Source organism: Dysgonomonas termitidis, from assembly GCF_042654545.1.
Taxonomy (GTDB): Bacteria; Bacteroidota; Bacteroidia; order Bacteroidales; family Dysgonomonadaceae; genus Dysgonomonas; species Dysgonomonas termitidis.
The window spans coordinates 1-52,397 of the sequence record NZ_JBHSGN010000146.1 but is presented as its reverse complement, the minus strand read 5'-3'; the positions used below and the strand labels follow the sequence as shown (position 1 = coordinate 52,397).

Sequence of the window (52,397 nt, the reverse complement as noted above, 5' to 3'; positions counted from 1 at the left end):
TGCAAGGATACCATCCCGGTAAGCAACAAGGTGGTCAAAGGCGTATATGCAAGTACAGGCAGCTACAAAAGGTATAATATACAGGTCGATGGCGTCAACAAGACCTTTACCAATACCCCGTCTATCCTGTCCGTTAATTTCTATGACAACTACGATTTCCGGGGCATGGCTGAAATACCGGCAAGCGGAACGGAGTATAACCCCGAAACAGGCTACGGTACATGGTATGGGACGGATTATTCCGATGCCAACAAGTATAAGAACAAAGGAATACTGACAGGCACACTTACTGCACAGATGAATTACGACGGCACAATATCTTCCACCCCTTCCTCTTATCTCTATTCGGTGATGTATTATGACAGCAGGGGAAGACTTATCCAAACAAAGGGTAACAACCAGCTTGCCGGAGGAATTGAAAAAGAATACATCGCCTATAACTTCACCGGGCAGCCGGTCAAGAAACTGCATGTGCACACCAAGGATGCCAACGGAGGAGGAAAGCTGACCGAGCTGTATACTTATACCTATGACCACGCAGGCCGCCTGCTGACAACCACACATCAGCTAACAGACGGGACAACGGTAAAACCGCAGGTAACACTGGCGGAAAACTCTTATGATGATTTGGGTAGGTTGAAGACTAATAAGAAAGGAGGAGTGGCAGGTACGCTGGCTACTTACGCTTATAATGTGCGTTCGTGGACGAAATCAATCTCCAGCCCGCTGTTTACCGAAACGCTGTATTATAATGAATCCTACGGAGGCAGCGCCAGGCTGTATAATGGCAATATCTCGGCAATGAGCTGGAAGCATAATACCGAGACCAATCCACGCGGTTACGCCTTTGTTTATGACAACCTGTCGCGGCTGACAAAAGCCAGCTATCTGATCAACGGTGCCGTGCAGACTTATAATGCAAACACCCCAACCAACCCTATCTATCAGACAGCTTACAGTTATGATAAGCATGGGAATATGAAAACCCTACAACGTTATGGTAATATCGATGCAGCGAAATACGGATTGATTGATAACCTGACAATGACTTATGTCGGTAATCAGATGACAAGGGTAGATGAGGCGGCAGCAGCCATCAGCATTGCTGAATCAATGGACTTTAAGAATGGCAGTAATGTAGCCAACGAATACACCTACAATGCCAATGGGGCGATGAATAAAGATTTGAATAAGGGGATTACCGAAATCCAATATAATTCGTTAAATTTACCAAGGCAAATGATAATCAATAGTTCTTCGGTAAAGGCCAAGAATTATTATACTTACTCGGCTTCAGGCGTGAAGCTGAGGACAGAGCAGCGATACGATCCTAATTATACGGTAACGCCGTCCAATGCGACCAATCCGACAAATGATGGATTGGCTGACTATAAGAATACGGATTATGCAGGCAATATCATCTATGAAACAGTAAAGAGCGGTTCTACAATAACGAATAAAACGCGGATACTGGTTTCCGGAGGATACATCGAGGGTGGAGTATATTACTACTACCTGACCGACCACTTGGGTAACAACAGAGTGGTAGCCAATGCCAGCGGTACTGTTATACAAAGGAACCACTACTATCCATTTGGCATGTCCTTTGCCGATACACCGTTGGCTGAGCAGGGAAAGCAGCCGTACAAGTACAATAATAAGGAGCTGGATCAGATGCACGGGCTGAATATGTATGATTATTCGGCTAGATATTTGGCTTTGGATGTTCCAAGGTTTACAACTGTGGATCCATTGGCGGAGAAGTATTATAGTTGGAGTCCATACTGTTACGTTGGTAACAATCCGTTGAGACTTACTGATCCAACAGGGATGGATTGGGAAGATGAAAAAAGTAGAAAATATGCCGAGAAATTATCTGCTGATATGAGTAATCGTGTATCTTCTTTAAATAAAGAGAGGCAAACAGTTGCAAATAATTATGTAAAAGCCCTTAAGAGTGGAGATTCAGAAAAGGCTGGTCAATTACTTGCCGAAGGTTTAGGGCTTCGTGCTAGTATAGAAGATTTAGAAAGTGGTATTACTGAATTAACAGCAATGGGTGACACCAAAGATCAGACATTTGCTTTTAAAAAAATATCAGGAAATGAAGGTAGCACAGAAAAAAGAGACGGGGTCATAGAAATGCAAGTTACTGGTACTTCTATTGGGGTTCATGAGTCTGCCCATGGCTATGATCTTTGGAAAGGGGGAGGAATCACAAGAAGCAATTTTGCTCCCCGAGAGATTAAAGCATACGGCAGGCAGTTTTCTTATGATAAATCTTCTTTGCCTAATTCATATTGGGGTGGTATTTCTAACCGGAGTAACATAACGGAAGGTTGGGTTTATGGAGTTTATAATGAGGTGGGAGGAGTCAGAAATTATCTGTATGCTGATAAGTTATTAGAAAATTCAAGAGTTCAGTATACATCTGCCGCAGTAGAACGATTGTTAGACCAAAGACGTAAAAGCGGATTGCCATGAAAAAGAGTTTTGTATACTTATTGTGTTTTATTTGTATCATATGTTACTCATGTGTGTCTTCCTTTAAATTAGGTAGATACAATGGTAGAAACAATAGTGGAAATCCCAATGATTTCACCTTTTTTGCAGACTCTACATTCAGTTATAATTATTATGGCTCAATAGGGAAGCATTCTTCGGGCAAATATGGAATAAGGGACAATAGAATAATTTTGAATAGTAACATTAGTAACACGACTATACCGGTAGAATGTTTGGTTATTCCATCAGATTCATTAATAGAGAAAAACAGGGTAACTTTTTCATTTAATCTTTCAGAAGAAGAGCAAAAGGGCTACAAATGTATACCTATTCTGAATAATGATACTTTAAATAATAAAGAGGGAATAATTTATTTTACTCAGGGCATACAAATAGATGAAAAATGGGGAAACTATACAATATATTACACAGAGCCTATAGATAGTATAAAATTATGGATATTGAAAGATCCATTTATTGGCCGTCCAACAAGGATCCTAACAACAAAGACTATGTACTTTGATAAAGTAATAGGGAAAGATATTACCTTCAATCTAACAATTAATGATTCTCTATTTGGCTATAGAGTTTTTGATAATATAGAATTAGCCATAAAGAGAAATAAAATCATATTTATAGACATAGAGGAAAATAAAAAAAATGCTCTTTATTTAAGGCAAGATTGAGAAATGCTAAAAGTATACCCCCGCTCGCGCAGACGTCCCGTCTGAGTGTTGCGTAGCAATAATTATAATCCTGTCGGTATCATCATCGGCAGGATAATTTATCTATAGTATTATACATTTTGTTCAACGGAACGGAAAAGATACAGGATGAAAATTATTGAAGAATCTGTTACGTTTGTTACCTTTTAACTATATATGGTTAATTAATATGAAATTAGCTGTGGAGGAAAGAAATAGAAAAAGTGTAACTTTTGTAACTTTTTTCGTTAAATTTACCGCAGGTAATGATAATAAACAGCCCGACGGCCAAAGCTAAAAATTATTACACCTACTCGGCATCAGGCGTGAAGCTGAGGACAGAGCAGCGTTATGACCCGAACCTGAATGTGTCGCCTGTTAATACCACAAACCCGGCTAATGACGGATTGCCGGATTATATGAATAGGGATTATGCAGGCAATATTATCTACGAAACGGCAAAAAACGGATCGGCGATTACCAACAGGACAAGGATATTGGTAGACGGCGGATACTGGGAAAATAATGTTTACTATTTCTATGTGACCGACCATTTGGGAAATAACCGTGTGGTAGTAAACCAGAGTGGGACAGTTACCCAGAAAAACCATTATTACCCGTTCGGTACTGCTTTTGCGGATAAGTATGATAACGGGACAAACCAGCCGTACAAGTATAATGGTAAGGAATTGGACGGTATGCACCAGTTGAACCTGTATGATTATTCTGCGAGGTATTATGAGAGCGCATTGGGAAGGTTTACAAGTGTCGACCCGCATGCGGAGAAGTATTATAGTATCAGTCCATATGTGTACTGTAATAATAATCCATTGAAGTATATTGACCCAGATGGGAAAGATGGAATTTTTATAGCTTTCCCTGATTATAAGATTTCTACTCCTGTTGGTAAAGTTGGAGGATTAGGTCATGCTGGAGTTTTACTTATTGACAATAAAACTGGATATACTAAATATTACGAATATGGTAGATATGACAAAGAAGAAAAGGGCTTAGTTCAAACACATTCTGTTTCTAATGTAAAAATAGGAAAGGATGGAAAACCAACAGAGGAATCCTTAAATAAAGTATTAGGGCAAATATCAGATAAAGCGGGACAAAAAGGGAAAATAGAAGGAGCATATGTAGAGAGTGACAAATTTGATGAGATGAAAGATTATGCAGAATCTAAAAAAGCGGAAAACAGCAATTCTGATAGAAAAGAATATACATTGACAGGAAACAATTGTGGAACATTTGCAGCTGATGTCTTAAAGCAAGATCCAGATGTAAAAAAGAAAGCTCCAACAACTATTATCGCACGACCAAACGGTATGGTGAAAGATTGGCAAAGTAATTTTGAAAAAATCACATATGACCCTAATAAAGATAAAAAGGAATAATGATGGAAGATAAAAGTATTTCACTGATAGAAATGTTCTTATTAACAGTATATTTAGGTTCTATTGTATATCTAATAGGATTGATTATTTTTATTTTTTTGATTTATAGAAAATTTAATAATAAGCTTAATTTAGTCATATTAAGCTTTGTTCAACTCTTATTATCTATAATACTTTCAATCCTTATATGGCGATTCTGGCCTTTAGAAATTGATATTATACAAGGTTTAATCTTTTTACCAAGTATCTGCGCAGAAGTTATATCTGTATTATTATTGTATCTAATCATTCAGGGATATAAGAATAGAAAGCCAATAAACTAACCGATGACAAACGGCTGCTCAAATAAGTAGCCGTTTATTTTTTATACGCCTGCCTAGTTTTGGCATGCTGAATCAGCCTATCCACCGCATACATGAATTCGACTACTCCAGTTATCGGTTCGGCTATAAATCCTACCGCCCTGAATGTGACCCAGACAACGGATTATGTCGGGAATGTTATCTATGAAAACGGAACCCTGAAAAGAATATTAGTTGACGGAGGATATAATGACGGAGGAAATTATTACTTTTACATCAACGACCATCTGGGTAACAACCGGATAGTAGCCAATGCGGCGGCATCGGTGGTTCAGAGTACACAGTATTATCCTTTCGGGATGCCGTTTGCGGATGCAACGGGGCCGGATGTTCAGCCGTACAAGTATAATAATAAGGAGTTGGATGGCAGGAACGGACTGAATATGTATGATAATTTTGCCCGTTTGTATGACCCTGTGATACCACATACGCCTATGTCAGACCCGCATGCGGAGAAATATTATAATATGTCTCCGTATTCGTGGATAGGGAATAATCCGATGAAAGTAATTGACCCGTCCGGAATGGATACGACCCATGTAGCGTATAATAGTATGGATAATCAGGACTATCAAATTCAAGCAAATCTGTCTGGAGGAGAGGGAATGATTGTTGTAGACAATCCTTTGCCTGACGTTTTTATTGATGGGGTTGCACCTATTAAGTCTCCTTTTGATTATTGGGCTATTTCTTTATCAGGTTCTGCTGTTTGTGGTGTAGGGTTTTATGGGGATATTACAATCGGAATAATAGGAAAAGATGGCATTTTTATTCAACCTTCAATAGGTTTTGGAGGAGGTCTTGATATTTCGGGTTCTGTTAATATTAAACAAGGTGTCTATAAAGGAGCGGGAAAACCTACAGCAACAAGCTTAGAAGGAACAAATAGAGATATTTCTGGAGGAGCTTCATTCGTAAATATGGGATATAGCGAGGATCGGGTTGAAACCTATAATTCAAGAAACATTGTTACTAGTGTAACTAATGGAAATGCTTGGAATGTATATTCTGGAGGGGTAACTTTTGGTTCTAAGAGCATTGTTGGAGGCCATTTTGGACTTTCTCAAACATTTGGGACTACTTATTTATATAAAAAATAATGAGCTATGAAACATATATCAGTATATTTATTGATGTTTTTATGTGGATGTATCTGTTTTGGATGTCATAAAAATAAGGAAGTAATTCTAAATATGGAAGTAGAAGGTGTTATCATCAGTATCTATCAAGATAGAAAAAACCATGAAGTCTACACCTTTACCATAAAGTCAAATAGTTGGTACGATGGGACTTTTATTGCAGATTTTTATCCAAAGAGTTGGTTATACGCTTCAATAGGAGATTCTATAATTAAGAAGAAGAACGAAGATTTTATAACAATAAAAAAAGAAACGGTTCCTCTATGACATTTAAAACACGAATAAAATAATAAAATACCCCTGTCTTTCGGGATATGTAATTCTTATCACAAAAATCCTGCCGATATCATTATCGGCAGGATAATTTATCTATAGTATATACATTTTATTCAGCGGAGCAAAAAAGATACAGCATGAAAATTATTGCAAAATATGTTACGTTTGTTACCTTTTAACTATATATGGTTAATTAATATGAAATTAGTCATGGGGAAGAAAGAGATAAAATAGTGTAACTTTTGTAACTTTTTTCCTTAAATTTACCGCAGGTAATGATAATAAACAGCCCGACAGCCAAAGCTAAAAATTATTATACCTACTCGGCATCAGGCGTGAAGCTGAGGACGGAACAGCGATACGACCCTAATTATACGGTAACACCATCTAATGCAACCAATCCCGCAAATGACGGGCTGGCTGATTATATGAATAGGGATTATACAGGCAATATTATTTATGAAACGGCAAAAAACGGATCGGCGATTACCAACAGGACAAGGATTCTGGTAGACGGCGGATACATCGAGGGTGGAGCATATTGCTACTACCTGACCGATCACTTGGGTAACAACAGAGTGGTAGCCAATGCCAGCGGTACTGTTATACAAAGAAACCACTACTATCCGTTTGGTATGTCCTTTGCCGACACACCACTGGCAGAGCAGGGAAAACAGCCGTATAAGTATAATGGTAAGGAATTAGATCAGATGCACGGATTAAATATGTATGATTATTCGGCTAGACATTTGGCCTTAGATGTTCCGAGGTTTACGAGTATTGACCCTAAAGCGGAATTATATTATAGCTGGTCACCATATGTCTATGTGGCAAATAATCCTTTGAAATTTATAGACCCAACAGGCATGATTAAATTATTAGCTATAACAATGGGCTATGAGTCGAAATATAGAGGACAAATGCTATCTTCCAATCAAAAAGGAGTTGAACATCACGAAGTTAACAAAGGTGTCGGAGATTTAGTGTCTATCTTAAAAACAGCAACTAGTTCAGACCCTGAAGGTATTGGCTTTATATCCCTATGGTCTTATGGCTCTGCTAATGGGGTATTTGGTGAAGATTTTAAAAATAATAACATATATACATCCGCTTTAAGTGAGTTAAAAACAGCTATTGAAAAGGGGGAAGTCGTATTTCATGAAAACGCTATTATATATCTTGGAGCTTGCAATGCCGGAACCAGAGAATTCGCTTCAACCTTAGCTCAAATAACAGGGGCAAGGGTTATCGCGGCAAATGATAAGGTAACTCCGATAACGGAAAATGCCAACGAGATGGTATACAGTACTGGTTTTCCGAAAAAGAATAGCTTCTATGAATTTTCTATGTACGACAATCCTAAAAAAATAGGAGGTAGAACTGATGTTATAGAATGGCTAGATAAAGCCAAAAGAGCAACCTCTTCTAATATTGAGCCTATTTCTGCCCAACAAACTTGGAATGAAGTCATGTCTTTTATACAGAATGCAATGAGTGTTAATTCCAATATAAAATTAATAATTCAATGAAAATCATTTGTATCATATTAGTATTGTTAGGCTTTAATTTTAATTTTTCTTTTGATAATGTTAAAGTCAACATCTGCTCTATTCAGAATAGAGATGCTTTTAGTTTGAATTGCGATAGCCTAATCAATGTGTACAGAGATAATTCTATTCGTAGCATTTTACCTGATAGTTTAAGCTTCATTTATATGCAACCTTCAATTGAAGGACAGTTTGTCCGTTACATACTTATTGCAGACTCAATGCTTTATGATGAGCCGGCCGGTGATATAATTGGCTCTTTAATCGTTTATGAAACAAAGAATTGTAACAAAGGAAGTTTATTTGTAGAGTTTATATCAAATATCTTTCCTACAATTTCAGTGTATAACAATCAACTTAAAGTCGGATCATCTACTGATGATTTGATAAAAGTATTAGGAACCCCTTATAAAATAATCGAGGATCACTATTTATATAAAAGCTTAAGTAACAATTTTATAGGCATATATTCCACTAAAAATGGGAATATAACAAATTTTAGAATAGGGATATATAACAGGAAAATACTAAGTTCTATTGAAGGCAACTTGGAATTATTGCTAAAACACAATCCTTAAAGTTTATATCTCCCGCTCGCGCGACGTCCCGTCTGAGTGTTGCACAGCATAATTATAATCCTGCCGGTATTATCATCGGCAGGATAATTTATCTATAGTATATACATTTTGTTCAACGGAGCAAAAAAAATACAGGATAAAAGTTATTGCAAAATCTGTTACTTCTGTTACCTTTTAACTATATATGGTTAATGAATGTAAAATTAGCTATGGGAAGAATGAAATAGAAAAAGTGTAACTTTTGTAACTTTTTCCTTAAATTTACCCCGGATGATGGATATAAAAAGTCCCGTTGCAGAGGCAAGGAACGAATATACCTATAGTGCGTCAGGCAGGGAACTGAAGTGGTACAGAAATGGAACCCTAATTTTTCTACAGCTCCTGTTATCGGTTCGGGTATCAACATGACATCGCTGACTCAAGCCAGGACCACTGATTATATAGGTAATATCATCTATGAAAATAATGCGTTGAAACGGAGAAATGAGAGTTATTAACAGTTTATTTTATTTACCTCAAATATTTCGCTGTATTTTGTCTCGTAAAAAAAGCTATTGTTTTGAAATATATTGTATATTGTATTACCAATTTTGATCACTAATTGCCCATATATTAAACTCTACTTAATTAGAAGATAAATGACCGGATAAATTATATTTCTTAAACCAAAATTTAATAAAAAAATATGAGAACAAAACACCAATTACTTCTATATTCTTTCTTGTTCTTTTTGACATTTAATTATATGTTTGTTGATAGCATTTTTTCTCAAGGTATTGATAGGGGTGATCCTACTTTCCCGGAAGAACCGATACCACATGCAGATTATTGGCAAGAAGGATATGACTATGGATTCAAATTAGGCAAATATTATGCAACTTCAGGGCAAAAAGAAACTATTATTGCCTATGTGGGCACAGATGCTAAAGGTAAAATGCAGTTTACAACTATAAAGAGAATCATGCCGCTGAAAGATTACTATGACGCTATGGGTAATGCGTTTTATCAAGCAAAAATAAAGAATAGTGGAGATTTCAATATGATAAGGTATTATGATGGAGCCATAAATGGTTTGTATGATGGTTTCCATCTTAATATAGGAGGTTCTGGAGGTTCTGGAGGCAGCCCTAAGCCACCTAAGGATACGGGAGACATGACAGAAAATCCTCATGAGCCTTAAATTCTTGCTATAACTCAATTATCCGGTCATTTAAATTTACATATCTATTTATAACTTCGGGGTAGTCCCTTGCTCTAATTTCTTATTAAAAGCGAATGTTGTTGGAAATTAATAATTTACCTTTTTTTTATTGAGGTGAGCGGAAGGTTTTGAATGGTTCTGATTGTTTAGGTCAATCCAAATGTCAACCAGGATGTCAACCGAAAGATACTTTTCTAAAATTGAGTTTCTCCTCTTCTTTATATTTTTCTATGCAAGATATCAGTTTGTTTATGTTTTAAGGTATAACTGAATTTTAAATTGAAAGCGTGAAATACTTCAGTGATTTTTGCATTAAAAAAACTGCTTGAATATTCAATATTAATTAAATTATGTTATTTTTATATTTTAGTTTGTAAGGTCTCAAGATGGCATTTATCCATAGGAAAAGAAAGAAGCGTATCTCTTTATATAAAGTGCCTGAAATTGCAATTAAAAGACTAATAGTAAATGTTTTAACTGTGAAGCCTGCCCAGATTATCTTCTTGCTGTCCCTGTGGATGGTGTTATCCGGTTTTAGTCAATTGGACAGTTCTCTCAATCATATATACCCAGGCGATGTGTTAATTAAACTGCAGCTAAATATAATAGTGCTATGAGAAAATATATAATACATGTAATTATACTGTTCTTCTGTTCATTATCTGTATTTCCCCAATACGATAAAGTTGATATACAAATGCCCACAGCCACATCATTAATGCGGTATACTGATTACCCCGTAAGTTATAAAACCGGAATTCCTGATATTAAAATTCCACTACACACATTAAAGGCCGGGGATAAGATAATTCCTATCGAATTGAGTTTTCATATAGACAATTTTATGCGCTCGAATCAAATCCCTGAATCTACAGGAGCAGGATGGACTTTGAATACAAATATACAAATCAGCAGGAGTATAAACGGGAAAGACGATTTTAAAGCAGGAGGATATTGCAACGTCCCTGCATATCCCGGCCCTTTCGATTATAACGATCAGGGGAGCAACAAGGATGTCATAAGAGACAATTTTTATAAATCAAAGTTATTTGTGGAAGGAGGAATGGGTGGTATTGACGGCGAATCGGATAAGTATTATTACAATATACTCGGCAAGAGCGGAACCTTTTATCTGCAAAGAGTAAAAGATAAGCCAAATGAAATTAAATGTATTTCGGTTCCTTTAGATGGTGTGAAAATAATATTAGTAAAACCTTGGGTATTTACAATCATAGATACCGATGGAACTAAATATTTATTTGAAGGCGGGGGACGAGACTACAGAACACCTACAAATTATTATGATGAAAGTGTTATAGCATGGAAATGTAAAAAAATAGTTAGCCCTAATGGAGACGAGATCGAATTTATATACAATACGGTTTATAAGCCTAACGGGGGAAGTATTGTAGAGTTTGCTTCTCGTCTGGAATTATATGATGATCAACGAAATTATGCCGGGCCTTATGATGACCGGTATAGTCAATGTAATGGTGGAAATTATTTGTTGGTAAAAGAAACTCCTTTCTGGAAAATAATCGGGCCTAAGATGAAGCGTTATGCCGGTTTTGGGAACGATCTGAAAACTATGAATGCCGGTGGTGCTTTTGAAGATTCTTTTTCCGACTATCCGGTGGGAGGCTCCCCGTCCGCTACTTATTGGTATATGAGTTCGGATTACCTTGATGAGATCAGGTTCAGAGGAGGAAAAGTGTTGTTTACATATGAGGATAACTCAATAATGACTTCTATAAAAATTGTAGATAATCAAGGAAAAGTAACAAAAGCAATTATATTAGAACAAGAAGGAGGGGGAAATAATCAGGTATATAGTGACCAATTTTATAATAGGATATTAAAGACGCTGAAAATTAATGGTGAAACTTACTCTTTTCATTATGGTTATCAAAGGAAAGGATATGTGGAAGCTGATTTCTGGGGATATAACGGATACTACCCGGGGAGTGGATATGGAGGTGCGGGCTCTATAGCCAACTTAGAACAAGATATAGATGTACAATGGGGGCAGAATCCTTGGGGGGTAAAATCCTTTTGGGGGTGTGAACCGGTTAGCGACCCTTATGTCTGGTATCATCTTTTAGGAAAAACATCTAGTGATATCTTTTATGTCAGGCCGGACTTTACATTGCTGAAAATTAAGTACCCGACAGGAGGCAGCACCGAGTTTATTGTAGGCCAGAATTTATTCCGGAGTAAGTTTGATAGCCAGATCAAAGGTGCGGGAGGTTATAGAATACAACGGATAAAATTTTATGACGGAATAAATACCAATCCGATTAAAGAAAAAATATATAAATATGGGCCAGATGAAGATGGAACAGGTATAATAAGAGATGAACCATCATTTTCTTATTATCCTAAAACCGATTATACAGAACAGCTTATAAAATACTATTTGTCAGATAATAATCCATCATCCCTCTTTCAAACAGAACGTAAGCGTGTTTTTTTAGGAACAAGTACCAGAGCTATGACTTTTGGTAATGGTTCGCCTGTTAATTATAATGAGGTTTCTGAATATGAATCTGATATGGGGAAAGAAACTGGTAAAACAGTATATAAATACGATTTAAAGAATTATATACCTGCTTATGCTTCACCAACTGATCCTTATCCGTTCGAACAAGAAGAATGGGATATGGGAATGCTGGATTCAGTTATTATTTATAAATATAACAGTAGTTTAAATAAATATGAATGGCAAAGAAGAAAGAAGTATGTGTATGGCGCATATTATCAGCCTGTTCAGATATTCAGGGAGAAAGTATGGATGCATGAAGTTCCTGAGGTAATAGTCGGATTAACCAGACATTATTTGGATGTTCTGACCGATCTTGCAACCATTTACCATAAATATGATGGCCTGAAAACAGGAGTGATGCAACTTATTAAAGAAGTGGAGTATATTAAAGAAAAAGAAAATATACTGATCGAAGAAACAGAATACTACTACGATAATCCTAATAAATATACGACTGGCAGAAAAGTTAAAAAGCTAAGTGATGGAACGGTGTTGACTGAGCAGACTACTTATCCGGAAGACTACTTATCCGGAAATTTTATTGCTGATTTACTTGGTAAGAACATGATATCTTTTCCAATTGAAAAGATATCGTACCGTAATGGAAACATCATTTCAGGAGAATTTTTAAATTACGATATGTCAGGCCGGATATCTGCAGTCGATCATTTGGAAGATAATATTGCTGTTACCGATTTTAAGTTATCAAATAAAGGAACTAACGGTAAATATACCCCGGATACTCCTAATACCATCATAAGTAAAGATAATCACTATAAGCAAAAATTTGCTCTGGCTTATGATAGCTATGGCAATATAAAAAATATAATGCCACAGGCTACATTTCCAGTCGTCTATCTTTGGTCATACTCGGGCCAATATCCTATAGCAGAAATTAAGAACACTACACTAACCGAAGTTACTGCGGTTCTGAATTCTATTTTTGGAGTAAACAGTGTCGATGCATTATCCGCATTAACCACGCCAAACGAAGGAAAGTTGAAGGATGGCAGCCTACAGCGGGCATTACCCAATGCTCATGTTACCACCTACACTTACCAGCCTCTTGTCGGCCTATTGACGGTAACAGCCCCATCCGGTACTACTGTTTATTATGAGTACGATACCTTCGGCCGCCTGAAACGAACCAAAGATGTAGATGGAAAAACCATTCAGGAATACGATTATCATTATCAAAACCAATAAAGGTGTAGCTGCGAAAAAAAATATTGATCCATATCATATGCCTGCTAAATTTAGCTAAAATGATTGTTGTACGGACAACAAGTACCGGTAGATTTTTGTTAATGTTATAACAAATAAAGCGGATTCATTCAACAGCCTATGTTTGCTGTGCTTAGGGAAATTTTAGAATGATACAAACTTACATTTATTAAAAAGATGTATCTTTGTCGGAGTTTTGTATTATTGCACAAAGAAATAATCAATATATGTTGACATCTCTTTTAGAAAAATTGGGACGATATACGCTTCTCATGCAAAAGGTTTTTACCAGGCCTCAGAAATGGAATGTATTTTTTCGTCAGTTCTTTACCGAAATGAGCAAGCTTGGAGTAAATTCCATCTGGATAGTTATCATTATCTCATTCTTTATCGGAGCCGTAATCGTAGTACAGATTAAGTTGAATATAGATTCTCCTTTTATGCCGCGATATACAGTGGGATATGTATCCCGTGAAATCCTGATCCTGGAATTCTCGTCCACTATCATGTGTCTTATATTAGCCGGGAAAGTAGGATCTAATATAGCCTCGGAAATAGGAACTATGCAGGTGACCGAACAGATAGACGCCCTCGAAATCATGGGTGTGAATTCGGCAAATTATATAATCCTGCCTAAAATTACAGCTTTGATGGCTTTCATTCCGGTGCTGGTGGTGTTGAGTATGGTGTTTGGTGTTATTGGTGGTTTTTCTGTTTGTATAATAGGGCAGATAATGCCTGCCGATACATTTCAATATGGTCTGCAATCATTCTTTAAAGAGTTTTATGTCTGGTATGCAATTATAAAAACGATAGTGTTTGCTTTCATCATAGCCTCCGTAGCTTCTTTTTACGGTTATTCGGCCAGAGGGGGTTCGCTGGATGTGGGTAAAGCCAGTACGGATTCTGTTGTGATGAGTAGTATCCTTGTGCTCGTGTCAGACTTGTTAATCACTCAATTGATGATGTCATGATAGAAGTAAAAAATTTAGATAAGTCGTTCGACGGCAGGGAAGTGCTGAAAGATATAAATATCGTATTCGAAGCAGGAAAAACCAATCTTATAATAGGCCGGAGCGGTTCGGGAAAAACTGTACTTCTCAAGAACTTAGTAGGTTTGATGCGACCTACCAGCGGGCAGATTCTGTACGATGGACGAGACCTTACAAAAATGAAAACGGCTGAGGTAAAAGCATTGCGTCAGGAGATGGGCATGATATTTCAGGGATCTGCATTATTTGATTCCATGACAGTATCTGAAAATGTCAACTTTCCGCTGATGATGTTTTCCGACATGTCGAGAGCCGAACAGGCAAAGCGTACACAATTCTGCCTCGAAAGGGTAAATCTTGCCGATTCAGGCCATTTATATCCCTCCGAAATAAGTGGAGGCATGATGAAGCGTTCGGCTATTGCCCGGGCTATTGCACTCAACCCGAAGTATCTGTTCTGTGATGAACCTAATTCAGGACTTGACCCTCAGACTTCATTGGTTATAGACGACCTGATACACGATATCACGAAAGAGTATAATATGACAACGATTATCAATACCCATGATATGAATTCGGTGATGGGGATCGGTGAGCGTATCAATTATATCAAAGAAGGAAATCTGGAATGGCAGGGTACGAGCGCCGACGTGATGTCTTCGACAAACGAAGATTTCAATGATTTCGTCTTTGCCTCCGACTTATTCAAAAAAGTGAAAGCTGCAGAAAACGAAGGAATAAAACTAACATAATAATTAGCAGATTCGGAAATTAGTAAATTTGAAAATGATGTTATTTACTAATTGATAGATATGCTAATTCGCTGGATTATAAACTATGAAAATAATATCATACAACGTTAACGGTATACGTGCTGCCGTAAATAAAGGGTTATACGAATGGATGGAAAAAGAATCGCCGGATATTCTTTGTCTGCAGGAGATAAAGGCGATGGAAGAACAGATAGATGTGCTGACCATTCAATCGTTGGGATATCATTATTATTTTCATTCTGCAGAGAAAAAAGGATATAGCGGAGTCGGCATCCTGACAAAAAAGAAACCCGATTTTGTGAAATCAGGTATGGATATGCCTGTATATGATAGAGAGGGTAGGGTACTTCGTGCCGATTATGGAGATATGACGGTGATCTGTGTCTATATCCCTTCCGGAACAATGGGCGATATACGTCAGGATATAAAAATGAAATTTCTGGCCGATTTCACCCATTTCATAAATGAACTACGGAAAGAAAGGCCTCAGATACTTATCTGCGGTGATTATAATATTTGTCACAAGCCAATAGATATCAGCCATCCTGAGCGTCATACCAAAGACTCAGGCTTCTTGCCTGAAGAGCGTCAGTGGTTTGACGAATATATTGCCACAGGATTGATAGATACTTTCCGTGTATATGACGAAAGTCCCGATAAATACAGTTGGTGGAGCTACCGGGCCGGAGCCAGAAGTAAGAATCTGGGCTGGCGTATCGACTACCATATCATATCGGAAGAAGCCAGACCCCGCCTTAATGGAGCGGCAATATTGAGCGATATAGATTTTTCGGATCATTGCCCGATAGTCGTGGAAATGGATTTTTGAAATAAATAGTCTGAATTATGTCTTTGGAGATATAGATTTAATAAATAACTAATAGCTTGTCATAAACAAGCTATTTTGCTTTTTATTTATTAATTTTGTGTCCGGAAGTCGTTACGACTTGAACATATATTATTTCTTAGTGTTAAAATGGTTAGTAAACACTGGGATTATTATTTAAACAACATAAAATTTATAATGGCAAACTTATTAAACATAAAAGACTTGCACGCCAATGTTGAAGGCAAGGAAATACTGAAAGGATTGAACCTTGAGGTTAACGAGGGCGAAATTCATGCAATTATGGGGCCTAACGGAGCAGGTAAAAGCACACTTGCTTCTGTACTTGTAGGTAATCCCAACTTTGAAGTAACAGAGGGAGAAATAGATTACAGAGGACACGATTTGTTGGATATGGACCCGGAAGACAGGGCGCGTGAAGGCCTTTTCCTTAGCTTCCAGTATCCTGTGGAAATACCGGGTGTAAGTATGACTAATTTCATGCGTGCTTCCCTTAACGAAATTCGTAAGCACCGGGAACAAGAACCGATATCGGCTTCTGACTTCCTGAAAATGATAAGAGAAAAAAGAGAACTTGTAGAACTGGATAAGGATCTTGCCGGACGTTCGGTAAACGAAGGTTTTTCGGGTGGAGAGAAAAAACGTAACGAGATATTTCAGATGGCCATGCTTGAGCCAAAGCTTGCAATACTGGACGAAACCGATTCCGGGCTTGATATCGATGCCCTTCGTATCGTTGCAGCCGGCGTTAACAAGCTGAGACGTAAAGATAACGCTACAGTGGTGATTACTCACTACCAACGCTTGCTGGACTATATTAAACCGGACTTTGTACACGTTCTTTACAAAGGGCGCATTGTAAAAAGTGCGGGGGCGGAGCTGGCTTTGGAACTGGAGGAAAAAGGTTACGATTGGATTATTAAAGAATTTCAGGAATAATGATAGAAAATCAATATATAGATATATTTAACCAGTACAGGGATAAAATCGATGCTAAATCTGCGCCGGAGCTGAACAGCCAACGCGATAAAGCATTCGAAGCCTTTCAGAAACAAGGTTTCCCCACAAAGAAACTGGAGGATTACCTTTATTTGGATGTGGCGGCGGAGTTTATGCCTGATTTTGGTCTCAACTTGAACCGTGTTCCGTTTCAGGGAAATCCATACGTGGCATTCAGGTGCGAGATTCCTAATATGACAACGAATCTGTATTTTGTACTGAACGATTTGTTTCATCAGGAACACAGTCCACACGTAGAATACCCTAAAGGTGTATTTGTAGGTAGCCTGAAAGAATTTGCAGAGCAGAAACCCGAAGTTTGCAGTAAATATTACGGACAAATAGCAGATGTGAATAACAATGGTATCATTGCATTTAATACTATGTTTGCCCAGGATGGCTTTGTAATATACGTGCCTAAAGGAGTGATCGTTGAAGAGCCGATACAATTAATCAACATTCTGAAAAGCGAGTTTAATTATCTGGTAAATCGCCGCATACTGATTATTGCGGAGGACGATGCTCAGGTGAAACTGCTTATTTGTGACCATACCGTGGACGAATCCCACTTTCTGGCTACTCAGGTAACTGAAATATATGCCGGACGGAATGCTATTGTAGACTGTTATGACCTGGAAGAAAATTCGGATAAGGTGACTCGGTTGACAAATACATTTGTATTACAAGAGGAATCTTCGAACGTACTGGTGAATAACATGACTTTGAATACAGGTGTAAGCCGTAATAACTATAATGTAAAACTGAACGGTGAACACGCCGAAGCATATGTATGCGGAATGGTTATCGCCGACAGGCAGCAATATGTAGATAACTTTGCATTCCTGGATCATGCTAAGCCACATTGCACCAGTACGCAGTTGTTTAAATATGTATTGCAGGATGAAGCTAAAGGTTCTTTTTGCGGTCGTATTCTGGTAGAGAAAGATGCTCAGAAAACAATGGCATACCAGTCTAATAACAATCTTTGCATCTCGCCGAATGCAAAAATGTATGCTAAACCACAGCTCGAAATATATGCCGACGATGTAAAATGTTCTCACGGACTTACTACCGGACAACTGGATGAGGAAGCGCTGTTCTATCTCCGTTCGCGTGGTATAGGATATGACGCCGCCAAACTGATGTTGATGCAGGCCTTTACGGCAGGAGTTTTGGAGCATGTGCGTATTCCGCGCCTGAGAGAAAGATTGCAGGATCTCGTTGAAAAACGTTTCCGTGGAGAAAATGCGCGCTGTGGAAATTGCCTGGTGTGCAAATAAGATTAGTAGTTATAAATTATAAGTTATGAGTTATAAGTCGCAGGTGCTTATTCTGTTGACTGCTAACTGCTAACTGCTAACTGAAAAAAATGAACATTGAAAAAATAAGAGCCGACTTTCCTATTCTTTCCACTGCTGTTTATGGTAAACCACTTATCTATTTCGATAATGGTGCTACCACTCAAAAACCCAAATGCGTAGTAGAAGAAATAGAAAAAGTATATTACACCACGAATGCAAATGTGCATCGTGGTGTACATCATTTAAGCCAACAGGCCACTGATTTGGCAGAAGAATCCCGTGCTGTGGTGCAGCAATTCATTAATGCAGAGCATAGTAGGGAAATTATCTTTACCAAAGGTACCACCGAATCAATCAATCTGGTGGCGCATAGTTTTTGCCAGCAGTTTTGTAAGGAGGGTGATGAAATCATTATTTCCGCAATGGAGCACCATGCCAATATTGTTTCGTGGCAATTACAGGAGGAGATAAGAGGCATACGGCTAAAGGTTATTCCGATCAACGAAAAAGGTGAGTTGAGGATGGATGAGTTTAAAAAGCTTATATCTCCCAAAACACGCTTGGTATCGGTTATGCATATTTCGAATGTATTGGGTACGGTGAATCCGATAGAAGATATTATTGAGATTGCGCATAGCCACGATATTCCGGTGCTAATAGATGCGGCACAGTCTGTGCAACACATGGAGGTGGATGTGCAAAAACTCGATTGTGATTTTCTGGTTTTCTCGGCACACAAAGTGTACGGGCCGAATGGAGTAGGGGTGCTTTACGGAAAAGAGAAGTGGCTGAACCTCATGCCCCCTTATCAGGGAGGTGGGGAAATGATAAGTCAGGTTTCATTTAAGAAGACGACATTCAATGAATTACCATTCAAATTTGAAGCAGGTACACCCAATTATCCGGATGTAATAGCCTTCGCAAAAGCTATAAACTATATAAAAAATATAGGACTGGACTCAATAAAAGAATACGAAGATCAGTTATTAAACTATTGTACCGATGAATTGAAGAAAATAGAAAATATCCGTATTTTCGGCACTTCTGACAATAAGAGCAGCGTTATTTCGTTTCTTATAGGAAATATTCATCATTACGATATGGGAATGCTTTTGGATAAAATGGGAATAGCTGTTCGTACAGGCCACCATTGTGCCCAGCCGCTTATGGAAGAGCTTGGTATAGAAGGTACTGTAAGGGTTTCGATTGCATTTTATAATACAAAGGAGGAGATAGATAAGCTTATTGAAGGCATAAAAAGGATAGTAACTATGTTTGGCTGATCATAGCTTTGAATCTCAAAAAAACATAATTGTAAAAGTTTATTTTCAAATTATAAAAGCTTTGTGTAAATTTGCAAACTAATTTTTGAGTAGAATGAAGATTAAAATTCTGTGTACACTGTTATTGGCCTTATTACTAGCTTCGTGCGGAGAGTATAATAAAATACTGAAAAGCCGCGATGCCGAGCTGAAATACACATATGCCAAGAAATATTTCGATGAAAAAAAATATGGTAGGACTACTACCTTGCTGGACGAAATTCTTTCTACATACACAGGCTCCTCCAAAGAGCAGGAGATTTTATTTTTGATGGCGCAAGCCTATTTCTACGATAAAGATTATACTACTGCTACTCAATATTATACAAGATACTATAACAAATTTCCTAAAGGGGACTATACCGAGCTGGCGAGGTTTAACGCTGCATACGGTCTGTATTTAGATTCACCTGATGCCCGTTTGGATCAGACAAGTACAATAAAGGGAATCCAGGAATTCCAGAGTTTCCTCGAGTATTTTCCTCAAAGTGAGAAGGCTCCCGAAGCGCAGGATTTAATGTTCAAACTGCAGGAAAAATTATCATACAAAGAGTTTTTGGCTGCCCGTCTTTATTTCAACTTAGGGTTGTATATGGGAAATAATTATGAATCCTGTATCGTTACAGCCCGTGAAGCATTAAAGAATTATCCGTTTTCGGAATTCTCTGAAGAATTTCAGATATTAATCGTGAGATCGAGATACGAACTGGCATATTATAGTATTGAAGAAAAGAAACCTACCCGCTATCGTGAACTGATGGACGAACATTTCAATTACAAGAATATGTTTCCCAGCGGAAAATACCTGAAAGAAAGCGAAAGATACTACCGCCAGGCTTTAAAAGCTCTCGGACAGGAAGTAGATCAGGTTACAAATGAGGCAGTACAACAGGAGTTAAGCAAATAAGCAAGATATTCTACTAATATAAATTTAAGGATTAAAATGGATTACAGAAAATCAAATGCAGCCAGTAATACAGTTACCAGAGACATGATGACTTTGTCGGAAGATACAGGTAATGTATATGAAACTGTGAGAATCATATCAAAACGTGCTAATCAGATCTCTGTTGAAATGAAACAGGATTTGGATAAAAAGCTGCAGGAATTTGCTTCATATAACGATAATTTGGAAGAAGTTTTCGAAAACAGGGAACAAATCGAGATTTCCCGTTATTATGAGAAGCTACCTAAGGCATCGCTGATCGCTGCCCAGGAATATACAGAAGGTAAACTTTACTACAGAAATCCAAATAAGGATAAAGACAACTTCTAAAAAATACGAATGATACAACGTATACAGACAGTATTTCTACTTTTGGTAGTGGTATTGATGGGGGCTACGGCTTTTTGCCCATTGGTTGAAATCGTAAACGGGACCCCTCAGTTGTCCACTGCTTTCCACTCTTACGGGATAGGAGTTGATTTTCCTACATGGGGAGTTCTGATTTTCGCTATTGCAAGCGGATTATTGGCATTCGTCAATATCTTTCTTTATAAGAAAAGAAAGTTGCAGATAAATATAGGCTATTTGACAGCTATCATGATAGTTGTATATTATATCACAGCTCTGGTATATATGAATGCTTTTTTAGCAAAAATAGATAGTGCTTATACTATGAATCTCCAGTTTGGCATTATACTTCCGGTTGTAGCGCTTATTTTTGATCTGTTGGCTATTTCGCGGATAAAGAAAGACGAAAAGCTGGTGAAATCATTGGATCGTATACGGTAATAAATAAGAAATAATTAAAAAAGGAGAAGATTTCAATCTTCTCCTTTTTTGTGTTATATGATTATTTTTTCTTTGCACCTATCCATGTCAGTTTCTTCCATACATATTCAAGTGGCCCATGTTTGTGGTTTTTCATCCACCAGTAGCAGAAGAAATATTGCAGTATAAATAATACTATTCCCAGCAGGAACGAATAAGTAATGCCCAGTTTATTATGCATTCCCAATCCCCAGTTATAGAAAATAAAGGAGCCTATTATAGATTGCATAATGTAATTAGTCAATGTCATTTTCCCGTAAGGGCGTAATTTATCCAGCAGGTTATGTCCTTTAGTAGTATGGTAATAGATAAGGATCACCAAAGAAACAAGGAAGGCCATAAAGCCCATATTGGCAAGCGATCTGATAATTAATCTTAATGGTGTCAGTATCGCGTCGTTTTCTATAAATCCGGAGAGCATACCTGCCAATCCATTCAGTGGGAAGAAGCAAATAATACCTATAACCAAAGCTTTCATCCAGAAACGGCTGTTCTTCTCATTATACAACAGTAAGCCTGCTTTTCCGATTACTATACCAAACATGAACAATGCCGGGGTCTGAAAGAAGCGTGCGTTCTCCCATGCCCATGTAAGACTGGCCAGTTGTCCGTCCCAAAGATTCATTTTCGCAGTCTCCAAAAATGTACCGTTAGTCTGTACTTCATAGGCTATTTTAAAATATTTGTCGGCCAGAGGCGCGTCCGAAACATAATCCGGATTGGCCAGCGCATATATGAGTTTGCCCCATTCCATCGGTTGTAACATGAGTACTGTAGCAATAATAACGACAGTCTTAATTTTTAGCCGGGCGACAAAGATGAGTGATATGCCCACGATGGAGTAGAGAACGAGTATTTCACCTGTAAAGAACATGGCATTTATATTTCCCCAGATAAACAACAGGAATAGCCGCCATAGGAAACGCAGCCTGAAATCATTACCGCGTTGCAACTGGTTGTTGTCCTGTATAAAGAAGCTGAATCCAAATAAGAGGGCAAAAATGCCATAGGCTTTCCCTCCAAAAATAAAGAAAAGGGAATCCCAGATGGATTTGTCTGTAAACTGTAACCAGGGACTGTCAATCTCCGGAAATGAATAAAAATTAAAATGTTCAATACTGTGAAGGAGAAAAATTCCCATAATGGAGAAGCCTCTCAGGGCATCCGCGACATCTATTCGCTGTTGTGTTTTAATCATGATAATCAGTTACAAAATTTAGAATTGCAAGGTATTACTATTTTTTATAAATAAATGTAGAATAATTATTCATCTTGGATGTACGGATTCGTCTTTTTAATATACGGACACGTTTTTACCCTATTATCTCCATCAAAACCATACAAGCCGTTTCTACATTCGGAATATGCTGGATACTTACCGAACGTTTGCCATTGCGTTCTTTCAGTTCGCAACTGCGCGGATATTTCTGTATATAATCCAGTAGTTTATCAAAGGCTTTCGACTGATAATAAGGAGATTCCGGATTGGATACGAGGAACAGGCTCATACGCCCGCCTTTCAGTACCACCTTTTCTATACCGAGTGTTTTCGCCAGTATTCTCAGGCGAACAATCATAATTAATTCACGCCCTTCGGGTGGTATTTTGCCAAAACGGTCTTCAAGACGTAGTGTGAAATTCTGAATGTCAGTTTCCCATTCCATATTGTCCAGCTCGCGATAAAGGGTGATACGTTCCGAATCGTTGGGGATATATGTGGCAGGGAACAGTAATTCCAGATCGCTTTCTATCTGTACGTCGTCCACGAAGTTATCCCCGGCTATTTTTTCGCCACTTTCTGCTTCATGGTAAATATCGGCGAATTCGTCATTCTTCAGTTCATTAACAGCTTCTGTCAATATTTTTTGATATACCTCATATCCTAAATCGGCGATAAATCCGCTCTGCTCTGCTCCGAGTAAATTTCCGGCACCCCGTATATCCAGGTCCTGCATGGCTATATGGAAGCCATGACCAAGTTCGGAAAAATTTTCTATTGCCTGTAAACGTCTTCTGGCCTCGGGGGTCAATGTATGGAGGGGAGGAGCAAGGAGGTATGCAAAAGCTTTTTTATTGCTTCGTCCCACACGTCCGCGGAGCTGGTGCAAATCACTCAGTCCGAAGTTCTGGGCATTGTTTACGATGATTGTATTTGCATTCGGGATATCTATTCCCGATTCTATGATGGATGTTGCGATCAATACGTCATATTCATGGTTTACGAAATCTATAATAACCGATTCCAGTTTGGCCGGGTCCATTTGTCCATGGCCGACTACCACCCGCGCATCTGGAACTTCGCGACGGATAATATCCTCCAGTTCGTAAATATTTTTTATCCGGTTGTTGATGAAGAATATCTGGCCATTACGGCTCATTTCAAATTCGATGGCTTCACGTATTATCTGCGGATCGAATGTATGCACTTCGGTCTGGATAGGGTAACGGTTTGGTGGCGGGGTAGTGATAGCCGATAAATCCCGTGCACCCATCAAGGAGAACTGTAATGTGCGTGGTATAGGAGTGGCTGTCATTGTGAGCGTATCCACATTCGATTTCATCTGTTTCAGCTTTTCCTTTACTGCTACCCCGAATTTTTGTTCCTCGTCTATTATCAGTAATCCGAGGTCTTTAAACTGTATATCCTTGCTCACTATGCGGTGAGTTCCTATAAGTACATCTACCTTACCCTCCTTCAGATCGTTCAGAGTTTCTTTTATCTGGTTTGCACTGCGGGCGCGGCTGATGTATTCTACACGGCACGGGAAATCCTTTAACCGCTCCCTGAATGTCTGGTAATGCTGGTATGCCAGTACGGTGGTAGGTACTAACACGGCTACTTGTTTATTGTCCGACACAGCTTTGAAAGCCCCCCGGATAGCAACTTCCGTTTTTCCGAAACCTACATCGCCACATATGAGGCGGTCCATCGGTTTGCTGTTTTCCATGTCCTGCTTTACATCCGAAGTAGCTTTTACCTGGTCGGGCGTATCCTCATAGATGAAGGATGCTTCCAGTTCATGCTGCAAGAATGAATCGGGGGAAAATTTGAACCCTTCTTCCTGACGTCGCTTAGCATATAGTTCTATCAGGTCGCGGGCAATATCTTTTACTTTGCTTTTAGTCTTCTCCTTTATTTTGTTCCATGCGCCGGTCCCCAGTTTGTTGATACGGGGCGGTTCACCTTCTTTGCCTCTGTACTTGGATATTTTATGCAGGGCATGCAGTGATACAAAGATGGAGTCGTTGTTGAGATATATCAGCTTGATAAGCTCCTGCATCTTCCCGTTCATATCGGAGCGGACAAGCCCGCCGAACTGTCCTACACCGTGGTCGATATGCACAATGTAGTCGCCTATCTGAAATTGTTGCAGTTCTTTGAGTGATAGGGCGAACTTACCGGAGCGTACCCTGTCCGATTTCAGATTATATTTATGATAGCGGTCAAATAACTGGTGGTCGGTAAAGCAACATATTTTCAATGTTTCGTCACTGAATCCTTCCGATAATGTTCTTTCTACAGGTATGAATGTAATATCGTCGCCCCTGTCTTCGAAGATAGATTGGAGGCGCTTGTGCTGCTTTTCGCTATCGCTCAGGATGTATATTTTGAAGCCTTTCTCTATATCCTTGTGAAAAGTCTCGCTTATCAGGTCAAAGTTTTTATGGAAAGGTGGTTGCAGGTTTGTTTCAAACTCAATGGTTGCTTGGGGTACACCGCCTGCTCTTGCTCCGAAATGAATATGCCTGAATCCGTTTATCAGGTCTGCATACTCTTCCCTGTCTGATAATTTATTCTGTATATCTTTTTCATATTCGGGATTATCCAGTATCGTAGAATCATTATAGACAGATTCTATTTTTTCTTCTGCCCATGCAAAGTCCTTGAATCCGATAACACTGTCCCCGGGTATCAGCCTCAATAAAGAGTCCCTGTCCAGGTCATCTTTCTGCATATCAGGTATAATCTGTATCTGCTGCAAACGCTCTTTCGATAACTGTGTTTCTATATCGAATGTGCGTATTGTGCTTACCTCATCGCCGAAAAAGTCGATGCGATATGGGAATTCATAAGAGAATGAGAATACGTCGAGAATACTTCCGCGAATAGCATACTGCCCCGGTTCGTAAACATAGTCTACATATTCGAATCCGAAGCTGTCCAGCATTTCCGATACAAAGCTGCGGTCTACTTCTTCATTTACATTGATGTGTATTGTATTTTTTTCCAGAATGCTTTTTGCAACAACTTTCTCTGCAAGCGCCTCCGGGTATGTGACTATAATCAGATGCTTGTTATCAGTTTGCAATTTACCCATCACTTCGGTACGGAGTATTTCATTTGCAGCATCTATCTGCCCGTATTTGATCGCACGTTTATAGGCTGACGGGAAAAACAGTACTTTGTCCGTATCCAGTATCTGTATCAGATCGTGATAAAAATAGCCTGCACTTTCGAGGTCGTTCAGAATGTACAGGAAACAATCGTTTGTTTTGTGATAAATGGCTGCTGCAAACATCGCAGCCGATGATCCGTATAATCCTTTTGCATAAATATTTTTATATTTTGGTAAAATATTTACAACAGCAGGTATGTTTTTGTGAGACTCGAAAACCTCTTGTAAAACAGCTAATTTCAATGTAGTAAATTTATAAAATTTCGGGATACAAAAGTAGTAAAAACATACTACAAATTCTATACCAATATTTAATTCTGACTTGAATTAACCAGGTGAATCAATAATAAAAGAGCGAGAACCATAAATCCTCACTCTTTCTACTGGATAAAATACGATATTATTTTCTTAATGTCAGTATTTCTTTTATGGTATCGGATGTAATATTGTGGCATTCGCCTAATTTCCAGCCGCGGTCAGCTAAGCGTTTACTCACCTTTTCGATGGCTTCATCACCCAAACTATAATCGCCCAGATGTGTTTTGACTCCCATCGTTTCAAAAAAGTTCTCCACAGCCTTTATTGTCTTTTCTATTGCCCCGTCACCCTGTATGCCGAATACTTCACGGCCGAGGCGGATTATCTTTTTCGACTTCTGTTCTTTCAGCACGGCCATTACTCCCGGTAATACGATGGCTAATGTTTGCGCATGGTCTAAGCCGTAGAATGCTGTAATTTCATGTCCGATCATATGTGTAGCCCAGTCCTGAGGTACGCCACAGTTTATCCATCCGTTCAGTGCCCATGTTGAAGCCCACATCAGATTCGCCCGCACATCATAATTATCAGGGTTGCTTAAAGCCTTCGGACCTTCTTCTACCAGTGTTTTTACAATGGCTTCGGCCATATTGTCCTGCAATAAGGAATTACTCTCGCTATATGTGAGGTATTGCTCCATCACATGTACAAACGCATCTACAACACCATTCCCTACCTGGCGTGCAGGCAGGCTGAATGTTACTGCAGGGTCGAGTACAGAGAATAAAGGATAAGTAAAATCGGAAGAGAAGGCCAGCTTTTCTACTGTAGATACACGGGTGATAACTCCTCCGTTGTTCATTTCCGAGCCTGTGGCCGGCAAAGTAATAATGTCGGCAAAAGGCATCGCTTTTTTTATCTCACTGCCTTTCGACAGGATATCCCAAGGTTCGCTACCTTCGAAAAGGGCAGCCGCCGCAATAAATTTTGTAGCATCAAGCACCGAGCCTCCACCAACGGACAGAAGAAAGGTGATCCCTTTTTTCTTGATAAATTCCACAGCTTTCATACAAGTTTCGTAGTGCGGATTAGGTTCTATTCCTGCGAATTCGTACCATTCAAAGCCTTCGAGGGCCTTCACCGTCTGGTCGTATACTCCGTTCTTTTTGATACTGCCACCACCGTAAGTAATCAATACTTTGCTACCCTGTGGTATTTCGTTTGTTATTTCCTTGATTGTATCTTTCCCAAATATGATTTTTACGGGATTTGCATAAGCGAAGTTGTTCATAATTGTATCTTTTGTAATTGGAACAAAGGTATATCATTTGATAGAATATGTATATGCTTTAATTATTAAAGTTGTTAAAAACTATTCAAATGAGAGACAGTTTCCGGATACTCCGCAATAAGCCCCTTTTTAGTAGAAGCGATTAGTCTATAAACAGTCTTGTCGCTCATATATAAGTGAAACAATCTATTCCTTTCCGAATATTCCCTCTGTAGTCCTTATGCAAAATAAAATTCAAAAAATGACACAAATATACCTGATGTAGTGGTTGGTTGTCAATAGTGATGCGGTAATAATCAGGGAGTGTTCCGTAGAAATGGAGTAGACTCTTAAAATTCTGCCAGCAACCGCACGTTCAGCTGTCTTCCCGTCAGGTAATTAGGTACGGCATGGTGTTGATTATTCACATCGGTTATCCAATAATAAGTATTTGTATTCTGCATGTCGAAGATGTTAAACGCATCCAGTCCCAGCCATATATTTTTAAAGGCTTTACAGAATGAATTCCTGTCACGGATAGCAAAATCCTCTCCCAGTACCAGCCATGAGAAACCGATGTCGATACGTTTATAATCCGGTGTGCGGAAATATCCGGTTTCGTATCCTTTGTACGGGGCGGATACAGGTAATCCTTGCGACCATAGACCGCGCAGACTCATTTTCAAGCGTTCATATCCGGGAAAATAATCCTGGTAGAAGAGTGCGAGGTTGAATCGCTGGTCGGTAGGCAGAGGCACTTTTACCCCGTTTATATCCTGTTCGGTTTTCATGAATGACAGGCTTATCCAACTATCTGCCCCGGGAATAAATTCACCGTATAATTTTACGTCAGCTCCCATCGAGTAGCCTTTGGAGGAGTTCTCGCCTGTGTATCTTATCTTTACATTGTTGACAGTATATGGTACAAGATCGGATAATTTTTTGTAATATATTTCACCTGATAATTTGAACGGGGGAATGTTCTTCTGTATATCCCGTCCGAAGTAATAGTCGGCGCCCAATACGATATGTATCGATTTCTGTGACTTGATATCTTTATTCAGTTCTATGATATTATTCCCGTCTATATTAACAATGCGCTGGAATTCTTTATAAAAAGGAGCCTGGTAATATATTCCTCCCGCTACCCGCAATGAAAGACTTTCCAACTTTGCAGGGACAAAAGCCAAAGCTCCGCGCGGACTTACAATCAGTTCTTCGTTGAAAGTCCAGTAACTGGCCCGCACCCCGGCGTTTAGAATGAATAAGCCTGCGCCTGTACTAAAATTGTAGGTGTCCTGTATATATCCCGAAATACGGGTGGGGTTGATTTTATTATCCGATTTCAGGTTTGAAAATACATTCACATCTGTTCCGGTACTCGGTAAGGAGAATCCCGCCGAGTCGCGCATTTCCCATTCCTTTATTTTATCGTTTATTTTTTCCTTTTGATAGCTGATACTCCATTTCAGCATGTTCCGGTCTATTTTCAGATTACCGGAATGAGTGAAAGTATATACATCCGATTTTAATTTATTTCGTGCGTGTTCATGGTAGGTGCCTATAGCCAGTTGTGAGCCGATATTTTCATCCTCGCCCACTAAACTTGTTTCCTGTAAAAGATAACGACCGTCTATATCGTAACGTTCCTGTTCATCTGATGAAAAAGCGGAGGCTGTAAGTCCGATATTCAGGTTGTCTGTGATCTTTCCTTTTAATATTAAAGCCCCTTGGTAAGTGAGAAATTTATCATTTTCCCAGCCGTTGAAATGTACCGTAAATGTGCGGGGAGACGTTAATGTTCCAAATGATGTTTTGCGTGTTTCGGGTGTAAATTCATATTTATTATGGGAATAATTCCCTAGGAAACCGGCTTCCCATTTAGTACCCGGCTTATAGGTGATATATGTCTGGAAATCGAGGAAAGAAGGATCATACTCGGCTTTGGTATCGGTGGTACTCAACAGGGAGCGCAATGTCTTATACCTGACACTGGTAACCTGGGAAAATTTTTCGGTGGAATTACCTGCATATATCTCTCCGCCGAGCAGCCCTGCCGAAACAGCGCCTTCGAACCGTTGTGGCCTTTTATAGGTAATATCCAATACCGACGACATCTTATCCCCATACTCGGCGCTGAAGCCTCCGGCAGAAAACCCCACTTTTTGAACCATATTGGGATTGATAAAACTAAGTCCTTCCTGCTGCGCTGAACGCACAAGCAGGGGACGATATATCTCTATGCCGTTCACATAAACGATGTTTTCATCAAAGTTCCCGCCACGTACCGAATATTGGCTACTCAGTTCGTTTGTAGAGCTTACCCCTCCCATAGTGGCCAGGAGTGATTCTATGCTGTTCCACGGATTTGAGGGACGCTTGGCGGCTATATAGTCGATTCGTCCGATTACAGTAGTTACCATGCGTTCACCTTCCACAGTGACAGGTGCAAGGCTGTTATCTTCCTCGTGGAGTGTAACACTCAGGTTGAAATCTTTTGTTAACTCAGGTATGACATACAGGTGCTTCCGGTAGCCGATCAGTGAGAAAATGAGCTTGACGGAATCGCCGGGAAATGCTTCCAGTTCATAGAATCCGTAACTATTTGTATATACTCCATTGCTTGTGTCCGGTTGCGATACCGACACTTGTTCCAACGGACGGTAATGCTTATCTGTAACTATTCCTGCAATTTTCACTTTCTGCGCATAGGAAGAAACCGAAATAAAAAAGAGTAATAACAGGAATTGTTTCTTTGACATTGCTTAGTTTTTGGTTTTTATAAAAAACAAATTTATGGATATATTTCCGGAGAACAAATAATTATTACGGATTATATTTATCTATATCTACGGGTATTGGCGAATACCCGTAATGCTCTTTATATTTGATGAAAGGGTAAAAGTAACAGTTAGAAAAATATGTTACATGTGTTACTTTTTAACATGTCGTAAGTTTTAAGCAATAGGTTGAAAGTTATATGAGATACGAGTAGACAAGACACGAGATACGAGTTGTTTACTGCTAACTGTTTACTGTTTACTGAAAAATGTGTTACTTCTGTTACCTTTTAACTATATATTGTGAATATAGGTTAATTTTAAGCGGTCTTTGATATATTGATTATTAAATACGGGTTACCTGTTATTCTGGGAAGTGTTACCTTTTTAGGTTTTCAGTATGGGGCGAGCTTTGCGACTGTTTTCTGTGGAGTGGGCAGACGTAATATTTGTTACATCTGTTACTTTTTATGAAGAACAGGCAGGGACTTATTGCATGAAAATCAAAAAAGGCTACCCGAATATCGAGTAACCTTTTCTATTCACCTAAAAACCTAAATTAAAACCTATGCAGTTATTGTATCTCTATCTTCTTCACTTTGTCTTCGATAGCCTTGTCTTGTTTAGGCAGTGTGATTTGCAGAATTCCGTCTTTTTGCACAGCTGAGATATTGTCAGTGTCTATATCTTCCGGAATAGTGAAGCTACGGGTGAAAGAAGATTTTTTGAATTCGCGGCGAAGCACTTTTTCGTTTTCGTCTTTTTCTTCACTTTTTACTTCATTCTGAGCCGAGATTTTAAGCACATCATTTTCTATTTCTATTTTGATGTCTTCTTTGTTGAATCCTGGAACAGACAATTCAATGCTGAATGCCTTTTCATTTTCTGAAACATTGGTGGCCGGAAGGTATGTATTCCCGAAACCGTTCAATACTTCATCATTGATGTAATTAGAAAAGAATGCAGGGAAAAAACTACCGCTTCTGTCGTACCTTCTAAGTTGATTTCTCATAATCTGATCCTCCTTAAATTTATTTTTAGTTTAATCTTAATATTATACATTTTCATATCTGTAAAGTATATAGCAAAAAGTATGCAAAAGTGACTAATTGGCATATATTAGCTGTGTGAAAATATTTTAAATATCAAATTCAAATGTTAACTATTTTGTAATGAGTTGTTTTTAGCTATTTGTAGTGTGGCATGTATAAATCAATTATAGTGACATAATGTCATGTTGTGGGGTTGGAGTTTAAAATGGACGAGAAAAAGACTGTCCGATGTGTTGGAAATTTAAAAATTGAAAAAGTGACAGAGGAGGAAAATGGGTATAATCTGTAACTTTTGTCAACTTTTAGACGATACTTACAAGCATGCGGGTAAAAAGGGCTTCATTATTCATTTTTCTACCATCCGTAAAAGGAATATATTAGCAGAATATACGACATTGTTTATCTAGAATGTCTGTAAATCAATATTTTCGGTGCTAATGAAAACTTTTCCGATTTAAATTTTGTTTATATACAAACAAGAAACCCAGCGCATCCGGGTGCTTATATTTCGTGTTTCGTTTTACAGATTACGACAAATTTTTAAGAAAAAAAGCACAATAATGATTAAGAGACTTTTTTTAACATGCATTGTTCTCGCAATTGTGCATATAGTATATGGTCAGGAGGAACGGAAAGAGGCTTACTTACCCATTTTTGCATTGAAGACAAACGCGTTGTACTGGACCACAACTACCCCAAACCTGAGTATCGAATTCGGCTTATCCGGGAAGTTTACATTGGAAATATCGGGTAACTATAATCCGTGGACATTTTCCGATAACAGGAAACTGAAACATTGGCTTGTCCAACCCGAACTGAGATATTGGCTTTGTGAACGATTCAATGGCCATTTTTTCGGTTTACACGGCCACTATGCCGAATATAATGTAGGTGGTATCAAGCAACTGGGATTAAAAGAACATCGTTATGAGGGTAATCTTTGGGGAGGAGGCATATCGTACGGATATCATTGGATTCTGAGTAATCACTGGAGTATAGAAGCTACTATCGGGGTCGGTTATGCTCACCTGGACTACGACAAATACAAATGCGAGCAGTGCGGAACAAAAATCAAAGATGATACGAAAAATTACTGGGGTCCTACAAAAGCCGGCTTAAGCATAATTTACGTTCTCAGATAAAAGTAAGATCAGGATGAAAAAAATATTAAATATCGGCATAATCGTATTGTTGTTTGTATTGGCTATGCCTCTTATGTCACAACAGATTTACAAAGGGCAAATAAGTATAGCTTCGGGCGAAATGATACGTGAAGGCGATTTCCTGTATGTACATATGATAATAGATATGTCAGGCTTGAGACTGGATAAAAACCGTTCACTTACCCTGGCTCCGCTATTGACCAACGGCAGCCATGACAAGGAATTACCCGATGTGCTTATTAATGGTACTACGCGTCATAAAGCCTATCTAAGGGCACAGGCTCTGGGTGGTGGGAAGAGTGCGAATACATCATATAGTGTGGTCAAACTGGATAGAAAATCGAAAGGTCCGCTGCATTATAAACAAACCATCCCTTACGAGAAGTGGATGGATACGGCTCATCTGGATATGAAAGAAGTCCTTTGCGGATGTGGAGGATATGAACAGGAAGTAGCTATGGAGAGGGTAATAGAAAATGTGCCGCCGCTGGTGATAACTCCATATATAATGATTCCTCAGCTGGCGTATATACAGCCTAAGGTGGAAGATGTGAAATCGCGTAAAGAACAATGGGATGTATATTTGGATTTTCCGGTAAATAAGACGGATATCTTGTCCGATTATATGGGGAACCCCGTAGAACTATCTAAAATAGAGCGTATGCTTAAGGCTGTGAAGGCTGATAATAATCTGACTGTAACGCGCATTGATATTTCGGGTTATGCTTCACCTGAAGGCCTTGTAGGGGATAACGAAAAATTGTCGAGGGGTAGGGCAGAGGCATTTAAGAAATACCTGGCATCGAAACTGGATTTTTCTGCTGGTATATATAAGGTAGAATATGGCGGGGAAAACTGGGATGGACTGCTTGCCGCGTTAGAGGCCTCGGATATGGAAGATAAAGATGCGGTTATTGATATAATAAAGAATACACGCGATTTAGCCACACGTAAAGCAAGACTCAGAGGCCTGAATAACGGATTGCCTTATCAGCAGATGCTGAAGGAAATATACCCGAGATTGCGTAAAGTGGAGTCGTCAGCTATTTATAATGTGAAAGGATTTGACGTAGCAGAGGCAAAAGAAGTGATCAAGTCGCGTCCGCAACAGTTGAGTCTGGATGAAATGTTCCGTATTGCAAATTCCTATGAGGCAGGTAGTAACGATTTCATCGATGTATTTGAAACAGCAGTAAGAATGTTCCCGGATGATGAAATCGCCAATCTGAATGCTGCGGCTGCGGCCTTGTCGGCAAACAATCCGGTAAACGCAGAGAAGTATCTGAAAAAATCGAATGTGAATTCCGCGGAATATGCAAACAATATAGGAGTCCTGTATCTTTTGAGCGGTGATGTGGACAGGGCGAAAATCCAGTTTGGCAAGGCTGCCGAAAGTGGCATAGAGGCTGCGAAATATAACTTGAAAGAAGTGGAAAAGAAAATAGAAAATGACGCTCAGATTAAATAATCAGGTTAGTTTTTATAATTAATGAGAATCACCAGTTGGATTTTAACGTTCTGTTTTTAGTTACAGGTTACTACGCCCTGCGGGCAGTTACAAGTTACGAGTCGGCTGATACACATATGGCTAAAGCCTGAAGAGCCTTTGTCTTGTCGCCGCATCGCGATTCCGGCCTCGTCCCGCAGGCGGGGTACCCAATCCGTAAAGCGCCCGCTCGCGCAGACGTCCCGTCTGTGTGTTGCGTAGCAAACATTTTGCCCCACCGAAGCTGCGGTTTTGGGTCGCCGGGGGATGCAGCCTTGATTAATTATTTCAGCTACAAATTGAGACGATTACTTATTATAAAAAAAGAAGCTGCCCCATCGGGGCAGCTTCCTTCTATTATTTAGGCTTATTGATATTAAGCTTTTCCTGCACTACCAAGCACTGCTTCTATTTTGTGCTTGTATAGTTTTTTCATGTTATCGCGGGCTGGTCCGAGATATTTACGAGGGTCAAACTCAGCTGGTTTAGTAGCAAATACTTCACGTACAGCAGCAGTCATAGCCAGACGGCTGTCTGAGTCGATATTGATTTTGCATACTGCTGATTTTGCAGCTTTGCGAAGTTGCTCTTCAGGGATACCGATTGCATCTTTAAGCGCACCACCATATTTGTTGATAGTTTCAACTTCTTCCTGTGGTACAGAAGATGCTCCGTGAAGTACGATAGGGAATCCCGGAAGTTCTTTTTCGCATTCTTCCAATACGTCGAAACGCAATGGAGGCGGAACAAGGTGACCGTTAGCGTCTCTTGTACATTGTTCCGGAGTAAATTTGTTTGCTCCGTGAGAAGTACCGATAGAAATAGCCAATGAATCACATCCGGTTTTTGTAACGAAATCCACTACTTCTTCAGGTTTTGTATAAGTGTGGTGTTCTGCAGACACTTCGTCTTCTACACCGGCCAATACTCCTAGTTCTCCTTCAACTGTTACATCGAACTGATGAGCATATTCCACTACTTTTTTAGTAAGAGCTACGTTTTCATCATATGGAAGGTGAGAACCGTCGATCATCACAGAAGAAAATCCTGAATCGATACAGTCTTTACAAGTTTCGAAAGTATCGCCATGGTCTAAATGAAGTACGATTTGCGGTTTTTCCCAACCTAAGCTTTTTGCATATTCTACAGCACCTTGAAGCATATAACGCAACAAGATAGGGTTTGCATATTGACGGGCACCTTTAGATGCCTGTACGATAACCGGTGACTTTGTTTCAGCAGCAGCCTGAACGATAGCCTGTAACTGCTCCATGTTGTTAACATTGAACGCAGGAATAGCATATCCGCCTTTTACTGCTTTAGCAAACATTTCTTTAGTGTTCACTAATCCCAAGTCTTTGTAACTTACCATTGTTTTTGAATTTTTTATTTATAATAATTATGAATAGAATAAATCTTTTAATCGTTACAAAAGTAACAAATTTATACGATATTAAGTACCTAAAAAAGATAAAATAACCTAATCCGCGTTATTTCCACAATGGGCTTGGGTACTCTCCGGTCTCTACCAGTTTATGCAGTTTTTCCACCACACCTTCCCTGTCTTCGGCATATGTCACTCCAAACCATTTTGAAGGAGTATCCAAAACCTTCACATCGGCTGTCTTATTTACTATAAGGTGGTCTACCATCAACGGGATAAAGTATTCAGCCTTGTGATTACCGGCGTTCTGTTCGAGGAATTTGATAAAATATTTTTCGGAATGTTCGAAATAATCCGGTGTGAATCCCCACATATTCATCGATACAGGAGCATTTTCAGGCAGTTCGAACCAATAATTTTCGGCATCTTTATATTGAATCTTTCCGTCTTTAAGTTCGATATGCGTACGTTCAACCACGCTTTTCAGAAAATGATTGCTATCTGTTTCGCAAACACCTCTGGCTACTGCCCCGCTTTCAGACAATGTATTGCTCAAACGATAGCCCACCATGCAATAATGGTTTGCGGTACCGTTCATTTTATTCAATTGCTCAGCCAGGATAGCATAGCTCTCACGGCCGTAAAAGTCGTCGGCATTGATAACCGCGAATGGTTCTTTGATAACATCTTTAGCCATCATCACGGCATGATTCGTACCCCATGGTTTTTGCCTGTCGGGATGCAGTTCAAATCCTTCCGGCAGATTGTCCAGTTCCTGATAAACTACTTCTACCGGAATATGGTCTTCATATTTGGAAACGATTTTTTCACGGAAGTCCTTGTCAAATGATTTACGGATAACGAAAACGACTTTCCCGAATCCTGCTCTAAGGGCGTCATAGATGGAATAATCCATGATCGTTTCGCCGTTAGGCCCAAGCCCGTCCATTTGTTTAAGGCTGCCATACCGGCTTCCCATACCGGCAGCTAATACATACAAAGTAGGTTTCATAATAAATATTTTTCAGTTAAATTTTTGAAGCCACAAAGATAAACTTTTAAGGCTTAAATCTGATAAATTTCCACAATTATTGAACTTTCATCTGTCAAAAAGATAAATATTATTCTTACAGAATATTGATAAAACTGTCTTTTGCGCTTTTGCGGGTATAATTACTTTTATTATTTAACAGCTAAATAATGGCAATAATATGAGCTTATTTACTTTTCAACATCATATCAATTTTTAATGTTATTTGATACAAATCTGTCATCTTAAATGCTTTCCTTTGTAATAAGATGAATGATAATGTACTCGAAAAACTAAAAGTATTGGCAGAATCAGCGAAGTACGATGTTTCCTGTTCTTCCAGTGGTACTGTCCGCAAAAACAAAGCGGGCGGGATGGGAAATACTGTTGGCGGGATGGGTATTTGTCATAGTTTTACAGAAGATGGAAGATGCGTTTCCCTACTTAAAATCATGCTTACAAACTTTTGTATCTATGATTGTGCATACTGCATAAACCGCAGGACAAACGACATTCGCCGGGCAACGTTTACCGTACAGGAACTGGTGGAACTCACCATCGAGTTTTATCGGCGTAATTATATAGAGGGGCTTTTCCTTAGTTCGGGTGTCATCAACAATCCCGACTATACAATGGAGCGTATGGTGCGGGTAGTCAAAGACCTGCGCACAGTACACCGCTTCAATGGGTACATACATATGAAAAGTATTCCCGGAGCAAGTCAGGAGTTGATAAGTGAAGCCGGGCTTTATGCCGATCGTATGAGCGTGAATCTGGAAATACCTACCGAAGCGAACCTGAAACTGTTGGCTCCCGAAAAGGATCACCGCAGCGTATATAAACCGATGCGCTACATACAAATAGGTATGCAGCAAAGCATTGAGGATCGGCGTAAATTTCGTTCTGCGCCTCGTTTTGTCCCGGCAGGACAAAGCACACAGATGATTGTGGGAGCCACAAATGAAAAGGATAAGGACATTTTGCGGGTATCGTCCATCCTCTATCAGCAGACGCAGATGCGGAGGGTTTATTATTCGGGGTTCATTCCGGTGAATAGCTACGACAGCCGTTTACCTGCCCTGAAACAAGCTCCCCTGGTAAGAGAAAACCGTCTCTATCAGGCCGATTGGCTTATGCGGTTTTACCAGTACCGTGCCGATGAAATTGTAGATGATGCTTACCCCGATCTGGACCTAGAAATCGATCCTAAACTGGTCTGGGCACTCCGGCATCCCGAAGCATTCCCTATAGATATAAATAAGGCGGATTATGCAATGATTCTTCGTGTGCCGGGTATTGGCGTAAAGTCCGCGCAATTTATCGTGATGTCACGCAGGCATGGCCGGATAAATGCATCGCAACTGAAAAAGATAGGTGTGGTAATGAAGAAGGCGCAATATTTCATTACATGCAACGAACTGCCAATGTACACTGTAAATGAAGCGACTCCGGAGTATATTCGCAAAATCCTTACAGAACCGAAGAAAAAGGAAATAGATGATAAACAGTTGTCGATTCTTTTTCCGGATTAGGATCATACTGAAAATCTTAATTCTTAATTAAAAAATTGCTCGTCTTTTTTTACGATAAAACATTTGAAGGTTTGCTTACCGCAATCTTCGACGCCTATAGCCGGAAAACTTTTCCTGACAGACTATTAGGTGAAGGAGAGATTGCACCTATGTTTATGGAAGACTGTCATACCATAACCACTCAGGAAGATAAAGCTACCCGCGTATGGACTTCCCTGCAAAATAAACTAAGTAAAGGAGCGCAGAATATGGTGACATATGCCTGGTTGTCTGAAGAAGAAGGAAGTGACGAACTGCTGTTCAGATTTATCAGGAAATCATTTGACAGTAAAATATCTATCGAAACCAATTTTGGGGATGAGGATGTCCTCAAACTGCACCAACTGGCCAGAAAGGTTTCCCATGAAGAATTGTATATAAAACAATTCGTACGCTTTCAGAAGGCAGCTGACGATATTTTCTTCTCTGCCATATCACCCCGTCATAATGCACTGCCTTTGGCGATAGAACATTTCAGGGACCGTTTTTCGGACCAGAAATGGGTTATTTACGATCTGAAACGCAGATATGGTTTTTACTACGATCTGCACACAGTAGTGGAAATGACTCTCGATAACGATGAACATCTGCTGAGCGGTAAATTAGACGAGAACCTGATGGCAGAAGATGAGAAGATGTTTCAGGAATTATGGAAAGGATACTTCAAATCGATGACAATAAAAGAGCGGATCAACCTGAAACTGCAACGTCAGCATATGCCAAAACGCTTTTGGAAATATCTAACCGAGAAACAATGATTCTCACATCCGTAAATCCAATTTCAAAGCGCTCAGGATATAGAATACTCCTTTAAAATCAATTATCAGCATCCATATACTTCAAAACCTGACCACTGATTTGCATCAGGGAAATTTCACACAGTTTTGTATTGAATTCAGCCTGAACCAAACGTTCCTCGGCCTCCAACAAACTATTCTGGGCTTCCCTCAACTCTATCCCCGACAAGTCTCCAAGTTTGTAACGTTCTATCGCTATTTCGTGGTTTTCACGGGCAGTTTCTACATTCTCCTTTTCCAGATTGGTCAACTCTATATTGTTACGGTAAGCCATCCACATATTGGCCAGATCTGCTTTCAGCGACAGTGTGGTTTGTTCATATTCCAGTTGCCTGTTCTCAATCTCGATTTTAGCATTCCGCTGTTTCCTTCTGCTATTGAAGCCGTTAAACAGGTTGAATCCCAGTGTTAGTCCATAATTAAGCCCTAATGTACGCTGATTGCCTATGGTTCCTGTATTATAAATATTCTTCGTAATTCCATATCCTGCATTGAACTTCAGATAAGGATAATTTTCGCTCTGGGCAGTCTTCAGGTCCAATACACTTAGTTTCTTATTTTTGTCGGATAACAGCAGGAACGTATTATTCGAAAGCATACCCTGCATTATATCGTTCTGGTCGAGGAACTCGTTGTATATAATAACCGAATCCTTAGTTTCTATCATCTGGTCTATCTTCTTCTGAGCCATCAGCTTATTCAGCAATACACGGGATGTGTACAGCACTTCATATTGCTTGATTAACTGTGAACTGTCACTGTTGAAGTCTACACGCGCCTGCTGCATATCCAGCCGTGAACCTGCTCCTATTTCATAACGGGCTTCTACTATCCGCAAGCGTTCTTTCGATAATTTCACTGCCGATTTCAGGTTTTTCAGGCGGATGGTTTGCTGTATATAATTATAATATTCGGAAGTAATATCAGCTATAAAAGTTTCGATAGCCAGCTGGGTATCCAGTTTACCCATTTGTTGCAGTTCTTTCAGCCGGTTATAATTCGTCTGTATATTGAAGCCATCGAAGATAGTCCAGTTAAGGTTTATACCTGCGTTGAGATTCTGATTATTCACTCCATTGCTTGTATTCGTCTCCCCCGACTCCAGTTTCTGCTTTACATTGTTCGAGGTACCCGAGTAGCCGCTCGTAAGGTCTACCGTAGGTAAATATCCGGCATTCCCTATAGTCATATTATTATCGGATACTTCCTGATTGTTTCTTGATATACGGATATCATAGTTATTCATTAAACCCTCCTGTATACACCTGTTCAGGTCATATATATTCTGGGATTCAGATATGGCAGGCAAAATAAATAACAGTAATATAGCAGATAAATATTTTTTCATATACGATTGTAATATAATACATTAACCATTAAGAGCAATCTTTGCGTCTTCTTTTTCTTTCTTCCTTCCCCTGTCTGTCGAAATATACAAATACATGGCAGGCACTATAAATATCGTCAGCAACGTAGATACCATCATCCCTCCGATAACAGCCACACCCATTGCCATACGTCCGTTTGCACCTTCAGCACTTGCAAATACAAGAGGCAGCAGCCCCAGCACGGTACAAAAACTGGTCATAAGGATTGGACGCAGACGCTGCACGGATGCTCCCTGTATAGCTTCCAGTTTACTCATTCCGGCTTCCTGCCGCTGGTTAGCAAATTCAACGATAAGGATACCATTTTTGGCTACCAGACCAATGAGCATGATAATACCAATCTGGCTGAAAATATTCATTGATATATCTTTTATGTACATAAACAGCAACGCCCCTGCAATAGCCAGCGGAACCGTAAGCATGATAACGAACGGATCTTTGAAACTTTCGAACTGCGCGGCCAGAATAAGGAATATGAGCAATATAGCCAGTACAAATGCAAACATCAGGCTGGATGAACTTTCCCTGAAATCTTTCGAATCTCCGGCCAATGCCGTACGGAAAGTATCATCGAGAGTTTCTTTGGCTATGCGATCCATTTCGTTGAGTCCCGCGCCTATAGTCACACCCGGAGAGAGTCCGGCGGATATTGTAGCCGAGTTGAAGCGATTGTAACGATAAAGTTGCGGAGGAGCCACGCTTTCTTCCAATTTTACCAGATTACCTAACTGAATCATACTACCCGTAAGATTTTTGAGATATATCGATTTCAAATCGACCGGTGTATTCCGTTGCTGACGGTTTATCTCACCTAGTATCTGGTATTGTTTTCCGTTCATGTAGAAATAGCCCATACGCTGTCCGCTGAGCGCATACTGGAGCGTTTGTCCGATATCTCTCGTGCTGACACCCAATACGGCCGCCTTGTTGCGGTCGATGATTATCCGCGTTTCGGGTTTGGTGAATTTGAGGTTTACATCGGCCATTTGGAATAAAGGACTTTCCTGCACTTTCTGCATAAATGCAGGGATAAACTCTTCCAGTTTGGCAATATTAGGAGCCTGCAGTACATATTGTATAGGCATACTGGAACGCCGGCCTCCGAATGTAGATTGCTGCTGGACAAAGGTACGGGCACCCGTTTCCTTTCTTACGGCTTTGGATAGTTCGTCGGCTATTTCCATCTGGCTCCTGTCCCTGTCTTTAATACCGGACAGGTTGAGGTTGACGTTACCTCCCCCGGTCCATACACGCATCGTATTTATCAGTCTTTCGGGCGCTACGGAATCAGCTATAGTCGCTATTTTTTCCGTATAATTTCTCATATATTCATAAGTAGAGCCTTCCGGACCGCTGGTTCTTATTGTTATTTGTGAACGGTCTTCCAACGGAGCCATTTCGGATGGAATAACCTTCATCAAATATACGATTGACACTAATGTAATGATAATAATAGGCCATATGATAATCTTGATGCTCAGAAACTTATGCAGGGCATTATGGTATCCGTTCATCAATCCGTTGAAAAACGGCTCAGTCTTTCTATAAAACCAATTGGGCTTGTCTTCTTTCTTCAACAATTTGGTGGAGAGCATCGGGGTAAATGTCAGAGCCACAAATGCAGAAATGAGCACGGCTCCGGCGATGACGAAGCTGAACTCGCGGAAAAGCCGCCCTGTCATTCCTTCCAGGAATACGATAGGAAAAAATACGGCTACAACACTAATAGTTGTAGATATCACGGCAAAGAATATTTCCTTCGAGCCCTCTATCCCGGCCTCTTTAGGGGACATTCCTTCTTCTATTTTCAGATATATGTTCTCCGTGACCACAATGGCATCGTCGACCACCAGCCCCACGGCAAGCACTACGGCAAGCATGGATAGTACATTGATGGAGAATCCGGCCACATACATGACGAAAAATGCACCTACCAGCGATACGGGTATCACCACGCATGGCACGAGGGTCACGCGCCAGTCGCGCAGAAAGAGAAAGATAATGATAACAACAAGGGCAAAGGCAATATACACGGTTTCTTCCACTTCGGCTATCGACGCGCGTATAAATTTAGTATTATCAAAAGCCACATCGATGAATACATCTTCAGGCAGGTCTTTTTTCAGTTGTTCGAGACGTACCATTGCTTCGTCCGATATTTCTATCTGATTTGCACCCGGCTGAGGTATGATAACGGTACTTACAGCCGGTACCCCGTTGCGGCGCATGAGGCTGCGCTGATCTTCCGTTCCCAGTTCGGCGGTACCCACATCCTTGAAGCGCACCACATTAAAATTATCTTCCTTGATAATCATATTGTTAAACTCTTCCGGAGTCTGCATCAGACCTAGTGTACGGATAGTAAGTTCCAGGGCATCGCCTTCTATACTTCCCGAAGGTAATTCTACGTTCTCGCGGTCGACGGCATTTTTCACATCCATAGGAGTAATACCGTACGAAGCCATTTTTACAGGATCTAGCCAAAGGCGCATCGAGTAACGGTTTTGTCCCCATATTTCCACCGCGCTCACGTTTGGTATTGTCTGCAAACGTTCTTTTACTGTAAGTTCGGCTATTTCGCTGAGCTCCAATAACGAACGCTTTTCACTCTGAATACTGATCTGGATAATCGGGTTTGCATCGGCATCTGCTTTCGATACGGTAGGCGGATCGCAATCGCGGGGCAGATAACGCTGTGCTCGTGATACTTTGTCACGCACATCATTAGCTGCCGTCTCCAAATCTACTGTAAGTTCGAACTCCACCGTAATACGGCACGAGCCCTGGCTACTGCTACTGGTCAGCGACCTGATGCCCGGAATACCGTTAATATTCTGTTCCAGAGGTTCGGTTATCTGATTCTCTATAATTTCGGCATTCGCACCGGGATAGGTGACGTTTACCGAGATAATGGGGTTGTCTATATTGGGATATTCACGTACGCCCAGATATGTATACCCAATCATACCCAACAGGAATATGACCAGTACGAATACTGTTGCCAGTACGGGGCGTTTGATACTTACTTCGGATATTGTCATATTTTAAATTCAATTAGCAAATTAGCAAATTAGCAGATTAGCAGATTATATATTCCTGTACCTGTCGCTTCGCGCCATTTACAGATCGGCTAATTCTCAAATTTACCAATCAATTATTGTCTACAAAATTATCTATTGTCACGGGTAACCCGTCACGCAATTGCATCACTCCCGTAACAAGCAAAGTATCACCTATGCTCAGTCCATTGAGTACCTGTACCGAAGCGGCCGTACGCATTCCTTTTTTCAATGTCACCTGATGAGCTTTTCCATCTTTGTACACATAGGCTATGTCACGCCCCATCTCCGCTATAGTAGACAAACTGGGCACAACAATAGTATTCTTTATTTCCTGCAATCTTATCTCCACGTTTGTAGATAAACCCGGTTTGAGGCGTCCGCCGACATTGGGATATAAAGCACGGGCTTTTAGAGTCAGTGTGACTTTGTCAAGATTCGATTCCACGGCATACACGGTGGCTCCGTATGTACTCAGGTCGTTGTCGAATGTAAAAGTGATAGGCGTCCCGGCCTTTATATTGTTTACATAGGCTTCACCCACCGAAAACTCGACTTTCAGCGGTGATATTTTAGTCAGCCGCGTTACAATCGTCGACGGGGAAGCGTATGTGCCTTCACTTACCAAACGCAGGCCCACAATACCATCGAATGGAGCACGCAGCTCGGTTTGCGCAATTCGCGATTCGGTAAGTTCGATGTCAGCCATAAGTTTATCCAGTTCCGTATTTACGGACTCATACGCTTCCTGGCTCACAGCATCCTTAGCCAGCAGCGCTTTTTGACGAAATACACGGTCTTGCGCCAGAGGTATCTGCGCTTTCAGTTTTTTTAGTTCAGCCTGTAATGGCTTGTCGTTTACTTTGGCCAGCAATTGCCCTTTCCGCACATTGGAACCTTCGTTGAAATGTATTTCCGTGATTTTCCCGGAAGTCTCAAACGACAGGTCCACCTCTTCGTCGGGTATCAGTAAGCCTTTTTCACGAATCGTTTCGGTCAGGTTATCCGGCTTTAGTATCATGGCGTTTACATTCAATGTATTCCGCACACGGTTGCCACCCGGACCACTGTCTTTTATTGTAGTGTTTTGTTCTTCTTCAGGCGATACGATCCTCTTTATCTGAGGATAAAATGCCATTCCGGCAATAAGCAGCACAATTATAACGATAAGTGCTATTTTCGTCTTTTTGTTCATAGTAAATATTCAATTTCATTAGTCGTTTTTCGTGACCCGGCATAATCAAAATAAATTTTGCTCTGCTCTCGCTACTTAAAACGTTCAATTTCACTAGTCGTTCTTCGTGACTCGGCATATCAAAATGAATTTCGTTTCTACCCATGGCTCAACGAAAACGGTCTCTATTTAGGGCCTCAAAAATATACTCTCGGAAAATGTGACGGCAAGTAAATAAAAAGGTTTAATGCCGGAGTGCAATTTTAGTGTTTCTTCACATTGGTAAACAAAAATTACGCAAAGGATTTTGTCTGAAAATATAAAAGCTCAATGACATTTGTTCATTAAGCTTTTATTGTGTGATTGTTTGCTGCATTTCATATTTAAAGTGATACGGCTATCTTTTCCAGAATATCACCTGCTCCAGCTATTTTATTCCCATTTTCGGAGAATATACCTATTATATATTGCCCTTTCCAGATAGCTGGGATATCTCCATTATAGCGGTCTTTTATCATTAGATTCCCCTCTGTGAAGTCTAGAGGTTGTTTAGTAAAAGTGAAATACTTTTCCAGTACCGCCTTTGCCCCGTCGGCCGATTTAGCGTCGACAATGAATGCCTGAAACGTCATGTTATCCTTCTCATACTTGGCTGTATAAACCATATTGAGAAAATTATGACCTATATAATTGGCAGTAACGTATGTTTCGGAATGAGGGAGCATATCCTCTCCGGGAAAAGCTTTAACGACCGGGGGATAATCTGCATTTGCATCGATACTTCCGGCTAAACGCGTTGCTATTGCTCTCATCGTTTCCGATACGTTTTCCTCTGCGCTGCTCCACATTTTCACATATACATTGCCTGCAAAAAAGAAAATACCGGAATCGTCCCCCTGAGCTTCACCCCCGACAGGAAAAAACTTCAGTTCGGACGAACGCTCCGATGCATACATTCCGAATGCATCTTCCGGGCTCGCATGGCGGTATGCCTGTATAGAGATATAGTCGTCGCCCCGGGTGTATTCCATCTGGGTCATTTCCCTGAAATTATTCTCTAAATATAAAGGTGCCGCACCGTTGATACGGTCGAACAGGTTCTCGGGGCTGAATACTTCAACCTTATCCGAAACCGTCCAGCCACTGATTGCAGGCAGCCACGATTTCAACTCGGCAGGTGTTTGCGCCGACACCGACAGGGAGTATATTACGCAGAAGAAGAAAATAACAGTGCATTTAAAGGGTTTCATATATATCTGATATAATTAAGTTAAGAACTCGGTGGGTACATGCATCACAGGAGTGATCGCTGCTATCTTTTGCGCTACATTGAACCCCGATGGGCAGTCCACGGCACATGAGTTACAACCTGAGCAGGTATTTTCCGCCAGATTTAGCTCTGTAAGCGTCTCTTTCGACAATTGCGAATATTTATATCCGTAAGTGTACATATACGCGCGCATAATATCGGGGATAGGAAGATGTTCGGTGCATTGGGCCACACATTTATTACATTGCTGGCAAAACATCATTTCCTTATCACATAAGGCCGCCAGATATTCTTGTTCACCTGATGTCAGTTGCGGACTTTGCGCTGCTGCCAGACACTCGTCAAATTCATCATAATTGGAAAATCCCGGGATTGCCGTTGTAATATGTTCATTCTGCCATGCCCACTTCAGGCATGCCTGCGCGTTTATTTTTTTCTTTCCCTCGGCATCTTCCACACCACCGGTCATCGTTTTCATGGCTACAATGCCAATACCGGCTTCGGCGGCACGTTTGACAGCGGCGTCCGTTTCTTTCAGATTATTCAGTTTGAAATTGTAGCTGATAAGTAATACATCATATATCCCGGCCTTTATGGCTGCATCTATTAGTTCCGGTTTATGAGCGTGCGTGGAAAAACCTATAAAACGGGCTTTGCCTTCTTCTTTTATTTTCCTGAGAGCTGCGATTATCCTTTCGTCCAAAACTTCTTCCACATTGCTGTAGGCATGGGCGTAAAAAATATCTACATACTCCATTTTGAGGCGCTTGAGGCTCAATTCTATTTTAGCATTGAGGTCTTGTTCAAAATCGGCTTTTAATGGATAGTCGATTTTAACTTTTGTACCCATAAAATAGCTTTCGCGCGGTTTCCCTTCAAAGAAGTTGCCAAGCATTTCTTCGTTCCGTCCGTTCTGATAACCGTGTGCGGTGTCGAAATGAAAAATCCCCGAATTATAGGCCGCTCTTACTACATTCGGATTATCGGCACGCATGACACCCATACTCAGAATCGGGAGTTTAATGCCTGTGCGGCCTAACGTGCGCACGGGTATCTCATCCATTTTAAGCTGTGTGGTCTTACTTAATGTAGACGCTGTAGCTCCGGGAACAATCAGGGCACCTGCACCCACGGTTGCCGAAAGCCGGAGGAAATCTCTTCTGTTAACACCTTTCTTTTCCATCTTTGTAGTCTAATATTTTAAGGTTTTGAATATATGTGCCGGAATGTACATCTTGTGATCAATCGGTTTTCACAAATATAACAATATTTTTTAAATCAAGATATTAGGGTGTAAAAAATATAGCAGTATATTTTCATTTTTACAAAAAAAAAAATGTGGGCGGTGTTAAGACGTAATAAAATTAGTTATTCATATGTCAATATGTTTATATAAATGACCGATATTCAAGATAGATTTATATTTTTGTAAAACAATTCTAAATTGCCTAATTTAACGATAAATATACCCTATGAAGAAAAACATCTTTAAACTGAAAACAAAGCAATTAAAAGAAATTGCGCAATCACTCCAAACCAAAGTAGAAAACGGCCTTGTAAAAGACAATACCGAAATTCAGTGTATTCCTACTTATATCAATCCCAAAACATCGGGAATAGAAGGATCGGCACTGGTACTCGATTTGGGAGGAACGAATTACCGTGTTGCCACAATTGATTTTGTCGACGGAAAAGCGTCTATACATCCCGAAAATGGATGGAAGAAAGACCTGTCGGTAATGAAAACACCGGGCTTTACCGAAGCTGACCTGTTCAAAGAGCAGGCTGACCCGATCGGCGAGATAAAAATGGAAGGAAAGATGCCAATCGGTTACTGCTTTTCTTATCCGGCAGAATCCATGCTCAATGGCGATGCATCCCTCATACGCTGGACAAAAGGCGTAGATATCAAAGAAATGCTGGGAAAACCTGTTGGCCAGCCACTGCGTGATTATCTGAATAAGGAAAACGGAGGCAAGTTTACAGAAGTAAAAGTCATAAATGATACCGTAGCAAGTCTTTTTGCCGGTCTGACCGATAGCAGTTACGATGCTTATATCGGATTGATAGTAGGTACAGGAACAAATATGGCTACATTTATCCGCCCTGATAAAATAAAAAAACTGAATCCCGACTATAAAGGCGAAGGCCTGATCCCCGTAAACCTGGAATCAGGTAACTTCTATCCGCCGCATTTAACCGTTATAGATGATAAGGTAGACGCCTGTTCGGACAGCAAAGGGGCGCAACGGTTCGAAAAAGCCGTTTCGGGTATGTATCTGGGTGAAATTCTGAAATCGGTTTTCCCTTGTGATGAATTTGAAGAAAGATTCGACGCACAAAAGCTGACCAATATCATGAATTACCCTGATATCCACAAAAAAAGATATGTAGATGTATCGCGCTGGATATATAAACGTTCGGCTCAACTGGTAGCCGCATCGCTTGCCGGATTGGTGATGGTACTTGTATCACATGACAAATCGATAAAGAAAATCCATCTGGTAGCTGAAGGAAGCCTTTTCTGGAGCGAAGACCGCAAAGGAAAAAACTACAAAGACCTGGTGTCGGAAGAACTTCGCAAGCTGTTGATCGAATTTAATCTCAGCGATGTACATGTTCATATCAGTAAGATGAAGAATGCCAACCTTATAGGGTCGGCTATCGCTGCTTTGTCCTGATTCGATTAAAGATACGGATATATTACAGGATGCTGATATGATGTCAGCATCCTGTTTTTTATTTATTATAAATCTTATTTTCAATTAAATACTCATATTCCCCAACCGGCAGAAAACTGCGGATATCCCTATCCTCCTTTATCGCATTTCTTATAAAAGTAGAAGATATTTCGATCAGCGGAGCATTTACTTTCCGTACATTTTCAGGTAAATCAGAACCTGTCTTGCTGTCTTTTCTTGGATAGACGAGTATAGACACTTCGTTCCTTATATCTTCACTTCGGTACCAATAATGAAAGTTCGCCCAATTATCTTCACCCAATAATAAAACAAATTCACGTTCGGGATACTGTTCTTTCAGCGCAATTATCGTATTTATCGTATAATAAGGCGGAGACAGACGAAACTCTATATCACAGGGCGATATCCGGGGATACGGGTTACAAAAACGGCTCAATATACCGGATCGCACTGTTGCATCGGCCATATCATCCCCTTTATCTGAAGGACAGCGAGGGGTGACTATCAGCCACACTTCTTCCAGATTTTCGAAGGCATACATATAATTGGCTATCATAATATGCCCCATGTGTAAGGGGTTGAATGAGCCGCACATAATGCCTGTCAGTATTTTTTCAGCCGTTTCTTCCTGCATGAATGTAGATATTGATACAAACGCAACAGGAACAAATGTATGAATCTTATAATGAAAAAGAAAAAATCAGATCGGTTTTATGCATCATCTTTTTCAAATTCAAAATCATCGGAACATAATTCTTCCAGGGCTATAGCCAGTTTTACATACGGGCTGTCCGTATTTTCGGAAGGTTTTGTTTTCTGGTTTTTCTTTTTTCCTGTTTTATTGTCGTCCATTTTGTCTTTATAACCTCTCATCTTCGTATCGTTTCAAATGTTAAATCACCTATTTATTTAGACGGATGAAACGGAAAAATATTTTAAGTATTCTGCGTTTATTTTTATGAATAATGCAAATTTCCTAAAATAAATAGATAATGACTTTGCGGCAACAACAAATATTTTGCCCGCCATATCTTCCTGTCACTAATTGTTTGTTTCTTTTTCCTACCTTTGCAGCTCTAAAAAAATAAAAAGGTAAATTTAGATGTTAATTGTAGACAGTTTAAAGGTAGAATTAGGCGACAGGATATTGTTCGATAATATCAGCTATATAATAAACGATAAGGATAAAATCGCTTTGGTCGGTAAAAACGGGGCAGGAAAAAGTACCATGCTCAAGATACTGGCCGGGGTGAATACTCACTATAAAGGCTCGGTAACAGGGCCCGACGGTGTAACTGTCGGCTATTTACCTCAGGTAATGAAGATCACCGATGAACGTACGGTAAGAGAAGAAGCCTCCCTGGCATTCTCTCATATATTCGATTTACAGGCCGACATAGAAGATATGAACAGGCAACTGGAAACCCGTACCGATTACGAATCAGATGATTATGCCAAACTGATAGACGACTTTAGCCATGCGCACGAACGCCTGGCAATGGTGGAAGGCATCAGCTTCGAAGGAGAAGTGGAAAAAGCATTGCTTGGATTAGGCTTTAAGCGTAGCGATCTGGACAGGCTGACCAGTGAATTCAGCGGAGGATGGCGTATGCGCATCGAGCTGGCCAAGCTTCTGTTGAGAAATCCCGATGTTATGCTGCTCGATGAGCCGACCAACCATCTCGATATAGAATCTATCGGCTGGCTCGAAGACTTCATCAATACACAAGCCAAAGCGGTGGTACTGATTTCGCACGACAGGGCATTTATAGATGCCGTTACCACCCGTACCATCGAGCTTACGATGGGGCGTATTTACGACTATAAAGTCAATTACTCCAAATATGTGGAACTTCGTCAGGAACGCCGCCAGCAACAAATACATGCATGGGAAGCCCAGCAAAAACAGATTGCAGAAATAGAGGAATTTATCGAGCGCTTCCGTGCGCAGGCAGCTAAAGCCGTTTTGGTTCAGAGCCGTATCCGCCAGTTGGAAAAGATGGAGCGCGTGGAAATAGACGAAGAAGATAAATCACAGATACGCATTCGTTTCCAGCCTGCTACCCGTTCGGGAAACTATCCGCTGACAGTGGATATGGTAACAAAGAAATATGATGATTACCTTGTGTTCGAAAATGCCAACCTGATGATTGAACGAGGCGAAAAGATAGCTCTGGCGGGAAAAAACGGCGAAGGTAAATCGACATTCGTAAAATGCGTGATGGGTGAAACTCCCTATGAAGGGAATATTATGCCGGGTCACAATGTGGAAGTCGGATACTTCGCCCAGAATCAGGCCGATCTGCTAGATGAAGACCTCACTGTTTTTGAAACTATCGACCGTGTTGCCGAAGGGGATATACGCACACAGATACGCAATATATTAGGCGCATTTATGTTCAACCGAGACGATTCCGAAAAAAAGGTCAAAGTGCTTTCGGGGGGTGAACGCACACGTCTGGCAATGATAAAACTATTGCTTGAGCCTGTCAACCTGCTTATTCTCGATGAGCCAACCAATCATCTCGACCTGAAAACAAAAGAGGTTTTGAAAAATGCCTTGTTAGATTATGACGGTACAGTTATATTAGTTTCCCACGACCGTGATTTTCTTGACGGCCTAGTAACCAAAGTATTTGAATTTTCTGATAAGAAAGTAAGGGAGCACATCGGAGGTATAAGGGATTTCCTGGCAAAGAAAAAGAATTTAACATTTTAATCTGTTATTTTTCCAGCTATTTTATTTATTTTTACCGAAGGCCATTTTTTATTTAATTGCTAAAACAGAACCTAACATGAAAAAAAACTTATTTTATTTACTGACTGTACTATTCATTCTGTCTTCTTGCGGTCCTGATGCTGTAAAGTTCAATGACGCCATTGCCAAAGCAAATGCGGCAATCACGGAGATGAGTGTTTCTTATGACGGAGACCTGACCAATGCAGTTAACAATGAGGACTTTGCCTCCATTGCAGCCAAGACCGACAGCGCCCTGGCCAAGATAGACGCAGAGATAACAATTGTAAAAGCGCTGGATGTTCCTAAAGGCGGTGACAAGTTTAAAGAAGCTGCACTCAAAACATATGAAAGCCTCAGAGGGGTTGTAGAAGCCGGAAAAGGTTTTGCAGCTTTAACTAAGGAATCTGCAATCGAAGATATGGATAAATTGCAGGAAACATATCAGGCAAAAGTGGATGAGTATTCAAAATCATTCGAGGATTTAGCTACAGCCCAGATGGAATATGCCTCTGAAGCAGGTTATCAGGTAAAAAAGTAAGTTTCCGTAATACTTAGTAAAAGCCAACGAGTTATCGTTCATAACTCATAGTTCATATATACTTCCGAAAGTAATAAAAAAGGATGCCCTTTCAAGGGCATCCTTTTTTATTACCGGAATACGGTTAACACTTATTCTTGATAATCATTACTTCGATGATAGAAATAGCTGTTTTCTCGTCTACTGCTAATGCTTCGGCAAGTTGATTAATAATATCCTTTTCATCATCTTCGAGTACCCCGTCGGCAAGAGCGATATCTACCGCACAAGCGAATGCGGTCATTTTCAGATCATCTCCTAACCCGTCTTTGGCTGCTTCGACCAAAGCACCGGGACCTTCTTTTTTCAGTTTGGAAAACAATTTATCGAATAATTTGTCAAACGCAGGACCCGAAAAATTGTCATAGATACGAAGACGTCTGATGTAAGTTACGATGCTGTTCCATTCTTGTGTAGATACTGAACCGTCTGCGCCTGCTACTGCTAATGCCACTGCTGCGAAAGACTCTTGTTGTGTAAATTTCTCATCCCCGCTTGGTGCTGATTTAAACACCTTGTCAAATAAACCCATAGTTTTTAATTTAGTTTGTTAATAAAGTTTTATATCAGTAATAAATTACTGATGAACAAATATAATCCATTTTATGAAGAATGCAATATTCCTTTCTGATATTTAGGCAAATTTTCAGTTAATATAATAACAATACCCTGATATATAATGACGTAATATTGGCAAGGCTTTTTTTAGGTTCATTCTTACATTTATTTTATAACTTTGCCCTGATTTTTATTAATTAATTCAAGTTGCTATTTATAGAATTATCCAATAAAAAAGGTCAATCCCTTAACTTT

The 52,397-nt window shown here is 40.0% G+C and carries 41 protein-coding genes; 26 read left to right on the top strand and 15 right to left on the bottom strand.

Annotated elements, in window-relative coordinates:
• The 19 genes from ACFO6W_RS23285 to ACFO6W_RS23195 form a co-directional block, all read left to right on the top strand.
• Positions 1-2,484, top strand: a 2,484-nt coding sequence (locus ACFO6W_RS23285) for an RHS repeat domain-containing protein (protein ID WP_380001023.1), incomplete at its 5' end; no start/stop codon positions are given.
• Positions 2,481-3,191, top strand: coding sequence for a hypothetical protein (locus tag ACFO6W_RS23280; protein ID WP_380001021.1), 711 nt, complete (start codon positions 2,481-2,483; stop codon positions 3,189-3,191). The genes ACFO6W_RS23285 and ACFO6W_RS23280, both read left to right, overlap by 4 nt.
• Before the next feature lie 284 nt (positions 3,192-3,475).
• A complete protein-coding gene (locus ACFO6W_RS23275; protein WP_380001019.1) occupies positions 3,476-4,609 on the top strand; it encodes an RHS repeat domain-containing protein in 1,134 nt (377 codons plus the stop codon).
• A gap of 415 nt (positions 4,610-5,024) precedes the next feature.
• Positions 5,025-6,071 carry an RHS repeat domain-containing protein gene (locus ACFO6W_RS23270; RefSeq protein ID WP_380001018.1) on the top strand — a complete coding sequence of 349 codons (1,047 nt, stop codon included), beginning with the start codon at positions 5,025-5,027 and terminating at the stop codon, positions 6,069-6,071.
• Positions 6,072-6,077: 6 nt separating this feature from the next.
• On the top strand, positions 6,078-6,377 hold the full coding sequence (locus tag ACFO6W_RS23265) for a hypothetical protein (protein WP_380001016.1): 300 nt from the start codon (positions 6,078-6,080) through the stop codon (positions 6,375-6,377).
• A 284-nt stretch (positions 6,378-6,661) separates the two neighbouring features.
• Positions 6,662-7,915 carry an RHS repeat domain-containing protein gene (locus ACFO6W_RS23260; protein WP_380001014.1) on the top strand — a complete coding sequence of 418 codons (1,254 nt, stop codon included), beginning with the start codon at positions 6,662-6,664 and terminating at the stop codon, positions 7,913-7,915.
• 185 nt (positions 7,916-8,100) lie between these two features.
• Positions 8,101-8,511 carry a hypothetical protein gene (locus ACFO6W_RS23255; protein WP_380001012.1) on the top strand — a complete coding sequence of 137 codons (411 nt, stop codon included), beginning with the start codon at positions 8,101-8,103 and terminating at the stop codon, positions 8,509-8,511.
• A 344-nt stretch (positions 8,512-8,855) separates the two neighbouring features.
• On the top strand, positions 8,856-9,008 hold the full coding sequence (locus ACFO6W_RS23250; RefSeq protein ID WP_380001010.1) for a hypothetical protein: 153 nt from the start codon (positions 8,856-8,858) through the stop codon (positions 9,006-9,008).
• A gap of 188 nt (positions 9,009-9,196) precedes the next feature.
• The gene (locus tag ACFO6W_RS23245; RefSeq protein WP_380001008.1) at positions 9,197-9,691 is read left to right on the top strand and encodes a hypothetical protein; all 495 of its coding nucleotides are present in this window, start codon (positions 9,197-9,199) and stop codon (positions 9,689-9,691) included.
• Between the two features lie 634 nt (positions 9,692-10,325).
• Positions 10,326-13,460 (top strand): hypothetical protein, encoded by a 3,135-nt coding sequence (locus ACFO6W_RS23240; RefSeq protein WP_380001006.1) that lies wholly within the window; start codon positions 10,326-10,328, stop codon positions 13,458-13,460.
• A gap of 248 nt (positions 13,461-13,708) precedes the next feature.
• Positions 13,709-14,452 (top strand): MlaE family ABC transporter permease, encoded by a 744-nt coding sequence (locus ACFO6W_RS23235; protein WP_380001027.1) that lies wholly within the window; start codon positions 13,709-13,711, stop codon positions 14,450-14,452.
• Entirely contained in the window at positions 14,449-15,222 is a 774-nt protein-coding gene (locus tag ACFO6W_RS23230) for an ABC transporter ATP-binding protein (RefSeq protein ID WP_380001004.1), read from the top strand. The genes ACFO6W_RS23235 and ACFO6W_RS23230 overlap by 4 nt, the downstream gene beginning before the upstream one ends.
• 85 nt (positions 15,223-15,307) lie before the next feature.
• The gene (locus tag ACFO6W_RS23225; RefSeq protein WP_380001002.1) at positions 15,308-16,072 is read left to right on the top strand and encodes an exodeoxyribonuclease III; all 765 of its coding nucleotides are present in this window, start codon (positions 15,308-15,310) and stop codon (positions 16,070-16,072) included.
• 195 nt (positions 16,073-16,267) lie between these two features.
• Complete coding sequence (sufC, locus tag ACFO6W_RS23220) at positions 16,268-17,029, top strand: Fe-S cluster assembly ATPase SufC (RefSeq protein ID WP_296938290.1); 762 nt, start codon at positions 16,268-16,270, stop codon at positions 17,027-17,029.
• Entirely contained in the window at positions 17,029-18,369 is a 1,341-nt protein-coding gene (gene sufD, locus ACFO6W_RS23215; protein WP_380000999.1) for a Fe-S cluster assembly protein SufD, read from the top strand. The genes sufC and sufD overlap by 1 nt, the downstream gene beginning before the upstream one ends.
• Positions 18,370-18,458: 89 nt before the next feature.
• Complete coding sequence (locus ACFO6W_RS23210; RefSeq protein WP_380000997.1) at positions 18,459-19,673, top strand: aminotransferase class V-fold PLP-dependent enzyme; 1,215 nt, start codon at positions 18,459-18,461, stop codon at positions 19,671-19,673.
• 94 nt (positions 19,674-19,767) lie between these two features.
• Positions 19,768-20,619 carry an outer membrane protein assembly factor BamD gene (locus ACFO6W_RS23205; RefSeq protein ID WP_380000995.1) on the top strand — a complete coding sequence of 284 codons (852 nt, stop codon included), beginning with the start codon at positions 19,768-19,770 and terminating at the stop codon, positions 20,617-20,619.
• Positions 20,620-20,655: 36 nt separating this feature from the next.
• Complete coding sequence (locus ACFO6W_RS23200; RefSeq protein WP_380000993.1) at positions 20,656-20,988, top strand: DNA-directed RNA polymerase subunit omega; 333 nt, start codon at positions 20,656-20,658, stop codon at positions 20,986-20,988.
• A gap of 9 nt (positions 20,989-20,997) precedes the next feature.
• Positions 20,998-21,447, top strand: a complete 450-nt coding sequence (locus tag ACFO6W_RS23195) for a DUF4293 domain-containing protein (RefSeq protein ID WP_291111267.1) — start codon at positions 20,998-21,000, stop codon at positions 21,445-21,447.
• A 61-nt stretch (positions 21,448-21,508) separates the two neighbouring features.
• On the opposite strand, the gene ACFO6W_RS23190 is transcribed toward ACFO6W_RS23195, so the two are convergent.
• The 5 genes from ACFO6W_RS23190 to ACFO6W_RS23170 all read right to left on the bottom strand — a co-directional run bounded on the left by ACFO6W_RS23190 (position 21,509) and on the right by ACFO6W_RS23170 (position 31,203).
• Entirely contained in the window at positions 21,509-22,684 is a 1,176-nt protein-coding gene (locus tag ACFO6W_RS23190; RefSeq protein WP_380000991.1) for a DUF418 domain-containing protein, read from the bottom strand.
• Between the two features lie 115 nt (positions 22,685-22,799).
• Positions 22,800-26,006, bottom strand: a complete 3,207-nt coding sequence (gene mfd, locus ACFO6W_RS23185) for a transcription-repair coupling factor (RefSeq protein ID WP_380001025.1) — start codon at positions 26,004-26,006, stop codon at positions 22,800-22,802.
• A 277-nt stretch (positions 26,007-26,283) separates the two neighbouring features.
• Positions 26,284-27,432, bottom strand: coding sequence for an iron-containing alcohol dehydrogenase (locus ACFO6W_RS23180; RefSeq protein WP_380000989.1), 1,149 nt, complete (start codon positions 27,430-27,432; stop codon positions 26,284-26,286).
• A gap of 329 nt (positions 27,433-27,761) precedes the next feature.
• Complete coding sequence (locus ACFO6W_RS23175) at positions 27,762-30,173, bottom strand: TonB-dependent receptor (RefSeq protein ID WP_380000987.1); 2,412 nt, start codon at positions 30,171-30,173, stop codon at positions 27,762-27,764.
• A 592-nt stretch (positions 30,174-30,765) separates the two neighbouring features.
• Positions 30,766-31,203: an Hsp20/alpha crystallin family protein gene (locus ACFO6W_RS23170; RefSeq protein WP_380000985.1), complete on the bottom strand. Its 438-nt coding sequence runs from the start codon at positions 31,201-31,203 to the stop codon at positions 30,766-30,768.
• A gap of 600 nt (positions 31,204-31,803) precedes the next feature.
• Here ACFO6W_RS23170 and ACFO6W_RS23165 point away from each other — a divergent pair.
• Both ACFO6W_RS23165 and ACFO6W_RS23160 read left to right on the top strand, forming a co-directional pair.
• Positions 31,804-32,385 (top strand): DUF3575 domain-containing protein, encoded by a 582-nt coding sequence (locus ACFO6W_RS23165; RefSeq protein WP_380000983.1) that lies wholly within the window; start codon positions 31,804-31,806, stop codon positions 32,383-32,385.
• Between the two features lie 13 nt (positions 32,386-32,398).
• Positions 32,399-33,874 carry a DUF3868 domain-containing protein gene (locus ACFO6W_RS23160; RefSeq protein ID WP_380000981.1) on the top strand — a complete coding sequence of 492 codons (1,476 nt, stop codon included), beginning with the start codon at positions 32,399-32,401 and terminating at the stop codon, positions 33,872-33,874.
• A 394-nt stretch (positions 33,875-34,268) separates the two neighbouring features.
• Here ACFO6W_RS23160 and ACFO6W_RS23155 read toward each other — a convergent pair whose 3' ends face one another.
• Positions 34,269-35,264, bottom strand: a complete 996-nt coding sequence (locus ACFO6W_RS23155) for a class II fructose-bisphosphate aldolase (protein WP_291111341.1) — start codon at positions 35,262-35,264, stop codon at positions 34,269-34,271.
• 118 nt (positions 35,265-35,382) lie between these two features.
• Positions 35,383-36,288, bottom strand: coding sequence for a glycosyltransferase family protein (locus ACFO6W_RS23150; protein ID WP_380000978.1), 906 nt, complete (start codon positions 36,286-36,288; stop codon positions 35,383-35,385).
• A 287-nt stretch (positions 36,289-36,575) separates the two neighbouring features.
• On the opposite strand from ACFO6W_RS23150, the gene ACFO6W_RS23145 reads away from it, so the two are divergent.
• Positions 36,576-37,838, top strand: coding sequence for a putative DNA modification/repair radical SAM protein (locus ACFO6W_RS23145; RefSeq protein ID WP_380000976.1), 1,263 nt, complete (start codon positions 36,576-36,578; stop codon positions 37,836-37,838).
• A 35-nt stretch (positions 37,839-37,873) separates the two neighbouring features.
• Entirely contained in the window at positions 37,874-38,635 is a 762-nt protein-coding gene (locus ACFO6W_RS23140) for a TIGR03915 family putative DNA repair protein (protein WP_380000974.1), read from the top strand.
• A 58-nt stretch (positions 38,636-38,693) separates the two neighbouring features.
• Here the strand turns inward: ACFO6W_RS23140 and ACFO6W_RS23135 are convergent, their stop codons facing one another.
• From ACFO6W_RS23135 to ACFO6W_RS23115, 5 genes are all read right to left on the bottom strand, one after another.
• On the bottom strand, positions 38,694-40,022 hold the full coding sequence (locus ACFO6W_RS23135; protein ID WP_380000972.1) for a TolC family protein: 1,329 nt from the start codon (positions 40,020-40,022) through the stop codon (positions 38,694-38,696).
• 21 nt (positions 40,023-40,043) lie between these two features.
• Positions 40,044-43,103 (bottom strand): efflux RND transporter permease subunit, encoded by a 3,060-nt coding sequence (locus ACFO6W_RS23130; RefSeq protein ID WP_380000970.1) that lies wholly within the window; start codon positions 43,101-43,103, stop codon positions 40,044-40,046.
• 109 nt (positions 43,104-43,212) lie between these two features.
• Complete coding sequence (locus ACFO6W_RS23125) at positions 43,213-44,316, bottom strand: efflux RND transporter periplasmic adaptor subunit (protein WP_380000968.1); 1,104 nt, start codon at positions 44,314-44,316, stop codon at positions 43,213-43,215.
• Positions 44,317-44,678: 362 nt separating this feature from the next.
• On the bottom strand, positions 44,679-45,545 hold the full coding sequence (locus tag ACFO6W_RS23120; protein ID WP_380000966.1) for a DUF6599 family protein: 867 nt from the start codon (positions 45,543-45,545) through the stop codon (positions 44,679-44,681).
• A 15-nt stretch (positions 45,546-45,560) separates the two neighbouring features.
• Positions 45,561-46,748 (bottom strand): aldo/keto reductase, encoded by a 1,188-nt coding sequence (locus ACFO6W_RS23115; protein WP_380000964.1) that lies wholly within the window; start codon positions 46,746-46,748, stop codon positions 45,561-45,563.
• 289 nt (positions 46,749-47,037) lie between these two features.
• Here ACFO6W_RS23115 and ACFO6W_RS23110 point away from each other — a divergent pair, with 289 nt between their 5' ends.
• A complete protein-coding gene (locus tag ACFO6W_RS23110) occupies positions 47,038-48,246 on the top strand; it encodes a hexokinase family protein (protein ID WP_380000962.1) in 1,209 nt (402 codons plus the stop codon).
• A gap of 58 nt (positions 48,247-48,304) precedes the next feature.
• Here ACFO6W_RS23110 and nadD read toward each other — a convergent pair whose 3' ends face one another.
• Entirely contained in the window at positions 48,305-48,901 is a 597-nt protein-coding gene (gene nadD / locus ACFO6W_RS23105) for a nicotinate (nicotinamide) nucleotide adenylyltransferase (RefSeq protein ID WP_380000960.1), read from the bottom strand.
• Positions 48,902-48,978: 77 nt separating this feature from the next.
• A complete protein-coding gene (locus ACFO6W_RS23100) occupies positions 48,979-49,140 on the bottom strand; it encodes a hypothetical protein (RefSeq protein WP_380000958.1) in 162 nt (53 codons plus the stop codon).
• Positions 49,141-49,369: 229 nt separating this feature from the next.
• Here ACFO6W_RS23100 and ACFO6W_RS23095 point away from each other — a divergent pair, with 229 nt between their 5' ends.
• Positions 49,370-50,986: an ABC-F family ATP-binding cassette domain-containing protein gene (locus ACFO6W_RS23095; protein ID WP_380000956.1), complete on the top strand. Its 1,617-nt coding sequence runs from the start codon at positions 49,370-49,372 to the stop codon at positions 50,984-50,986.
• Positions 50,987-51,062: 76 nt separating this feature from the next.
• Entirely contained in the window at positions 51,063-51,545 is a 483-nt protein-coding gene (locus ACFO6W_RS23090; RefSeq protein ID WP_380000954.1) for a hypothetical protein, read from the top strand.
• A 124-nt stretch (positions 51,546-51,669) separates the two neighbouring features.
• Here ACFO6W_RS23090 and ACFO6W_RS23085 read toward each other — a convergent pair whose 3' ends face one another.
• Positions 51,670-52,116 carry a tellurite resistance TerB family protein gene (locus ACFO6W_RS23085; protein WP_380000952.1) on the bottom strand — a complete coding sequence of 149 codons (447 nt, stop codon included), beginning with the start codon at positions 52,114-52,116 and terminating at the stop codon, positions 51,670-51,672.
• Between the last annotated feature and the right edge of the window lie 281 nt (positions 52,117-52,397).

What these genes read in the sequence shown, in the direction of transcription:
- ACFO6W_RS23260 (WP_380001014.1), top strand. Translation starts at nt 6,662, where the DNA reads ATGATAATAAACAGCCCGACAGCCAAAGCTAAAAATTATTATACCTAC.
- ACFO6W_RS23175 (WP_380000987.1), bottom strand. Translation starts at nt 30,173, where the DNA reads ATGTCAAAGAAACAATTCCTGTTATTACTCTTTTTTATTTCGGTTTCT.
- ACFO6W_RS23095 (WP_380000956.1), top strand. Translation starts at nt 49,370, where the DNA reads ATGTTAATTGTAGACAGTTTAAAGGTAGAATTAGGCGACAGGATATTG.
- ACFO6W_RS23125 (WP_380000968.1), bottom strand. Translation starts at nt 44,316, where the DNA reads ATGAACAAAAAGACGAAAATAGCACTTATCGTTATAATTGTGCTGCTT.
- ACFO6W_RS23110 (WP_380000962.1), top strand. Translation starts at nt 47,038, where the DNA reads ATGAAGAAAAACATCTTTAAACTGAAAACAAAGCAATTAAAAGAAATT.
- ACFO6W_RS23090 (WP_380000954.1), top strand. Translation starts at nt 51,063, where the DNA reads ATGAAAAAAAACTTATTTTATTTACTGACTGTACTATTCATTCTGTCT.
- ACFO6W_RS23280 (WP_380001021.1), top strand. Translation starts at nt 2,481, where the DNA reads ATGAAAAAGAGTTTTGTATACTTATTGTGTTTTATTTGTATCATATGT.
- ACFO6W_RS23230 (WP_380001004.1), top strand. Translation starts at nt 14,449, where the DNA reads ATGATAGAAGTAAAAAATTTAGATAAGTCGTTCGACGGCAGGGAAGTG.
- ACFO6W_RS23180 (WP_380000989.1), bottom strand. Translation starts at nt 27,432, where the DNA reads ATGAACAACTTCGCTTATGCAAATCCCGTAAAAATCATATTTGGGAAA.
- ACFO6W_RS23115 (WP_380000964.1), bottom strand. Translation starts at nt 46,748, where the DNA reads ATGGAAAAGAAAGGTGTTAACAGAAGAGATTTCCTCCGGCTTTCGGCA.
- ACFO6W_RS23195 (WP_291111267.1), top strand. Translation starts at nt 20,998, where the DNA reads ATGATACAACGTATACAGACAGTATTTCTACTTTTGGTAGTGGTATTG.
- ACFO6W_RS23150 (WP_380000978.1), bottom strand. Translation starts at nt 36,288, where the DNA reads ATGAAACCTACTTTGTATGTATTAGCTGCCGGTATGGGAAGCCGGTAT.
- ACFO6W_RS23165 (WP_380000983.1), top strand. Translation starts at nt 31,804, where the DNA reads ATGATTAAGAGACTTTTTTTAACATGCATTGTTCTCGCAATTGTGCAT.
- ACFO6W_RS23275 (WP_380001019.1), top strand. Translation starts at nt 3,476, where the DNA reads ATGATAATAAACAGCCCGACGGCCAAAGCTAAAAATTATTACACCTAC.
- ACFO6W_RS23245 (WP_380001008.1), top strand. Translation starts at nt 9,197, where the DNA reads ATGAGAACAAAACACCAATTACTTCTATATTCTTTCTTGTTCTTTTTG.
- ACFO6W_RS23155 (WP_291111341.1), bottom strand. Translation starts at nt 35,264, where the DNA reads ATGGTAAGTTACAAAGACTTGGGATTAGTGAACACTAAAGAAATGTTT.
- sufD (WP_380000999.1), top strand. Translation starts at nt 17,029, where the DNA reads ATGATAGAAAATCAATATATAGATATATTTAACCAGTACAGGGATAAA.
- ACFO6W_RS23100 (WP_380000958.1), bottom strand. Translation starts at nt 49,140, where the DNA reads ATGAGAGGTTATAAAGACAAAATGGACGACAATAAAACAGGAAAAAAG.
- ACFO6W_RS23085 (WP_380000952.1), bottom strand. Translation starts at nt 52,116, where the DNA reads ATGGGTTTATTTGACAAGGTGTTTAAATCAGCACCAAGCGGGGATGAG.
- ACFO6W_RS23255 (WP_380001012.1), top strand. Translation starts at nt 8,101, where the DNA reads ATGCAACCTTCAATTGAAGGACAGTTTGTCCGTTACATACTTATTGCA.
- ACFO6W_RS23130 (WP_380000970.1), bottom strand. Translation starts at nt 43,103, where the DNA reads ATGACAATATCCGAAGTAAGTATCAAACGCCCCGTACTGGCAACAGTA.
- ACFO6W_RS23170 (WP_380000985.1), bottom strand. Translation starts at nt 31,203, where the DNA reads ATGAGAAATCAACTTAGAAGGTACGACAGAAGCGGTAGTTTTTTCCCT.
- ACFO6W_RS23225 (WP_380001002.1), top strand. Translation starts at nt 15,308, where the DNA reads ATGAAAATAATATCATACAACGTTAACGGTATACGTGCTGCCGTAAAT.
- ACFO6W_RS23210 (WP_380000997.1), top strand. Translation starts at nt 18,459, where the DNA reads ATGAACATTGAAAAAATAAGAGCCGACTTTCCTATTCTTTCCACTGCT.
- ACFO6W_RS23205 (WP_380000995.1), top strand. Translation starts at nt 19,768, where the DNA reads ATGAAGATTAAAATTCTGTGTACACTGTTATTGGCCTTATTACTAGCT.
- ACFO6W_RS23240 (WP_380001006.1), top strand. Translation starts at nt 10,326, where the DNA reads ATGAGAAAATATATAATACATGTAATTATACTGTTCTTCTGTTCATTA.
- ACFO6W_RS23200 (WP_380000993.1), top strand. Translation starts at nt 20,656, where the DNA reads ATGGATTACAGAAAATCAAATGCAGCCAGTAATACAGTTACCAGAGAC.
- ACFO6W_RS23270 (WP_380001018.1), top strand. Translation starts at nt 5,025, where the DNA reads ATGAATTCGACTACTCCAGTTATCGGTTCGGCTATAAATCCTACCGCC.
- ACFO6W_RS23265 (WP_380001016.1), top strand. Translation starts at nt 6,078, where the DNA reads ATGAAACATATATCAGTATATTTATTGATGTTTTTATGTGGATGTATC.
- sufC (WP_296938290.1), top strand. Translation starts at nt 16,268, where the DNA reads ATGGCAAACTTATTAAACATAAAAGACTTGCACGCCAATGTTGAAGGC.
- ACFO6W_RS23135 (WP_380000972.1), bottom strand. Translation starts at nt 40,022, where the DNA reads ATGAAAAAATATTTATCTGCTATATTACTGTTATTTATTTTGCCTGCC.
- mfd (WP_380001025.1), bottom strand. Translation starts at nt 26,006, where the DNA reads ATGTTTGCAGCAGCCATTTATCACAAAACAAACGATTGTTTCCTGTAC.
- ACFO6W_RS23145 (WP_380000976.1), top strand. Translation starts at nt 36,576, where the DNA reads ATGAATGATAATGTACTCGAAAAACTAAAAGTATTGGCAGAATCAGCG.
- ACFO6W_RS23120 (WP_380000966.1), bottom strand. Translation starts at nt 45,545, where the DNA reads ATGAAACCCTTTAAATGCACTGTTATTTTCTTCTTCTGCGTAATATAC.
- nadD (WP_380000960.1), bottom strand. Translation starts at nt 48,901, where the DNA reads ATGCAGGAAGAAACGGCTGAAAAAATACTGACAGGCATTATGTGCGGC.
- ACFO6W_RS23190 (WP_380000991.1), bottom strand. Translation starts at nt 22,684, where the DNA reads ATGATTAAAACACAACAGCGAATAGATGTCGCGGATGCCCTGAGAGGC.
- ACFO6W_RS23160 (WP_380000981.1), top strand. Translation starts at nt 32,399, where the DNA reads ATGAAAAAAATATTAAATATCGGCATAATCGTATTGTTGTTTGTATTG.